Annotated in this window: 56 protein-coding genes, 1 tRNA gene and 1 pseudogene (2 of these 58 running past the window's edge); 13 read left to right on the top strand and 45 right to left on the bottom strand. The window is 51.3% G+C overall.

Annotation, left to right across the window (positions count from 1 at the left end):
• The 6 genes from KZ483_RS01505 to KZ483_RS01480 all read right to left on the bottom strand — a co-directional run.
• A protein-coding gene (locus tag KZ483_RS01505) for a beta-galactosidase BglB (protein WP_258881496.1) crosses the window boundary here: on the bottom strand, positions 1-379 show its start. Its footprint begins 707 nt before the window's first position; only the first 379 of its 1,086 coding nucleotides appear in the window; the start codon lies at positions 377-379; its stop codon lies beyond the left edge, outside the window.
• A 16-nt stretch (positions 380-395) separates the two neighbouring features.
• Positions 396-2,207, bottom strand: a complete 1,812-nt coding sequence (locus tag KZ483_RS01500; RefSeq protein ID WP_220351036.1) for a hypothetical protein — start codon at positions 2,205-2,207, stop codon at positions 396-398.
• 15 nt (positions 2,208-2,222) lie between these two features.
• Positions 2,223-3,854, bottom strand: coding sequence for an extracellular solute-binding protein (locus KZ483_RS01495; RefSeq protein WP_220351035.1), 1,632 nt, complete (start codon positions 3,852-3,854; stop codon positions 2,223-2,225).
• Positions 3,855-3,918: 64 nt separating this feature from the next.
• Positions 3,919-4,794 carry a carbohydrate ABC transporter permease gene (locus tag KZ483_RS01490; protein WP_220351034.1) on the bottom strand — a complete coding sequence of 292 codons (876 nt, stop codon included), beginning with the start codon at positions 4,792-4,794 and terminating at the stop codon, positions 3,919-3,921.
• 11 nt (positions 4,795-4,805) lie between these two features.
• On the bottom strand, positions 4,806-5,759 hold the full coding sequence (locus KZ483_RS01485) for an ABC transporter permease (RefSeq protein WP_220351033.1): 954 nt from the start codon (positions 5,757-5,759) through the stop codon (positions 4,806-4,808).
• 183 nt (positions 5,760-5,942) lie between these two features.
• Positions 5,943-8,297, bottom strand: a complete 2,355-nt coding sequence (locus KZ483_RS01480; protein WP_220351032.1) for a helix-turn-helix domain-containing protein — start codon at positions 8,295-8,297, stop codon at positions 5,943-5,945.
• 23 nt (positions 8,298-8,320) lie between these two features.
• Between KZ483_RS01480 and KZ483_RS01475 the strand changes: the two genes are divergently transcribed.
• Positions 8,321-8,494: a TetR-like C-terminal domain-containing protein gene (locus tag KZ483_RS01475; RefSeq protein WP_220351031.1), complete on the top strand. Its 174-nt coding sequence runs from the start codon at positions 8,321-8,323 to the stop codon at positions 8,492-8,494.
• A gap of 219 nt (positions 8,495-8,713) precedes the next feature.
• Here KZ483_RS01475 and KZ483_RS28985 read toward each other — a convergent pair.
• The 4 genes and pseudogenes from KZ483_RS28985 to KZ483_RS01455 form a co-directional block, all read right to left on the bottom strand.
• Positions 8,714-8,849, bottom strand: a pseudogene (locus KZ483_RS28985) (IS256 family transposase); the annotation flags it as partial.
• A gap of 220 nt (positions 8,850-9,069) precedes the next feature.
• Positions 9,070-9,549, bottom strand: coding sequence for a 23S rRNA (pseudouridine(1915)-N(3))-methyltransferase RlmH (rlmH, locus tag KZ483_RS01465; RefSeq protein ID WP_220351029.1), 480 nt, complete (start codon positions 9,547-9,549; stop codon positions 9,070-9,072).
• 3 nt (positions 9,550-9,552) lie between these two features.
• The gene (locus KZ483_RS01460) at positions 9,553-9,720 is read right to left on the bottom strand and encodes a CxxH/CxxC protein (RefSeq protein ID WP_220351028.1); all 168 of its coding nucleotides are present in this window, start codon (positions 9,718-9,720) and stop codon (positions 9,553-9,555) included.
• A gap of 162 nt (positions 9,721-9,882) precedes the next feature.
• Positions 9,883-11,274: a S1C family serine protease gene (locus KZ483_RS01455; RefSeq protein ID WP_220351027.1), complete on the bottom strand. Its 1,392-nt coding sequence runs from the start codon at positions 11,272-11,274 to the stop codon at positions 9,883-9,885.
• 403 nt (positions 11,275-11,677) lie between these two features.
• Here KZ483_RS01455 and KZ483_RS01450 point away from each other — a divergent pair, with 403 nt between their 5' ends.
• Positions 11,678-11,905, top strand: coding sequence for a hypothetical protein (locus KZ483_RS01450; RefSeq protein WP_220351026.1), 228 nt, complete (start codon positions 11,678-11,680; stop codon positions 11,903-11,905).
• Here KZ483_RS01450 and KZ483_RS01445 read toward each other — a convergent pair.
• The 16 genes from KZ483_RS01445 to KZ483_RS01370 form a co-directional block, all read right to left on the bottom strand.
• Positions 11,874-12,680, bottom strand: a complete 807-nt coding sequence (locus tag KZ483_RS01445; RefSeq protein WP_220351025.1) for an MBL fold metallo-hydrolase — start codon at positions 12,678-12,680, stop codon at positions 11,874-11,876. The genes KZ483_RS01450 and KZ483_RS01445 overlap by 32 nt on opposite strands.
• A gap of 73 nt (positions 12,681-12,753) precedes the next feature.
• On the bottom strand, positions 12,754-13,485 hold the full coding sequence (gene yycI, locus KZ483_RS01440; RefSeq protein ID WP_220351024.1) for a two-component system regulatory protein YycI: 732 nt from the start codon (positions 13,483-13,485) through the stop codon (positions 12,754-12,756).
• Positions 13,486-13,489: 4 nt separating this feature from the next.
• The gene (locus tag KZ483_RS01435) at positions 13,490-14,938 is read right to left on the bottom strand and encodes a YycH family regulatory protein (RefSeq protein ID WP_220351023.1); all 1,449 of its coding nucleotides are present in this window, start codon (positions 14,936-14,938) and stop codon (positions 13,490-13,492) included.
• Positions 14,935-16,773 carry a cell wall metabolism sensor histidine kinase WalK gene (gene walK / locus KZ483_RS01430; protein WP_220351022.1) on the bottom strand — a complete coding sequence of 613 codons (1,839 nt, stop codon included), beginning with the start codon at positions 16,771-16,773 and terminating at the stop codon, positions 14,935-14,937. The genes KZ483_RS01435 and walK overlap by 4 nt, the downstream gene beginning before the upstream one ends.
• A complete protein-coding gene (yycF, locus tag KZ483_RS01425) occupies positions 16,770-17,522 on the bottom strand; it encodes a response regulator YycF (protein WP_220351021.1) in 753 nt (250 codons plus the stop codon). Before yycF ends, walK begins: the two co-directional genes overlap by 4 nt.
• A gap of 205 nt (positions 17,523-17,727) precedes the next feature.
• Entirely contained in the window at positions 17,728-19,275 is a 1,548-nt protein-coding gene (locus KZ483_RS01420) for a M23 family metallopeptidase (protein ID WP_220351020.1), read from the bottom strand.
• A 134-nt stretch (positions 19,276-19,409) separates the two neighbouring features.
• A complete protein-coding gene (locus KZ483_RS01415; RefSeq protein WP_220351019.1) occupies positions 19,410-20,291 on the bottom strand; it encodes a dermokine domain-containing protein in 882 nt (293 codons plus the stop codon).
• A gap of 259 nt (positions 20,292-20,550) precedes the next feature.
• Positions 20,551-22,260 (bottom strand): glycoside hydrolase family 2 protein, encoded by a 1,710-nt coding sequence (locus tag KZ483_RS01410; protein WP_220351018.1) that lies wholly within the window; start codon positions 22,258-22,260, stop codon positions 20,551-20,553.
• A gap of 227 nt (positions 22,261-22,487) precedes the next feature.
• Complete coding sequence (locus KZ483_RS01405; protein WP_220351017.1) at positions 22,488-23,774, bottom strand: adenylosuccinate synthase; 1,287 nt, start codon at positions 23,772-23,774, stop codon at positions 22,488-22,490.
• A gap of 169 nt (positions 23,775-23,943) precedes the next feature.
• A complete protein-coding gene (gene dnaB / locus KZ483_RS01400; protein WP_220351016.1) occupies positions 23,944-25,305 on the bottom strand; it encodes a replicative DNA helicase in 1,362 nt (453 codons plus the stop codon).
• Positions 25,306-25,333: 28 nt separating this feature from the next.
• Positions 25,334-25,777, bottom strand: a complete 444-nt coding sequence (gene rplI, locus KZ483_RS01395; protein WP_220351015.1) for a 50S ribosomal protein L9 — start codon at positions 25,775-25,777, stop codon at positions 25,334-25,336.
• Positions 25,774-27,735, bottom strand: coding sequence for a DHH family phosphoesterase (locus KZ483_RS01390; RefSeq protein WP_220351014.1), 1,962 nt, complete (start codon positions 27,733-27,735; stop codon positions 25,774-25,776). The genes rplI and KZ483_RS01390 overlap by 4 nt, the downstream gene beginning before the upstream one ends.
• A gap of 19 nt (positions 27,736-27,754) precedes the next feature.
• Positions 27,755-28,657 carry a DUF2232 domain-containing protein gene (locus tag KZ483_RS01385; protein WP_220351013.1) on the bottom strand — a complete coding sequence of 301 codons (903 nt, stop codon included), beginning with the start codon at positions 28,655-28,657 and terminating at the stop codon, positions 27,755-27,757.
• Positions 28,658-28,764: 107 nt separating this feature from the next.
• Positions 28,765-30,816 (bottom strand): amidohydrolase family protein, encoded by a 2,052-nt coding sequence (locus KZ483_RS01380; protein ID WP_258881494.1) that lies wholly within the window; start codon positions 30,814-30,816, stop codon positions 28,765-28,767.
• A gap of 115 nt (positions 30,817-30,931) precedes the next feature.
• The gene (locus KZ483_RS01375; protein WP_220351012.1) at positions 30,932-31,372 is read right to left on the bottom strand and encodes a CBS domain-containing protein; all 441 of its coding nucleotides are present in this window, start codon (positions 31,370-31,372) and stop codon (positions 30,932-30,934) included.
• A 74-nt stretch (positions 31,373-31,446) separates the two neighbouring features.
• The gene (locus tag KZ483_RS01370; protein WP_220351011.1) at positions 31,447-32,535 is read right to left on the bottom strand and encodes an LCP family protein; all 1,089 of its coding nucleotides are present in this window, start codon (positions 32,533-32,535) and stop codon (positions 31,447-31,449) included.
• A gap of 214 nt (positions 32,536-32,749) precedes the next feature.
• Here KZ483_RS01370 and KZ483_RS01365 point away from each other — a divergent pair, with 214 nt between their 5' ends.
• Complete coding sequence (locus KZ483_RS01365; protein WP_220351010.1) at positions 32,750-33,103, top strand: DUF4870 domain-containing protein; 354 nt, start codon at positions 32,750-32,752, stop codon at positions 33,101-33,103.
• Between the two features lie 104 nt (positions 33,104-33,207).
• Here KZ483_RS01365 and rpsR read toward each other — a convergent pair whose 3' ends face one another.
• The 3 genes from rpsR to rpsF are packed head-to-tail and all read right to left on the bottom strand — an operon-like array spanning position 33,208 to position 34,355.
• On the bottom strand, positions 33,208-33,486 hold the full coding sequence (gene rpsR / locus KZ483_RS01360) for a 30S ribosomal protein S18 (RefSeq protein ID WP_220351009.1): 279 nt from the start codon (positions 33,484-33,486) through the stop codon (positions 33,208-33,210).
• A 19-nt stretch (positions 33,487-33,505) separates the two neighbouring features.
• Positions 33,506-34,024, bottom strand: a complete 519-nt coding sequence (ssb, locus tag KZ483_RS01355) for a single-stranded DNA-binding protein (protein ID WP_220351008.1) — start codon at positions 34,022-34,024, stop codon at positions 33,506-33,508.
• A gap of 46 nt (positions 34,025-34,070) precedes the next feature.
• Positions 34,071-34,355 (bottom strand): 30S ribosomal protein S6, encoded by a 285-nt coding sequence (gene rpsF, locus KZ483_RS01350; protein ID WP_220351007.1) that lies wholly within the window; start codon positions 34,353-34,355, stop codon positions 34,071-34,073.
• 230 nt (positions 34,356-34,585) lie between these two features.
• Between rpsF and KZ483_RS01345 the strand changes: the two genes are divergently transcribed.
• Positions 34,586-34,768 (top strand): YjzC family protein, encoded by a 183-nt coding sequence (locus KZ483_RS01345; protein WP_220351006.1) that lies wholly within the window; start codon positions 34,586-34,588, stop codon positions 34,766-34,768.
• Positions 34,769-35,196: 428 nt separating this feature from the next.
• Here KZ483_RS01345 and KZ483_RS01340 read toward each other — a convergent pair.
• From KZ483_RS01340 to KZ483_RS01330, 3 genes are all read right to left on the bottom strand, one after another.
• Positions 35,197-35,287 (bottom strand) — tRNA-Ser (locus KZ483_RS01340).
• A 60-nt stretch (positions 35,288-35,347) separates the two neighbouring features.
• Positions 35,348-35,575: a DUF951 domain-containing protein gene (locus tag KZ483_RS01335; RefSeq protein ID WP_220351005.1), complete on the bottom strand. Its 228-nt coding sequence runs from the start codon at positions 35,573-35,575 to the stop codon at positions 35,348-35,350.
• A 49-nt stretch (positions 35,576-35,624) separates the two neighbouring features.
• Complete coding sequence (locus tag KZ483_RS01330; protein ID WP_220351004.1) at positions 35,625-35,864, bottom strand: putative Se/S carrier protein; 240 nt, start codon at positions 35,862-35,864, stop codon at positions 35,625-35,627.
• A 104-nt stretch (positions 35,865-35,968) separates the two neighbouring features.
• Here KZ483_RS01330 and yyaC point away from each other — a divergent pair, with 104 nt between their 5' ends.
• A complete protein-coding gene (yyaC, locus tag KZ483_RS01325; protein WP_220351003.1) occupies positions 35,969-36,559 on the top strand; it encodes a spore protease YyaC in 591 nt (196 codons plus the stop codon).
• On the opposite strand, the gene KZ483_RS01320 is transcribed toward yyaC, so the two are convergent.
• The 12 genes from KZ483_RS01320 to rpmH all read right to left on the bottom strand — a co-directional run bounded on the left by KZ483_RS01320 (position 36,534) and on the right by rpmH (position 47,960).
• Positions 36,534-37,025 carry a DUF4446 family protein gene (locus KZ483_RS01320; protein WP_220351002.1) on the bottom strand — a complete coding sequence of 164 codons (492 nt, stop codon included), beginning with the start codon at positions 37,023-37,025 and terminating at the stop codon, positions 36,534-36,536. The genes yyaC and KZ483_RS01320 overlap by 26 nt on opposite strands.
• A 29-nt stretch (positions 37,026-37,054) precedes the next feature.
• Positions 37,055-38,227, bottom strand: a complete 1,173-nt coding sequence (locus tag KZ483_RS01315) for an aminotransferase class V-fold PLP-dependent enzyme (RefSeq protein WP_220351001.1) — start codon at positions 38,225-38,227, stop codon at positions 37,055-37,057.
• Positions 38,228-38,811: 584 nt separating this feature from the next.
• Positions 38,812-39,660 (bottom strand): ParB/RepB/Spo0J family partition protein, encoded by an 849-nt coding sequence (locus tag KZ483_RS01310; RefSeq protein WP_220351000.1) that lies wholly within the window; start codon positions 39,658-39,660, stop codon positions 38,812-38,814.
• Positions 39,641-40,414: a ParA family protein gene (locus KZ483_RS01305; RefSeq protein ID WP_220350999.1), complete on the bottom strand. Its 774-nt coding sequence runs from the start codon at positions 40,412-40,414 to the stop codon at positions 39,641-39,643. Before KZ483_RS01305 ends, KZ483_RS01310 begins: the two co-directional genes overlap by 20 nt.
• Positions 40,415-40,628: 214 nt before the next feature.
• Entirely contained in the window at positions 40,629-41,447 is an 819-nt protein-coding gene (gene noc, locus KZ483_RS01300) for a nucleoid occlusion protein (RefSeq protein ID WP_220350998.1), read from the bottom strand.
• A 160-nt stretch (positions 41,448-41,607) separates the two neighbouring features.
• The gene (rsmG, locus tag KZ483_RS01295; RefSeq protein ID WP_220350997.1) at positions 41,608-42,330 is read right to left on the bottom strand and encodes a 16S rRNA (guanine(527)-N(7))-methyltransferase RsmG; all 723 of its coding nucleotides are present in this window, start codon (positions 42,328-42,330) and stop codon (positions 41,608-41,610) included.
• Between the two features lie 4 nt (positions 42,331-42,334).
• Complete coding sequence (mnmG, locus tag KZ483_RS01290; protein ID WP_220350996.1) at positions 42,335-44,221, bottom strand: tRNA uridine-5-carboxymethylaminomethyl(34) synthesis enzyme MnmG; 1,887 nt, start codon at positions 44,219-44,221, stop codon at positions 42,335-42,337.
• Between the two features lie 30 nt (positions 44,222-44,251).
• Entirely contained in the window at positions 44,252-45,631 is a 1,380-nt protein-coding gene (gene mnmE / locus KZ483_RS01285; RefSeq protein WP_220353195.1) for a tRNA uridine-5-carboxymethylaminomethyl(34) synthesis GTPase MnmE, read from the bottom strand.
• Between the two features lie 114 nt (positions 45,632-45,745).
• Positions 45,746-46,405 carry an RNA-binding cell elongation regulator Jag/EloR gene (jag, locus tag KZ483_RS01280; protein ID WP_220350995.1) on the bottom strand — a complete coding sequence of 220 codons (660 nt, stop codon included), beginning with the start codon at positions 46,403-46,405 and terminating at the stop codon, positions 45,746-45,748.
• The gene (locus KZ483_RS01275; RefSeq protein ID WP_220350994.1) at positions 46,402-47,175 is read right to left on the bottom strand and encodes a YidC/Oxa1 family membrane protein insertase; all 774 of its coding nucleotides are present in this window, start codon (positions 47,173-47,175) and stop codon (positions 46,402-46,404) included. The genes jag and KZ483_RS01275 overlap by 4 nt, the downstream gene beginning before the upstream one ends.
• Before the next feature lie 225 nt (positions 47,176-47,400).
• Positions 47,401-47,748 (bottom strand): ribonuclease P protein component, encoded by a 348-nt coding sequence (gene rnpA, locus KZ483_RS01270; protein ID WP_220350993.1) that lies wholly within the window; start codon positions 47,746-47,748, stop codon positions 47,401-47,403.
• Positions 47,749-47,825: 77 nt separating this feature from the next.
• A complete protein-coding gene (gene rpmH, locus KZ483_RS01265; protein WP_116192616.1) occupies positions 47,826-47,960 on the bottom strand; it encodes a 50S ribosomal protein L34 in 135 nt (44 codons plus the stop codon).
• A gap of 617 nt (positions 47,961-48,577) precedes the next feature.
• Between rpmH and dnaA the strand changes: the two genes are divergently transcribed.
• The 6 genes from dnaA (at position 48,578) to gyrB (ending at position 54,957) form a co-directional block, all read left to right on the top strand.
• Positions 48,578-49,930, top strand: coding sequence for a chromosomal replication initiator protein DnaA (gene dnaA, locus KZ483_RS01260; RefSeq protein WP_309568624.1), 1,353 nt, complete (start codon positions 48,578-48,580; stop codon positions 49,928-49,930).
• 206 nt (positions 49,931-50,136) lie between these two features.
• On the top strand, positions 50,137-51,279 hold the full coding sequence (gene dnaN, locus KZ483_RS01255) for a DNA polymerase III subunit beta (RefSeq protein WP_220350992.1): 1,143 nt from the start codon (positions 50,137-50,139) through the stop codon (positions 51,277-51,279).
• A gap of 18 nt (positions 51,280-51,297) precedes the next feature.
• Positions 51,298-51,513 (top strand): S4 domain-containing protein YaaA, encoded by a 216-nt coding sequence (yaaA, locus tag KZ483_RS01250; protein WP_220350991.1) that lies wholly within the window; start codon positions 51,298-51,300, stop codon positions 51,511-51,513.
• A gap of 45 nt (positions 51,514-51,558) precedes the next feature.
• On the top strand, positions 51,559-52,668 hold the full coding sequence (gene recF / locus KZ483_RS01245; RefSeq protein WP_220350990.1) for a DNA replication/repair protein RecF: 1,110 nt from the start codon (positions 51,559-51,561) through the stop codon (positions 52,666-52,668).
• Positions 52,669-52,700: 32 nt separating this feature from the next.
• Positions 52,701-52,949 carry an extracellular matrix regulator RemB gene (gene remB / locus KZ483_RS01240; protein WP_220350989.1) on the top strand — a complete coding sequence of 83 codons (249 nt, stop codon included), beginning with the start codon at positions 52,701-52,703 and terminating at the stop codon, positions 52,947-52,949.
• Positions 52,950-53,046: 97 nt separating this feature from the next.
• A complete protein-coding gene (gyrB, locus tag KZ483_RS01235) occupies positions 53,047-54,957 on the top strand; it encodes a DNA topoisomerase (ATP-hydrolyzing) subunit B (protein WP_220353193.1) in 1,911 nt (636 codons plus the stop codon).
• 76 nt (positions 54,958-55,033) lie between these two features.
• On the opposite strand, the gene KZ483_RS01230 is transcribed toward gyrB, so the two are convergent.
• The gene (locus tag KZ483_RS01230; protein WP_258881493.1) at positions 55,034-55,771 is read right to left on the bottom strand and encodes a YheC/YheD family protein; all 738 of its coding nucleotides are present in this window, start codon (positions 55,769-55,771) and stop codon (positions 55,034-55,036) included.
• Positions 55,772-56,218: 447 nt separating this feature from the next.
• Here KZ483_RS01230 and KZ483_RS01225 point away from each other — a divergent pair, with 447 nt between their 5' ends.
• Both KZ483_RS01225 and gyrA read left to right on the top strand, forming a co-directional pair.
• Entirely contained in the window at positions 56,219-56,497 is a 279-nt protein-coding gene (locus KZ483_RS01225) for a hypothetical protein (RefSeq protein WP_220350987.1), read from the top strand.
• Between the two features lie 10 nt (positions 56,498-56,507).
• On the top strand, positions 56,508-57,671 hold the 5' portion of the coding sequence (gene gyrA, locus KZ483_RS01220; protein WP_220350986.1) for a DNA gyrase subunit A. 1,329 nt of this gene lie beyond the right edge of the window; only the first 1,164 of its 2,493 coding nucleotides appear in the window; the start codon lies at positions 56,508-56,510; the stop codon falls past the right edge of the window.

Here is a 57,671-nt window from a genome sequence, read left to right as displayed (position 1 = left end):
TCCGCGGCATCTCGCGCATCACATAATGCGCCCCCTGGTGCAACTGCTCCAGGTACCGACCCTTCGGCCGCAGCTCATGGAGGTAAGTTAACGTCAACAATGGACAAATCGTGTTGACGTTAAGGGGAGGAACCCCCTTCCGCAGCTGGTTGTCGAACCACTGCTCCAGGTAATCGAGGATGTCTTCTCTCCCCGTCTCCTGATAGTACAAATATAGAGAGAATAGGCCCACTCCCTGCGGCCATTCCCAGTTCTCCATCGAAATGATGCCGATCGGACACGTCTCCTCCATGTCTTCGTTCGTCATGAGTTTCATCTTCTCGATTACCCGGTCGATCAGCTGGAGGAGCTTCTCCCGGTTATGCTGGATGGCGTTCACGTCACATTCATCTCCTTCAAGAAATATACGGATCCAGCTCCAGCCTGACGGGCGGAATCCCGTCCCCTCCCAAGGAGATCCGGCGGATAAGCTGGTGCGGCGCACGCGGCGTCTCCCCGTCCGCCTTCGCATCATCGCGGACGTCGATCCGCTCCAGCCATGCCACTAACTCGCCACGGTCAAGCGGCTCGGACGGCGCATGCTCACGAATGACGACGGCCCATGCGCTTTCGAGTCGGGGGTGAACGACTGTATGATCCTCGCCGCGATACAACAATCGTCGAATACGAATCGTATCACCATCGTCGCGTACCATCTCAAGCTCGCCCGCCGCCAGGGCCGGATCCGTCCCGCCGAACGCGATGCCTTGCAGCGCGGCCAGCGCGACCGTTACGCCCGGATAGAGCATTGCCGCCCAGCGGCGCGACACGCCGTCGAGGCCCCGCGCCTCGATCCACTCCGCTTTGTAGCGGAATCGCTGTACGATCCACTCGTCGGCGATCTCCTGTACGCGATTGTTTAAGCCGGTCATACTACGGACCGCGAGCAGAGCATTTTCCGCTTGAGCACAGCGCGTTTCGACGTCAGGGTAATGAGCTTCGCCGAACAGCGCGGGACTAAGGTACGCCTTCGGCTGCGATTCCGCGGGATGGGTTCGGACCGCGCCGTTCTCCGTTACCGACCATCTCAGGTAGCCGACCTGCTCGCCGGCAACGCTGAAGCTGACCGGGAACGACTGCCAGCCGAGCCCCCAAGTTGGCCATTGATAGCAGCCTGCCAGCACCGGGAAGCGTGTCAGGCTGCCGAGCCGCGAACGCGCACCGACCCAGGTGTACGCATGCGCGTCATCCATCACCCGTTCGCGGCGAACTCTCGGAACCGGCTGACGCTCGGGCGCAGGCATGCCAAGTGCCGCGTCGGTATAGCCCCGATACAGCGCTACCCCCGGGAGCATCCAAAGATCGGACAACCCCGTCATCAGCTTGTCGTCGGTCTCATAGCCGGCCAACTTCCAAATCACGCTCGAACTAACTACTTCTCCAAGGAAATTGTAGCTTCGGATCGCCGGCACGAATTCTTCGCCTTCATGGAAGCGGACTAGCTCGAGCAGCTTGCGAATCTCGCTGCAAAGCTCGCGCGCCAACGCAGGACGCCGCTCTTTCAGGCAGTAGGCGGCGAGCTGCAGAGAGTTTACGATAATTACCAGATACACGAGGCTCATGTTCTCGCCCCAGCCCCATCCGCGCCTATGCGTGTACTCGAGCCATTGGTCGAAGAAAGCCTCTCCTTCCTCAAACCGACCCTCATGCTCCGTCAGCTTCGCGAGCGCAAGCAGCAAAGCGCCGTCGCTGATGATCTTATTCGGGTAATACAGAATCGGATCTCGGCATTCCCGTGCGAACCAATCGCGGGCCCCTTCCATCATCCCGAGCAGAGCAAGGCGATGGGCGTTCGGCACCTGCTCCGGGAACAGCAGAGCGACAATCGCAAGAGGGCTCATAATGAAGAAAGCAGCATTCGTATCGTGGATCGCCGTCTCCTCGCGGTACCAGCGGAAGCCTCCGTACTCCGGAGAATCCGGATTCGTTTCCTGAAGCCGGCCAAGCTGCTCCAGCATTAGCGCGCCCTCCTCTGCTCCGAGCCTCCCGGACATGATGCCGGCCGCATAATACGCGGCCGTCTCCCTTCCTGCGTGCACCTCCGGGAACGAAGATGCCTCCTTCGTGTGTCCCGGCATGCCCTGTGTAATCATGCCGTTCTTCCATTGCGTCTCTTTGACCCTGCGTTCGAATGCTTGCGTATATTCTTGCTGCTCAGCAAGCTTCAATTGTCGCCCAACTCCTTACTGATTCCGCATTTTGTACATGTCTTCTTTCAGGAACGCTTTATCCTTGTTCTCGACGTACCACTTCGCGTACCAGTCGTCGACCTGCTTGCCACCCGACTTCTCCCACGTCGACTTGGCGTCCTCGATTGCTTGCTCCACCGTGTAGGAGGCCCCGCTGACAATCGCTTTGTTAATCGTGTCAGCAATCGTCTTATTCGCGTTGGTGACGATCAGCTGCAGATCCTGCGGGAGCGTCGGCATATGCTCGCTGCTGGTCAGCTCCGCGATCGGACGAACTGGATCGAGATAAGCTTTCTTCGCCATATCGATGATACCGAGAAATTCCTTCTCGAGCGGCTTGGACGGATCAAGCGTGCTTGCAAAATCCGCGCATTTGCCCCATGTGGCCGAAGAGTTCAGCAAAATGAAGTCACCCATCCAGCTCAGCTCTTTCTTCTGTCTAGCCTCATCGACGATGACTTCCGGGCATCCGTTTGCGCCATTTTTCCAGTGAGTCCCCTCGATCCCTTTACTAAGCGTCTTCTGAGTAGGCTCGGAAACGAGGAAGTCGACATACTTCATAACGGCTCTCGGATCTTTAGCGGAAGCGTTGATGACGGCCGTCATCTGTACCGGATTCTGAATAACCGGGCTAAATTGACCGAAGGGGCTTTGCGGAAGCTCGATCGGGATCATTTGCGAATTCGGATCGTTCTTGCGCATGGCCTCCAGGATCTGTAATCCAGGAGCGCCCCCGCCTCCGTTTACACCGTAGAAGCCGAGTTTGCCGTTAATGAAATCCTGCTTCGCTTTCTCCCCGTTCTTGTCGGCGAGAAAATCCTTATCGATCAAGCCTTCGTCATACAGCTTTTTCTTGAATGCGGTTGCAGCCTTGGACCGATCCCAGTCGTGGATCAGCTTGCCGTCCTCGACCACCCAAGCGACATTCTGGAACATGGAGTCGGTGATATACCCCGTTACGAAGCTCAAGCTGTAGCCGAACGTATCGTTCTTTCCGTTGTTGTCCGGATCTTGTTCGGTGAACGCCTTGATGACCTTGTACAGATCGTCCGTTGTTTTCGGAACCTCAAAATTCAGCTCCTTCAGCCAATCCGCCCGGACGTAAAGCACGTGGTTCGTGGACAGTCCGACGATTCGGCCGAATTCATACAGCTTTCCGTCCGGCTTCGTGCCGATTTTTTTCAGAACGGGATTTTGCTCCAGTTGCTTCTTGTATACGGTGCTATGCTTAGCGATCAGATCGTCCAGCGGCATGAGCTGCTTCTGGTTGTACAGCTGGTTGCGATAGTTGGTGTCGAACTCGAAGATGAGGTCCGGGGCGCTGGTCGAAGCGAACAAGGTGTTGAACTTGGCCTGCGATTCCCAGCGGGGTATCGCTGTAAATCTGACCGTAGCCGGAGCATTCTCGTTGATCCAGTCCGTCCAGCGGTTTTTCTCAATCGTCCCTTCATCCGGAGGAACCGTTCCTCGATCATAAATCGATTGCGAGATGACCGGCTTCTTCGCCGGCTCCTTGCTGTCGCCCTTCATATTATTGCCGCTGCTGTTCGAGGAGCAGCCTGCTGCGATCAATACCGAGAGCATGGCTGTCGCAGCTATGGATAAAGCTTTTACTTTGTTGTTCATGGACCCTTCATCCCCCAATAATTCTGATTTGGCTTATACTCCGCTTTGCAATCATTCGTTCGCTTCAGCCTTTTACCGCGCCGACCATCACCCCTTTGACGAAATATTTTTGCAAGAAAGGATAGACGATCAGCATCGGGACAATCATGACCAGAATGCCCGCTGTTTTGATGCCCTCCGGCGTCATCTGCTTGATATCCTCCTGCTGGATGCCGTTGATCTCTTGCAGCAGCGACTGGCTCTGCACCATCTGCTGGACGAGCACCGTCATGTTGTGCTTCTCCGGACTATTGATATAAATGAGCACGTTCATGAACGCGTTCCAATAGCCTACCGCATAAAATAACGTCAATGCTGCAAGCACCGGCATCGACAGCGGCAGAACGATCTGCGCGAGCAGCCTCCATTCGCTGCAGCCATCCATGCGGGCCGCTTCCTCCATCTCAGCCGGCAGCCCCTCAAAGTAGGTTTTCAGTACGAGCATATTGAAGGCGCTCACAAGTCCCGGCAGCCAGATCGCTCCATAGGAATTGATCAATCCGAGCGACTTGATGACCAGATAAGTCGGAATGAGGCCTCCGCCGAACAGCATCGTAAAGACGATCGCTAGCGTAAACCGTTTCCTCCAGTAGAAGTACGGACGTGACAGCGGGTAAGCAGCCATGATCGTCGCGCTCATGCTGAGCACGACGCCGACAGCCGTAATAACGAGGTTGTTTTTAAACGCCGTGACGATATTCGTACCGTCGATGAGCGCCGTATACGATTCCAGCGACCAGCCGACCGGCCAAAGCGAGACCAAGCCGGACATCACCGCATGGGAATCGCTGAGCGAAACGGACGCCACATGAACGATCGGCAGCAAACAGCTGAGCGCCGCCAAGGCCAGAAGGACGTAGTTGACGCGGTAGAACACTTTTTCTCCCCAGGTATCTCTCATCTTATCCCCTCCTACCACAAGCTTTGGCCGAACCGGCGGGCGACCCGATTGGCCGTGAGCACAAGCACCAGGCCTATAATTGATTCGAACAGCCCCATCGCCGTTGTCAGGCTGAATTGCGCTCCCTGCAGACCGACCCGGTAAATGTAGATGCTGATTACTTCTGATACATTCGAAACTACGGAGTTCTGCAGCATGAACACATGGTCGAAGCCTACCTCCATCACATGGCCTAAGGTCAGAATGAACATGACGACGATCGTCGAGCTGATCCCCGGCAGCGTGACGTGCCAGATTTGCCGCCATTTGCTCGCGCCGTCCATGCTGGCCGCTTCATACAGATGCGGATTGATCGCGGTCAGCGCCGCCAAGTAGATGATCGCTCCCCAGCCGGCGCCCTTCCAGATGCCGGAGCCGACGAAGATTACGATCCAGGACCCCTCCTTGTACAGAAACGGATACGGCTCTCCCGTCCACATTTTCACAAGATGATTCACGACCCCCGTCTCCTGGGCGAACATCGTAACGACCATTCCCCCGACAATGACCCAAGACAGAAAATGCGGCAAATAAACCAGCGTCTGCACGACCCGCTTGAACCATTGCCTGCGTGCCTCGTTCAGCATAATCGCGAGGATGATCGGGAACGGAAAGCCGACGACGATATTCAAGCAGCTCAGGAATACCGTATTGCGGATAATGGAAATCGTCTGCGGGTTCGAGAACAGCTGCTTGAAATTTCTCAGACCGACCCAATCGCTCCCCCATATTCCTTCATAGAAGGTATAGTTCTTGAAGGCGATAATAAGGCCCGCCATCGGAGCATATTTGAAAATAATGAAGAATGCGACGATCGGGGCAAACAGAATGAGGAGCGGGATATTCTGCTTCCATCGTTTACGTCGTCGATTGGCGGCGGCCCCCCTGGTTATAGCTGCCGCGTTGTGTGCATAAGCCGAATGCATATCATGCCTCCTTCTGCTCGTTTTTGCTTCGCGATCTTAGCATAATTGCCCCCGAGCCGAGCGGTCAATGAACATGATTCGGACGATGCTCAACATTCCTGAACCGGATGCAGACAGACGAAAGAGCCGCATCGCTGCGGCTCTCTCGACCTGGTTGACGATTGATCCACCATTTTCGGCGGATCATCCATATTCCTTGCGATAATCGCCGGGCGTCATGCCGACGACCTTCTTGAACACGCGGATGAACGAGAACGAGCGCGTATACCCGACGCTGAGCGCAACGTCCTGAACCGGATCCTCGGATTCAAGCAGCCGCCGCTTGGCGTGCTCGATCCGCACCTGCGCGAGATAATCGACGAATTTGACGCCGAACTCATTTTTGAACAATTGGCTGACATATTTCGGATTCATCTTGAATTCGTCGCTCAAGTGGTTGAGGGACAAATCCGGATTCGCAAAATGGCGCTCGATGTAAGCGCGAACTTCGCGAATGATCAAATGGTACGTCCGGCTCTCGCGCAGCTGTTTCATCGTCTCGGCCGCCTGTAAGAGAACCCTGCGGAATTCCCGGTCGAGCTCCTCGAGCGTATCGAACTGCTCCAGCGCAGCCTGCAGCGAATCGACAGCGCCGCTTTTCCAAGCGTCCTGGTATTCCGGAGGCATTCCCATCATTTCACGCTGTAGATGGTACAATAGGTAGTTTACCAGACTCAGCAGATCTTCACGTGAAAACAGCATCTCCCGGATATTGCGGAACAACGCCTCATATTGGTTCAGCCATTGCCCGTCACCAAGCCGATAGGTCTGCGCTAGCAATCGAATCAGCTGCAGGTGGGAGTAGGTTTCCCCGAGCGGAGTTCCCTCGATTTCGTCATGGGCAATGACACGGCTTGTGCCGAGCACCGACTTATATTTAATGGCTTCAAGCGCCCCCTCATAGGAATCGGGCACTCCCTCGACTTGCCTTACCTGAGGGCCGATCCCGATTGTCACCGTGAATTTCAGGTTGTCAATAATCCATTCCAGAAGATTCTCGCTATAACGATATGATTTATCAAGTTCTTTCGGATTGTCCGTTACACTCGGCTCCAGCCATTGGTACAAGACGGTCAGTCGATGGGTGTCCAGCCACTCGGTCCATATATGCGCCTGCTCCTGCGGCACAATCTCGCGGACGACGCTGCGGAGCACGAATTTTAATAAATATTGGTCCCGGTGAGAGTATTCGCGGCAAAACTGTCCGTATTTATCCAGCTCGATGACCGCCACCTGAAGCCGTTCGAACGAATCCTTCAGGCCGAGACACCGCAGCTCGGCACGCCACTCGCTCTCGGAGATCGTTCGGTTCCCCTCTATCCACTCTTCCAAAAAGTACTGCCTCCGGAAGATCAGATCTTCCTTCTGCCGTTCGCGGAATTGATGGGATTGCTCCATAATATCGTCGAGTGCCGCTTCGATGAATTTGAACTCGTCCCGGCCGGTCGTCGGCATCAGTTCATGAGTCTTCTCTAACGAAATGTTCCTCAGCCTGGACAACACCGATTCGATCGGCCGGTAGTTGCGCCGCGTGACGGCGATAATCGCTACGATTCCGAGTAAGATAGCAAGCGCGCCTACTGCCAACAGCAGCTTCGAGAAGCCAGTGATGAAGTTGAACAGCCTGACGTCGGTAAGCCCCCTCTGGATTTCCCAGCCGGTATAATCCGAGCGGATGACGACGGTGTGGGCGTTGTCGGCCTTCCGATTTACGGAATCGTCCCTCGCCCCTTGCATTTGCGCACCCATTAGCGAGGTTCCCTTACGGTCGTGCAAGACGGCATAGCTGTAGCTGGAATTCATGATCGCTTCGACCATATGCGAGATATCCCTGGTCCTTATATTGACTATGACAAAGCCCTGTCCTCCCGCAATCGGCGGAATCTTGCGAACGAGCGATACGACCGAGGCGCTCGCCTCTTGATCGATGAATTCCTTATAGCTGCGTTCGTTCGACCAGATATCGGTCGGATTCTCCGCCGTTAATTTGTCGAGGAACGCTTGATCCCCGAACTGATCCAGCGGCAAAATCGTATTCGAGGTCAGCACCACTCCATCCGCAAGGCGATACAGATAGATAGAGTCGATCCGCATGCTCTGCACCCCGGTAATCAAGCTGCGAAGCAAGGAAGAGGGCTCGTATGTGGTATAGAAAGGATTGCTTCCCGCCGGTGGGTAGAAGAACTGCCCGAGCACCGAATTCGTCTGGATCTCCTTGAGAATTGCGTCGTCGACCGCCTTAAGCGAGTTGTCCAACAGGGACATCGCATGTCGGGCCGAGGCCGTATTGGCTTCCTCCGTCGCCTTCTGCGAGAGCTCACTGATCGTCAGAATCGCAATCAGAAGCAGCAGCGACGTAATCACTAAAAATATCGGCAAATACGACAGCAGCAGGCGCTTAAACCAGTGCTTGTTCAAATCGACCCCTCCGTCCGGCAACCGCTTTCGCTGAGTAACGCCCCATTTTGGTGCCGTCAGTATAGCAGTGCCTCTCCTCACCGTCAATACACACCTTTCGGCGCATGCACCTTATTCGCTGGTGTCGCGTCTTTTGCTCAGAAGAGCAAGACATCGGCATTATCCAGCACTGGTTCGAATCCGGGAAGACGAAATCGCCGAGGGAAATTGCGGCCATGATTACCCGTCTGGTCGCCCAAGGCCCGATCGGCCTGTTCGGAGCCCTTCGCGGTTCATGACATGGCTGAAATTTATCGACTCTGAATGAGCAGAGAAAAACCCGGCCGTCTCCTGGAGACGCCGGGCCCTATGGAACTCCTTTACTTTGAATCTGCCCTTTCGAGCATCGGCAGCACGAAAGCGAACGTCTTACCGAACGCCGAGAGATCGCGGTTTATATCGTCGGGGTGTGGTACGTCGGCACGGTTTTCCGGTCCGCCTCGAACCTGATTTCTTCCCTGACCGATGCGATCCGGATAGAAAACGGGAGAGCTGCAGCAGCATTTGACCCCAGTTTTGAACACGGCCTGTCCATTTGCGTGTGACATCCATTGTGGCGAGATAAAGCATTTTCAGCAATGATTCATCCGTCGGAGTTTTTTATAATATACGATTTAAAGACCAAAATCTTTAGCAGCAATTGAATATTTTTCTTTTTCAACACAACTTGACTCCCGATCATGCTTGGAGGGTCGAAACAGCCAGCATGAGGCCACCTGCCAAGCGTTCTTGCCCGTAGGTAGCCTCACCCCCACCCTCCCCCTCGGGGGCGACTTTCCGCACCCATCAAGCAGTTAATGCCAAAAATTTCGCCTCACTTGTGATACGGTTCCCCCCGATTAATCTTCACCGCCCGGTACACCTGCTCCACCAGCACCAGCCGCATCAGCTGGTGCGGCAGGGTCATGCGCCCGAAGCTGAGCTTCTGCTGGGCGCGGCGCAAAACAGCGGGAGCAAGGCCCGTGCTCCCGCCAATAACAAAAGCCACGTGGCTCCGCCCATACGTGGCTAACTTATCGAGCTGGCCCGCGAGATCCTCGCTGGACCAGAGCTCCCCGTCAAGCGCAAGCGCAATAACATGCGCTTCCGGCTTGATCTGCGCGAGCAGCCGCTCACCCTCGCGCTCGCGTACAGACGCTTCCTCCGCCGCGCTCATCGTCTCCGGCGCGCGCTCGTCCGGCACTTCCGTGAGCAGCAGCTTCACGTAAGGCGCAAGACGCTTCGCGTACTCGGCAATGCCGAGCACCAGGTACTTCTCCTTCAGCTTTCCGACCGCCGCAATCTGAATCAGCATCCGCTACACCACCAAATACCCGGGGATTTTCGTGCACAGATCGCACGTTGCGGGCGGCTCCCAATCCGAGAACGCCGTTGTAGCCAAATCGACAATATCCGGCGCATCCTCATACTCGTCCACAAACTTATCAATCGCCAGCTCTACATGGTCTTTACATACACAATACATTTGCTGCTTGTCCCCCAAATCTGTGATCTTCCCGAACCACGGAAGAAGCTCCTTAATCCCGCTTCCGCACTTTACATGCGAAAGGATCAGCTCCCCGCAAGCGCACCTGACGTAAGTCCAGGCCGCCTATCATCGAACTGATCCGCTCCGCGCCTCTTAACTCTAGTCTTCCGCCTTCTCGCCCAGCTTAAACGTCGTCGTTTCCTTCTTCCCATCCCGGTAAAAGGTCACTTCAATCTCGTCGCCGATCGACTTGTTATCATACAAATATTTGCGCAAATCAAGCGTGCTCCCGATCGGCTGTTTATCCAGCTTCACGATCACGTCGTTTAACTTGAGCCCTGCCTTCTCCGCCGGGCCGACCGCCTGAAGCACAATCACACCGCTCTTCACGTCTTTCGGCAGCTTCAAATCCGGAGGCGGAGGCATCTGCACGTCGTCACCGGAATCGGACGGATCGTTCCCGCCAGCGTCTGGGCTAGCGCCATTTCCCGAATCCCCGGAACCATTGCTGCCACCCGCACTCCCTGCCGCCTGCTGCGCAAAATACTGCTGCAAATCCATTGTATACACACCGAGATAAGGCCGATTTACTTTTCCATATTTAAGCAAGTCCTGCACAATGGGCATCGCGGCATCCGATGGAATCGCAAAGCCGACGCCCTCAACGCCGAAATCGGCGACCTTCATACTGTTGATACCCACCACTTTGCCGTCCAGGTCGATCAAGGGACCGCCGCTGTTGCCTTGATTAATCGACGCGTCGATCTGGATTACCTCCTGCTCCCAATCATAGACGCCGTCTTGGCTGAGAGAGACCGGAATAACCCGTTTCGTCTTGCTGACAATGCCCATCGACAGAGAATCGCTCAGGCCGAGCGGATTGCCGATCGCCATGACCCACTGCCCAGCCTGGAGTCTGTCGGAGTCGCCAAATTCAGCAACGGTACTGATTCCTTTTCCATCGATTTCGAGTACTGCAAGGTCCGTAATCTGATCCTTGCCGATGATTTTCGCATCACGCGTCTCGCCGTCGCTCAGCACCGCTTTCACCGCTTCGGCATCCGCTATGACGTGATAATTCGTAATGATGAGCGCCTTGCCTTTCACTTTCTCGAAAATAAAACCCGAACCAAGCGCCGCCTGCGCCAAACCGTCACTGCCCTTGTCAGCTGAGCCCGAGTCCGGGGATGTTCCCGGGTCGCTGCCGTCTGCGGAAGAAGGGAGCGACTGTTCATTAATAATGCTCACAACGGCCGGCCTCACTTTGGCTGCCGCTTGAATGGTTTTCTCCAGCGGGTCGGCCGCCTTCACGGCAGTCACGGGGGTGCTTAACCCGGCCGCTGCGCTGCCTCCCCGGTCAAATCCGGTAAACAGGCCGAACAGCAGTACTGCCACAAGCGCGCTCGCAAGCGACGACGTCAGTGCAATACTTGTATTTGACCATTTCCTCCCGCGCCAGCTGCTGGAAGAAAGGGATTTCTTGTCCCGGTTAGCCCAGCGGGTACGGCGGGAGACGCGTGTCGAATAAAATTCGTCGTCGAACAAGCTCATATATAATCGCTCCTCTCGATGCCTTGTGGCATCAAGACCATTTTTTTACGAATCTAGGAATGATATCGGAAGAATAGACTACACTAGTTAATAGAACGAACCGTTAGCACGGCGGGTCTTCCGTGCTCGGTTTGTTCAAGAACGAACCGTTAGCACGGCGGGTCTTCCGTGCTCGGTTTGTTCAAGAACGAACCGTTAGCACGGCAGGTCTTTCGTGCTCGGTTTGTTCAAGAACGAACCGTTAGCACGGCGGGTCTTCCGTGCTCGGTTTGTTCAAGAACGAACCGTTAGCACGGCGGGTCTTTCGTGCTCGGTTTGTTCAAGAACGAACCGTTAGCGTGTGAAATTCACGCTCGGTTCTGTTCAACGAACACCACAAAACCTATCAAAGGAGCGAATACATATGCCGCGCAAGCATACTGCCATTACCGCACTGGAGCATCTGAATCTAGCAGCCAAAATCGCAGACCTCAAGGAAGATCATTATCGCACCCTGCTAACCGTCAGCGCCGTTACCGAGCTGCTTATCGACAAGGGCATCATTACCCGGGAGGAGCTTGAGCTTAAAGCCGCTTCGCTCGATAACGAGCTTGAAGAGCTTATCGTCGGTTCACTTCATCCCATGGCGTAGGCCGATTATGATGCGTTTCTCTTAGAGGAAACTCATCCTTCTTGAAGAAGATTCCGTTGCTCTCTAATATGCTATTCACCGTAAGCTTGGCCAAATCCATCAAATTGTGGTCAAGGCTCAGATGCGCCAGGTATACCCGCTTGGTCCTGTCCGTCAGCAGCTGGCAGAGCGCTTCGCCTGCGGCCTCATTGGATAAATGGCCGATATCGCTTAATATCCGTCTCTTAATATTCCACGGGTAGCGCCCCATGCGCAGCATGTCCACATCATGATTGGATTCGAGCACCAGCACATCCGAATCCTCAATCATCCGCCGGACCTTATCGCTTACATAACCAAGATCCGTAGCCAGACTGAGCTTAACGCCTTCATCGTCAAAAACGTACCCAACAGGCTCGGCCGCATCGTGCGAGATAGCATAAGACGTCGTCCGCATCGAACCGAAAGTCACGGTTTCGCCGGTCTCGATTACTACCCGCTTCCCGTCGTCGATCTGGCCGACATGACGCTCAAGCGCTTCCCATGTCGCTACATTAGCGTAGATCGGCAGATCGTATTTCCGCGCAAATGCGCCCAGTCCCTTAACATGATCGGAGTGCTCATGCGTGATGAGAATAGCATCGACATGATGCCCTGCAACCCCCCGCTCGCGCATGAGCTCCTCCAGCTTCTTCGCGCTTAAACCCGCATCGACAAGCACTGTCGCGCTGTCGCACTGCACGATCGTGGCATTGCCGGTCGAACCGCTGGCCAGCACCGTAAACCGTAATCCCATATCCCCTCAAACCTGTCCTTTCCCTGCTCCCGCATGCCTCCGCCGATAGTGGAAGCCTTCCTCGCTTAAACTGTCATTCCTCAGTGAACGTCTCGACCTCTGCACTGACCGCATCGAAATAGTAGCCGCTGCCATCATCGAGAAGGACCCTCCAGGTCGGCGCCGTAAACTGTGTCTCCGAGTCGAAATCCTGTCCGTGATATCCCAGCTTGATCTCCCTGATTACCGCGCCGTTGTGCAGATGGTTCTCAATCAGACTGGCCAGCGCCGTCTTCGCAGGCAGCACTGTTTGCAGCGGCGAATCCTCGCTTGGAACAAGCTGGATGACATCCTGCCTGTACGCGGTGATCTTCTGATTGCTGTAATAGAGCTCCAGCTTCACATCGAACATCGGACGGCCCTGCGCCATCCGGTTAAAGACAAATACATTCTCGCGGTTGAAATCGAATGTGTACTGGTCCAAATCGGGGATGACTGAGCCAAGAGCCGCTACCAGCTCGTTCTCGTTAAAGACGACCTTGCTCTCCACCGGATTCTTCAGCTCATGACGCACGCCTTTCCCCAGCTTGGTCGTTACGCGGAACGTCAAATCCCGCAGCTCCGGGGTTTCCGAAGGTATTCGCATATCCGATGCGAATGTGATGTCTTTCTCCTGCATAAGCGCCAGCGTATCGGCCGGCAGGTCGTTTGCATCCGCGTTCGTGCTGAGCCCCTCCCGGATGTTCGACCAAAGCTGGTATCCGAGCACAACATTCAGCAGTAGAAACGCAAAAATCAGCACGCTCTTCGCCCTGCCCCAGTCCATCCGTTCATCTCCTTTGCGAGTTCGCGTTACTGCCGCTCTTGTCAGCGGCACCGGCCGCCGAGGCGCCCGCGTCCGATGCGCCATTCGCCGCGCTTCCAAGCGGAACAGCCGGGCCGCCGCCCCGTTCGCCGGGCTTCGGCTTATAGCCGCCCGGGATCGCCGGCAGAAGCACCTGCTGCGAACCGTCGAACAGGCGTACCGCCCACACCGGCTCAAGCTTGAGCCGGTTATCGTCCGCCGGCGAAGCGAGCACGGCCGGGTACAGCGCTTTTACTTCGCCTCTGCGGGAATACTGAGCGAGCTCGTCCTTCAGCGTCTCACCCCCGGGCAGCCATCTGACATCCTGCGAGACCGCCTTCTTCTGCAGGGTAATCAGCGACCGCTCATATTCGGATACGACTCCCTGCTGCAGACGCAGCTTGATCTCTCCGAACTGGAACGGCTCATTTGGAATGATCGGATATGAGCCGTAGAACTGCGTGCTGTAATACTGCTGGAATCGAACGGTCTGAGCCTGCAGCGGACCGGAATGAAGGAACCGGTGCACCCCGTCCCAGCCGCCGTGCTGGTTGATGAACTTAATCGACTCGTACACATTGTCGCTCTCGCTGTCGTCCTGGCCTTGGCCTGCTACCGGATCGGTGTAGCTGATCCACTTGCCGTTCTGCTCCACCTGCAGCCCCCGCTTGCCATCCGTATAAATCTGAGACCCGCTCCGGTCACTGATCGTCCGCGTTACCCCGGGGTCAAAAAACAGGTTGCGCTGCATTTGCTCCGGAGAATACGTCATGTAGGAGACAATCGATTCCGTTGCTTCCACCGGCCCTACAGGCGTATACAGATCGTTGCCCGCCGTCTCGTACGGAGTCTGATATTCCCCATATCCGACGTACATCTGCACATCCTGGGCGGTCAGATCCGCCTTGACCGATTCGTACACCTTGGTCCCATCCGCACTGAAGAAGTACGTGCGCACTTCTCCCTTGCCACTGCTTTCGAAGATCCAGATCCGGTTAATGACATCATTGTTGAACTGCATATCGCCTTCGAGCTTCAGCGCTTTGCTGAGCAGCTCGACCGGAACGCCGCTGCCGAACCGCAGCTCGACGCCCGGATCACGGTCCCGCACCTCGTTCCAATCAAGCACGGATAGCGGACTCTGCTGGAAGCCCTTAAACTCGCGGCTTTGAATTTTATTGTAGATCAAATTGTAGAAGTTCATGCCCGGATAGAAGACCGTATGCTTTCCTTTACCCATATGGAGCACGATATCCTCAGGAAAAATAAGATTTTCTACTTTCTCCTCCTGCCCCATCGGCTCCGCATTCACGTAATCCTGCGCAGACGATATCGTGGTGCCGAGGCCGGGCATGCTGTAGGCGAGCAGGTAACTTTGCACCAGACTCAAAATAACCAGTGCGGCAAGCACTGCGGTTTTCGCTTTCTCCATCATGCCGGTTCACCTTCCCCCTGCACAACGACAGGCAGCGTGACGGTTACCGTCGTCCCCTCGTTCAGTTCCGATTCCAGCGCAATCGAGCCTCCGTGCGCCTTCACGATTTCACTTGCGATGGACAGCCCGAGGCCGGTGCCGCCCATATTGCGGGAACGGGCCTTATCCACCCGGTAAAATCGGTCGAATATACGGTTCAAATCCTTCTTCGGTATGCCGATACCGTTATCCTTCACGCTGATCGCGATCAGGTTCGGTTCCGGCTTGCACGCCGCAATTTCGATTCGCCCGCCGTCCAGCGTATATTTGATCGCATTTGATACAAGGTTATCCAGCACCTGGTCGATCTGGTCACGGTCAAGCCATACAGACATAATACCCTGCTCGACGCGGACCGCAGACCGGATGGATTTCTTGCGGAGCTGAAAGGAGAAGCGGTCGGCCACTTCCTCCAGCATCTCCGGCACATTCGTCTGCTGGCGGCGCAGCGGCGCCTGGTGCGAATCGAGCCTCGACAAATGCAGTAAATCCGTAACAAGCCTGATCATTCGCTCCGTCTCATTCCGGATAACGCCCACAAATCGTTGACCAAGCTCCCGCTCCTCCAGCGCTCCGTCATCGAGGGCCTCCGCATAGCTCTTGATCGTCGTCAGCGGCGTGCGCAGCTCGTGCGATACGTTCGCCACGAACTCGCGGCGCGACTGTTCAAGCCGTTCCTGCTCGGTCACATCCTGCAGCACGGCGATCGTTCCGGAGATCCCCTTGTCCCGCCGGTGTATCGGCGTAAAGGTGACACGCATCAGCTCGTCGTCATTGCCGGCAGGCTGAACGTGATATATGACTGCCGACTGCTCGCTTCCTTTAAGCAGCGCCGAGAGCTGCCCCTCGTCCATCCCGAACAAATCGGTGAGGCGGCAGCCTTCGCATGCATCCTCGCGCAGCATCTCCTGCGCGCGGCGGTTCGTGATCATGACGACGCCGTGTTCATCCGCAGCGACGACACCGTCGCTCATATTCGCGAGTATCGAGGAGATCTTGTCCTTCTCCTCTTCATTGGCGGAAAGCGCTTCGCGCAGACGCATGGTCATATCATTGAACGCTTCCGAGAGCCGCCCGATTTCGTCGTCCCCGAGCACCGGCACCTGCCGGTCGAACCGCCCTTCCGCAACGGCGGCCGCTTGGCGGGTAAGACCCTTGATCGGGTTTGTAATGGTGTGCGCGAGAAGGATGCCCAGCACCCCCGTCAGTCCGAGGGCGATAAGCATTCCCGACATAAAGATCCGGTTAATGCGGTCAACCGTCTCATACAGGTCCTTCATTGAAGCGACGAGATAGACCGCTCCGACGATTTTATCGCCGTAAACGACCGGCTTGGCAATGATCTTCTTGCGTACATGGTCCTCGTCGATCACTTCATCTTCATTATCCCGAATGCCCTGCAGCGCCCTGCTGACGGCAAGGGATGTGTTCTTCTTGCCGACATACGACTGATGGGCCTGCAGCGAGGTTGCCAGAACCTTGCCGGTCGCATCCAGCACCTGAATTTCCGCCTCGTTAATGCTGAACAAGCTGCGCACCAGCATATTCAAATCCTCTTCCGTCGTCAGCTCGCCCGTCGGCCCGGTCTTGTCCGGTTTGCCCGATAATGTCTGCGAGGCAAACTCCGAAAGCAAATTGGCCTGCTCGTTCATATTTTTCGTAAACGTGCTCGTAAGCGACGTCTTCATCGTACTGATAAAGTAAACGCCGATCAGCTGCATGGCGATGAGAATCAACAGGACGTAAATGATAATCAGCTTGACTTGAATAGTGCGAAAGAACCGTATGCCGTTCATCCGTAGCCGAATCCGCCGGACTTCGGATTACGCATCAGATACCCGAGACCGCGCCTTGTCAAAATATACTCGGGATGACTTGGATCGTCCTCGATTTTCTCCCGCAGCCTCCGTATCGTCACATCCACGGTCCGCACATCGCCGAAATATTCAAAGCCCCATACCGCCTGAAGCAGATGCTCGCGCGTCATCACCTTCCCGCTGTTGCGGGCGAGATAATAGACCAGCTCGTACTCCCGGTGAGTCAGATCGAGCGGATCATTGTCCTTATATACGACATACATATCCGTATCGATGAATAAATTGAATATGCGCAGGCCCTGCTTCTCCTCAGCCGTACCCGCACTTGTACCGCCCCCGTTTGCCGCAAGCAGCGGCGCTTCCGCCTTCTGACGGCGCAGATGCGCTTTCACGCGGGCAAGCAGCTCGCGCGTGCTGAACGGCTTCGTTACGTAATCGTCGGCGCCGAGCTCCAGGCCGAGCACCTTGTCGAGCTCCGTATCTTTGGCAGTCAGCATAATAATCGGCGTCTGAAGGCGGGTGCGCACCTCGCGGCATACATCCATTCCGTCCTTCACCGGCAGCATCAAATCAAGTAAAATCAAATCCGGCTGCTCTTCGAAGGCGAGCCGCACCGCTTCGCCGCCGTCAAAGGCGCAAATCACCTGATAGCCTTCCTTCTCTAAATTAAATTTTAAAATATCCGCAATTGGCTGCTCATCGTCAACGACTAATATTTTACCGTGCATTCACACACCGCCCGTCGCTTGTGCTTGCTTTATATAACCGGCGGCTTACCGCCTCCGGCCCTAATGTTCACAGTGTCAAAGCTCCTTCTATTCTATCATAGGAGGGCCATTGTTCCCAATGAAAGTTCCCTCATATCCAAAGCCGATTATTTTTAAAAAAAGCACCGCCGCGGCAGGATTCGCCGGGCGGTGCTTGTAGAGCGGATTACAAATATTTATTTGGATTCTGCACTGCTCCGTTCTTGTGAACCTCGAAGTGCAGATGCGTACCGAAGGAATGTCCGGTATTACCCATGATTCCAATGATATCGCCTTTCTCAACCGTCTGGCCCTTCTTGGCGTTGATCTTGCTCAAGTGTCCATATACGGTTTCATATCCGTTATTATGGTTAATTATTATACAATTACCCATTCCGTTCTTTGTGCCTGCGAAAGTGACGACGCCATTATCGGCCGCCATAATATTCTTATTCCCGACAATGTCGATGCCCTTATGCATACGGCCCCAGCGCATACCGAAGCCGCTGGTTTCACGGGCGCCGGCAACAGGCCATGCGAAATGCCCGGTTCCTTCGCCAAGAATAACCTTAGTCCCTTTCATAACGATGGAGGGAATAGAGGGGAGAAGCACTTCTTCACTGACGAGCTCCTCGTTCATTAAGTACCCGTTCTGCTTCACAAGCTTATAGACGATGCGCTTCTTGCCGCTTTTGCCTTGGCGGATGACCTTGGACTCGCCCGCCCGCATGCTGCTGTTCTTCTGTATGACGGTTGACGGTTCCACCGTTAACGTTTCCGTTATATTCTCCACAGTCTCAACCGTAACTTGCGGTTTGAGAACAGTGAGATCGAGCACGTCGCCAACCTTTATCATATCGTCCTTGATCCACTTATTACGCTCATAAATGACCTGAGGCGAGATATCGAATTTGTTGGCGATGCAGCCAATGCAGTCGCCTTCCTGCACCGTATATTTGGTCGGCTTAACGGTGCCCTTGACGAGCATCAGATACAATTTGTCGGGATCGGAGATGTCGGCCGGCTGAACTTCCGCTTTGGTGGTAGCTACCTTCTCCACGAATTTCACGGATTTAACCGCCGTTGTCGACTGATCCGCCTTCGCGGCCTTGTCGTCACCGAAGGCGAGCGCGGTGACTTCAGTGGCTTTATTCTTGAGGTCAGGCTGCGGTGCGTATTTGTTCTGCACCCGCTTCAGTATAGAATCAGCGGTCGCTTGGTCCTTGACCACGCCGATCACCTTGCCGTTGACCTTCAGCTCGACTCCCGTCGCATGAGCTGTGAGCATGCCTTCCAGCTTTCGAAGGGTGGCCTCGCTATCGGGAACCACCTTGTAAGCGTTCTTATGCTCGTATGTAATGCTTCCGGTATCCAGAACCATATTCACTTTCGGATTTGCGGCCTGTATTTCCTTTTGTTTGCGGCTGACCAGCTGCTCTGCCTGATCCTGTGAGCTTAATGCGCCGACAAGCTTGCCGTCCATATATACTTGTACATAATCGACTGTGTGCGCCTTGACGTACTGGGTTCCGCCAAATCCGACGATTGCGAGCAGCGCGAGGGCTCCGCCTGCCAGCGTTATCGGCTTCTTGCGCAGCATTCTCTGCATTGCGCCGCCTGCCGGGTCGTGCATATTGGTCGTGCTGAGCTTCTGATTTGATCGGACGCGCCGAAAGGATTGCTGGAACGAGTTCCACATCTTTCGGATCCGATCCTTGTCCTTGAAAACGGTCATGATCGTCTCCTTTTCGTGTACTAGTTCAATAATTCGACCAAATTCGACAATAAATAGTCGAATTGGATTAGCTTCGATTATTACTTTAACACACGCCTCCCAGGAGGATCAATAAAACGGGCATTGACTCCAGATTAATATTTTTTCAGAATTTTCATCATACTGTCATATTCCGACCTGTCCAGATGCTGGGCGAACAGCTGCTGAACCTCGGTCATCTCTTCATTCGTTAGCCCATTTTCAAGTAAAACCGAAATGCGCTGCCAGGCATCCTGCGGCAGCTTTTTCATTATCAGATTAAACAGCTGCTCCTTATCCGCCTCGCTCATATTACTTTTGGCCTGGTTAAGCTGATCGGTGGACATGGCCATCCCGTCTTCAGACGCTTCGCCCGCTTGCGTGCCGCTTGAACCGTTGCCGGAAGTCGCGCCGCTGTTCCCTTTTGGCCCCGTGCCACCGCCAATATCGGTCAGCGGCCCGGAGTCGATGTCGCCGTAGGCGTCGACTGCCAGCGGCGCTTCCTTTCCGCTATCCGCTTTATCTTCGGCTGAACCTGAAGTGCCGCCGGTGGCGGGCGAACCGTCAGTACCGGATGTTCCGCTGCCGCTCCCGGCCGCGGTGCTTCCACCGGTAGAACCGGTATTTTCCGAGGAGCCGCTCTCTCTTCCGGTGACAATACTTCCATCCGCCGCACCGCTATTTTCCGAGGAGCTTCCCCCGGTTACGCTGCTTTCCCCCGCTTTCGATGAGCCGCTCCCGGATACGCCGCTTGAGTCTTCGGTTTTAGGCGAAGCCGCATTTTGCTTAGCGTCCTGCTTGAGCTCGGGATTCGCTCCCCACAGCCCGCCCCAAACGCCGCTCATGGCATACGGTTTAACATCGAGCGGGATTTTGTACTGCTTCAGCAATGTCTCTACATAACTATTGACCACATAACCGGTTGTCCATATAGACAGGAAACTTACGATCAGCCCTGCCGCTATTGTTTTCACCAGCCAGCCTGCGATTTTCCACATTCCAATCACCCTCCGCCGCAATCTGCCGTTCCCTCTTCGAATAAAAGGAACGGCTGATATCTTTCGAGACTGTTAAAAAACCCATACTTGTTAGTATGGGCAGCCTGCGGAGGAACCATTCATCTATACATACGAATATCGGTAAACTTTCAAGTTATCGAGGACAAGGCATAATTCTTACTGCTAGAACCGGCCGATTCCTGCAGATAGAGACAGCCGGTTCAAATAGTCTGCGTTGTTTACAGCGATGCATCGATCCCTAATCAGCCGAAAAATATTCCTTCACAACGTCGTAGGCGAGCTTCGGCCTGCGATACCGGTCGACGATCCCTTTGCTGTTCTGCGTTCCCGCCCGTGCGAGCAGCCAGCCCGTTCCTTCGGTTACGCGGCAATCGCAGAACTGCCAGATCAGCATGCCGGATATAAACGGCCTTGACGTATACGCGGCCAGATTCCGCCGGATAATCTCGGCATGGCGCTCCTCCGTACCGCGCACACGGGTAGGATCGCGGAAGCCGTAATGACCGTCTCCTCCGAATTCGCTCATGATCATCGGCTTACCGAGACCGCCGAGCCGGTCCGCCCACTGCCGGGCCTGCTCGCACAGCTCGCCGGGGTCCTCGTCCCCGTACCAGAGAGGATACAGATTGAATGAAACCACATCCGCCAAATCGAAGCAAAGCTCCCTGTCCCTGTGATGGCTGGCGAAGCTCAGCAGTCTGGAGCCGTCCATTCCGCGAATTTGCTCCAGCTGCTTCTTATACATTTCCCTGCCCTCTGGCGTATCACTGGCACACTCATTGAGAATGGCCCAAATAATGATGCTCGGATGGTTGAAATGCGCCTCCACCATCTCCCGGTTGCAGTCCTCGCACTGCTGTTCGAAATACGGATTCTTCATCTGCTCCAGGCTGAGCCCCCGCGCATGATTCTCCTCCCAGACATAGATTCCCCGTTCATCGCACAGGTCCAGAAATCGCTCGTCGTTAGGATAATGGCTTGTACGAACCGCATTCGCTCCCATATCGATCATCAGCTCTATATCCTGCACCATCAGAGGATAAGGGATTGCAGCTCCCGTCATCGGGTGGTCCTCGTGACGATTGAACCCTTTGAGCACGATGTCCTCCCCGTTGACCTGGATTTTACCATCCAGCGCTGTAACAGTCCGGAATCCGACCCGGTCTATTAAATCGTCGGATGCAGCGGTCTCATCTCCTTCAAAAAGCTGCACCTCAAGCAAATACAAATGAGGTGCTTCGGAGGACCATGCTTCCGCCTCCGGGAAGCTCACAATCGCTTCCAAAGAAGCCGTTTCCCCTGCTGGTACCAGCTTCTCCGCGAATGAGAAGGCCCAGGCCTCATCAACTGCCGCATGCTGTTCCCCAAGACGCCCCTTGAGCGAGATTCCAGCATCCAGATGTCCGATGTTTCGGACTTGGGCACGGATAAGAGCCTTCCATCCGTCACTTTCCTTGGAAGGCGTAAAGTGCAGGCTCTCAATGAATACGCTGTTTAATTTCTCCAGCACAACGGGACGGATAATTCCGCCATACGTGTAATAATCGTTCGGTACATGAAGCGATGAGAATTCACTGAACGAGTTGTCCACGACCACCCTTATTTCATGCTTGCCCGGAGCCGCACCACGAATTACCGCCGTGAATGGCGTATATGCATTATAATGATGTGCTACTTTCTCCCCGTCGAAGAAGACGTCGGCTGTGTGGCTGACACCTTTGAAGGTCAACCGCAGCGCCGTTTGCTCATCAATTTCGATAAAGGTGCGGTAGACGCCTTTTCCGCTGTAAGTGGAGAATTTGGGATGGTTTTCCCAGCAGCCCGGCACCGGAAGCCGGTAATGATATCTGGAGGGAAGTTCATCGTCCTGACCGATCGGCTCGAAATCCCAGTCTCCTTCCAGTTCCTGAACGCTGCGTATTTTATTCGTTTCAAACAATCGAATCATTGCGGTTCCTCCTAAGGTTTGCCCGAAAATTGTAAGCGCCGTCTAAATGGAATTTTGTCACCTTCAAGTTTATACTACCATTTCTGCCAGCCTGGACCAACCTGAAAAATTCGAACTGCGATCATGAGAAAATTGATTATTAACGCAAAAAAAGAGGACGGCTACCCATCTGCCATCCTCTTCAGATACGAAACTTCCTTTGCGGCCTACGAAACTTCCCTTGCGGCCTATAGGTAGATTTGCTGCACCTGATTCGTTTGCTCACGATTGCGTCCGACCGAGAAGATAGAGATCGGAATACCCGTCAGCTCAGAGACCCGCTCGACATAACGGCGCGTATTCTCCGGCAAATCCTCAAGCGTTTTCGCATTGGTAATATCCTCGCTCCAGCCCGGCAGCTCCTCGTATACAGCTTCGCATTCGGAAATGAGCTTGAGGCTAGCCGGGTACGTCTCAATGATCTTACCGTCCAGCTTGTAGCCGGTGCAAATTTTGACCGTTTCGAGCCCGGACAGAACGTCCAGCGAGTTCAGCGACAATCCCGTGATTCCGCTGACACGTCTTGCGTGACGCACGACAACGCTGTCGAACCAACCGACGCGGCGCGGACGGCCTGTAACCGTGCCGTATTCGTGCCCGCGTTCACGAATCCAATCGCCTGTTTCGTTGTTAAGCTCCGTTGGGAACGGACCGTCGCCAACGCGTGTCGTGTATGCTTTCGCCACCCCGATCACCTGTTGAATCTTCGAAGGTCCTACGCCCGAGCCGATGCAGACGCCGCCTGCAGTCGGGTTGGACGATGTTACGAACGGATAAGTACCCTGGTCGATATCGAGCATTACGCCCTGCGCCCCTTCGAACAGAATGCGCTTGCCGCTGTCAATCGCATCGTTGAGCACTACGGACGTATCGGTCACATATGGACGCAGTATTTCTGCATATCCCAGATACTCGCCTAGAATCTTATCGCAATCAAGCGGCTCTCCGCCATATACCTGCTCGATCACCTGGTTCTTCTCGGTAACCAGTCGGCGCAGTCTTGACTCGAATTCGCCGGCATCCATCAAGTCCGCAATCCGGATACCGTTGCGCGCTGCTTTATCCATGTAACAAGGGCCGATTCCTTTACGGGTCGTACCGATCTTGTTATCGCCCTTGCGGTCTTCCTCCAGAGCGTCGAGAACGAGATGATACGGCATAATGACATGCGCGCGGTCGCTGATTTTCAAGTTATCGGTTGAAAAATTATTCTCATGTATATAATTGATTTCGTCAATCAGTGCAGAAGGATTGATGACCATACCGTTTCCGATGACGCATATTTTATTTTCATTAAAAATGCCCGACGGAATCATCGTCAGCTTGTATTTCTTATTGCCTATGAGAATGGTATGGCCGGCGTTGTTTCCCCCTTGATAACGGGCAACTACATCCGCGCCTTCCGCCAAGAAGTCCGTAATTTTCCCTTTTCCTTCATCGCCCCATTGCGTTCCGACAACAACTACTGTTGACATGGTCATACCCCCATCCGATGTTAAGCGCACACCGAAAATTACCGCCAGTTTCAGGCAGCATAACTAGTGTAGCAGTCTGATCTTTCAAAGTCAATGAAAAACGAACAATTGCACGGCTGCCCATACAATTGTTCGGAATTAACTACTATAATTACAGTTTAAAATAAATTTACGACGCTTGTCCGGGCTCTTGATGCGAACGGTCCAATCCGACGAACTTATTGAAGTTCTTCAAGAACACAAGCTCGACCGTCCCGACCGGGCCATTCCGCTGTTTGGCGATAATGATTTCAATAATATTTTTCTTCTCGGTGTCTTGATTATAATAATCGTCACGGTACAGGAATGCGACGATATCCGCATCCTGCTCGATCGAGCCCGATTCCCTGAGATCGGACATCATCGGCCGTTTATCCTGACGCTGCTCGACGCCCCGGCTCAGCTGTGACAGCGCAATGACCGGCACTTCGAGTTCACGGGCTATTTGCTTCAGCGTACGTGATATTTCAGAGACCTCCTGCTGCCGGTTCTCGCCGGCTTTGCCCCGCCCTTGAATGAGCTGCAGGTAGTCGATAAGTATCATGCCAAGGCCGCGTTCCTTCTTCAGCCGCCGGCATTTCGCGCGAATATCCGCTACCGTAATTCCCGGCGTATCGTCGATATAGATTTGCGCTTCAGACAGCGAACCGATCGCCATCGTTAGTTTTTCCCAATCGTCGCCTTCCAAATACCCTGTCCGCATCCGGCCTGCATCGACATTCGACTCCGCGCATATCATCCGCTGCACGAGCTGCGCGGCTGACATCTCCAAGCTGAAGATCGCAACCGTCTCCCGCGATCTCACACCGACATTCTGCGCAATATTGAGCGCGAATGCCGTTTTCCCAACCGATGGCCGCGCAGCTACGATGATAAGGTCGTTGCGCTGAAAGCCCGAAGTCATCTTGTCAAGGTCGCTGAAGCCCGAGGGTATGCCGGTAGTGCCGCCCTTATTCGTGTATAGGTGCTCAACGCGCTCGAACACTTCCATCAGCACGTCGCGGATCGATATAAACCCGCTGCTTGCCCGGCGGTTCGATAATTCCAGGATGCGCTGCTCCGCTTCATTCAACATCAGACCGACATCGTCCGCAGCAGCATAGCCGCTCGATACGATATTGGTCGCTGTCCGGATCAGTCGGCGAACCATAGACTTCTCTTCCACGATTTGCGCGTAATAATCAACGTTTGCGGCAGTAGGAACCGCATTCGCAAGCTTCGCCAAATAGCTGACGCCGCCAGTTTCCTCGAGCTGCTGCCGATCCTGCAGATAGGCAGTAAGCGTTACGAGGTCGATCGGTTGATTTGCTTCGCCGAGTTCAACCATCGCTTCGAATATCAGCTGGTGCGCCGGGGTATAGAAATCATCGCTTCGCAGCCGCTCCATCGAGGTGATCAGCGCTTCCGCCTGCAGAAGTACGGCTCCGAGTACAGCCTGCTCGGCCTCGATATTTTGCGGGGGTACGCGGTCAAACATCAGCTCGTTGCTCATCGGCCCATAGAACTCCTTTTATTCGCGATTATTCCTCCGATGCCTGAACCTTCAGCTTCGCCTTAACTTCCGGATGAAGCTTCACTTGTACCTGCGTAACGCCAAGCGTGCGGATCGGATCTTCCAATTCAATCTTGCGTTTATCCACTTTTATACCCTGCGTCTCAAGTGCTTCGGCTATTTGTTTAGTCGTTATGGCTCCGAACAAACGGCCGCCTTCGCCCGCTTTCGTCTTCACTACGACGGTTAAGGCTTCCAGCCGGACCGCAAGCGCCTTGGCGTCTTCTTTCTCCTTGTCTTTACGCTTCTGTTCCGAAGCATTCTGCAATTCGAGCGTCTTAAGATTACCGTCGGATGCCAGCTTCGCAAGCCCTTTCGGTAGTAGAAAGTTCCGTACGTACCCCTCCGAGAGCTCCTTCACATCGCCCTTCTTGCCTTGACCCTTGACATCCTGCAGCAAGATCACTTTCATTCGAACAACCCCTCTTCCTTATCGATATCCTCAAGCACCTGCTTAAGCCGCTGCGCCACTTCCGCAACGGTCCCCTCCATCTGGGCGGCGGCATTCGTTAAATGGCCCCCGCCGCCGAGCCGTTCCATCACAACCTGCACATTCATATGGCCCAGAGAGCGGGCGCTTACGCCTATCAGGCCGTCCTGACGCTCCCCGATAACGAATGAAGCCAATATGTCGGTCATGTTGAGAAGCGTATCCGCCGACTGGGCAATCAGCAGCTGCGAATACTGCTTTCCCTGCTCCGTCATCGCGATTGCAATATGCTCATAAACGATTTCCGCATGCTTGATCATTTCCGCTTTTTTCACATACTCTGCAAGATCCTCTTTCAGCATACGCTGAATCAGCATCGAATCCGCGCCGTTGCGGCGAAGAAACGATGCCGCCTCGAATGTGCGGGATCCTGTGCGGAGCGAGAAGCTCTTCGTATCGACCGTAATGCCGGCAAGCAATGCCGTGGACTCCCGGACATCGAGCATAACCCGGTCATGAATATATTGCAGCAGCTCGGTGACGAGCTCGCACGCCGAAGACGCATATGGCTCCATATAGATGAGGATTGCGTTGTTGATAAATTCCTCCCCGCGGCGGTGATGGTCGACGACTACGATTTTATCTGTCAATGTCAGCAGCTTCGGCTCTTTCACCATTGAAGCCTTGTGCGTATCGACCACAACGAGCAGCGTGCCGGAATCGACGAGCCCAAGCGCTTGGTCAGGCGTTATAAACCGCTTGGCAATACGCTCTTCTTCCCTCAACATCTCCATCATTTTCTGAATGGCGGGATTGACGCCCTCCAGCACGATGAATGCTTCCTTGTTGAACATCTGCGCCGCTTTCAGCACCCCGACGGCGGCTCCGAGAGAATCCATGTCGGGCATCTTATGACCTACAATCATCACATTATCGCTCTCGCGAATGAGGTCGCGAAGCGCATGAGCGACGACCCGGGCGCGGACACGGGTCCGTTTCTCCACCGCGCTTGACTTGCCGCCGTAGAACGATTGCCGCTGGCCTACCTTAACCGCCGCCTGATCGCCGCCTCGCCCAAGAGCAAAGTCCAGACTCGATTGAGCCCAATGCCCGAGCTCCACGATGTTATCGGCACCCGCTGCAAATCCTATGCTGAGCGTCATCGGAATTTTACTTTCCGCCGTCATCTCCCGCACTTCATCCAGGATGACAAAACGGGATAATTCCAGCTGCTTCAACGTTTTCTGGTCGGTGATGACCAAATACCGGTCCGATGTAAGCCTTTTTAAATATACGTGGAACTTACTGGACCAGTCCGTAATTTCCGCAGTGACCTTGGAGAGCAGCAAACTCCTCTGCTGATCATCCATCCCTTGCGTAACTTCCTCGAGATTGTCCATCATGACGATACCGAGCGCTAGCTTCTCATCCTCATACCGCTTGGCCAGCTGCCAGCGCTGCGTAATATCGCGAATGTAGAGGAGCCTTTCATTGAACCGGAACATCAGCTCATAGACGGAGCCGCCGATCGCCGCCTCGACCGTTCCTTCCCGTTCCTTCGCCTGGGACAGTGTCGGGAACAAATCGTCAAGCGACTCTCCTACAACCGATTCCCGCTCCAGCATGTGGGTAACGAACGCATTATGCCATTCGACCGTCTTATCCTCGTTGTACAAAATAATACCGAACGGCAGCTCGCTGATGACTTCGTGGCCGGCCTTTTTCACCCGATAAGAGAGCGTCCCCAAATACACCTTCAAGTCCCGCCTGAACGCCCGCTCCGCCATGACGGAATAGACGCCGACCGCCACTGCCAGAAGCAGTCCAACCACTCCGAACAGCCATTGATACCATGCTAATGTGACGGTAAGCAGCAATATCAGCACAAAGGCCCATAAATGGTGCATACCATGCCACCGTTTTATCAGAAACTTCGGCATTTCTCATTCGCCCCTGTTGTCAAGGTTTCTTAAACGCTTTTCGAATCGGAAATCCGGCATCCAATACTCCAATCAAGCTGAGCGGCGGGAAAATCACGACGATCGCGGACAGCAGCAGCGGTACCGCTTTATGCCACCTGCGCTCGTGCGCAATAAAGAAAAACAACCCCATCGCCTGAATCGAAAAAGCAATTCGCATAAGCGGAACCAAATTGAGCAGCATCACCGTCATGAACGAATCGCCAGTGTCCGGTGTGGCCATATCGGCCAAGAGCGCGATCAAGTAATAGAAAACGAAAATTCGCGGCAGTTTCCAATCCTTTGCTTGTTGAAGCCCCGGCACGGATATGCCGGACGACCACAGAATCGGTCTTACAATAGCATGCGTGATGACTGCAAACAAGAACGATACGGTAATGATCGCCATTGGGATCGAATGAATTACCGTTTGAATGTAGGTATCGGTCAGCTCGGCCGTCCAGCCCGCCGGCATCAGTCCCTGCTTGCTCAGCTCATTCACCGTGTCCATGAATAATGTGCGTATTTCCCGCAGCAGCGAGAAATCGAGCAGCAGGTCAAACAAGATCAGCTCCAGCAGCAGCTCGGCAAGCAGCGTCACTACCGTAACCGTCAGTACCTTGCGAGCCGGCACTTGCTTCCTGTACAGATGGCCCATTATGATTGACGGGACGAGAAAGAATAGACCGACGATAAGTACGGCAGGTCCCATGACCGCGAAAGCGGCCGCGTATACAACAAGAATATGCAGAATAAAGGACCGCCTGGGTAGTGTTGTGTACAGGATTACTGTCGGGACCATTAATACTGCTGCAACCAAAGCATTTAATACTGGAACGGCGATCGATAATAGTAGGAGAAGCGCCGCCGCGCTCCATAGAATAGATTTTAAACCGGTCTTCAACCCGTTCACCTCTTGCTTCGATTACTTGTGGAAGCCTAAGCTTTACTCCCCATTATACCATAAAACCCCGGACAACACAGAATCCAGTTGTCCGGGGTCTCCGATTGCTATGATTCAACCGTCCATGTGTCGCCATCGTTCTCCGCATTGATTCCGATTGCCTGGAGAAACGAGAGCGGAACGAACGCCCGCTTGCCGATAGACAGCAGCTCGCTTGTTGCATGATCTGCCTTCGCCAAGTAACCGCGTGAAAGCATCAGTTCGCCTTCCGCCGGCGCTTTCATCGTCTCAGGGGCACCGGCATTCCCGCTTGCGCCGCCTTTCTCTACGGTGTACGTATGTGTCACCGCATCCCAAGTAACCGTGTATTCGTGCTCTCCAAGAGCAGCCAAATCAACATACGTCGCGTCATTATAGCTGATCAGCGGATATGTTCTCGCACCCCACTGCAGGGATCCGGCGGTTTCGCTTACCCGCTGGAAATGACTGCGGATTGGCTCGCCGACCCGGATTTTTTTGTTCAATGTGCCGTTGTCGAGCGCAACTTGTCCGGCAAGCGTTACATATTTGATGCCGGCCGACATCAAATCGGGACGCTCGACCGTTGACCGGTCGCTGATCGTGTTATAGTCGAATATGACGATATCCGCGTCCATCCCTTTGGCGATGCGCCCTTTATTCCGCAGCGCCGGCGCCTGCTTCTCGAGCCGCTGAGCCGGCAGCAGACTGAGCTTCGCTATGCCGTCCAACAGCGACATAATCTTCTGCTCTCGCACATAGAGCCCGATCGTCCGCGCGAATGTGCCGGATGCCCGCGGATGGTTGTTAAGGCCGGGCTCGAGAATCGCATCGCTGCCGATCATGACGTAAGGCGCCTTGAAGGCATCGACAACCGCTTCCTGCGGAATGGCGTAAGCGACCGCAAGCTTGCCCTGCTTCTGGTACATGCTGAACGTTTCTTCTGTCAGCCGCTCGGTGGTTCCTGCGATTTGCAAATCGTTGTGGGTGATCCGGAAACGTTCCTGCCAGCCGGTATCGAATCTCGCCGAATTCAAATACGTACCCCAATAATCGTAAGGGTAAGTACATGCGGTAATATCAAACCCTTTTTCTCTCGCTTTATCAATGATCGCAAGCGCCTGCGGCATCGTGAAGGTGCCGCCCGTACTGTTAATATGGTCAATATGAACCGCAGCGCCTGTTTTCTGCGCATAGTCCACCAATTCCTGCGTTCCTTCAAGCTCTGTTCCCGGTTCCTCCATATCGGAGTAACGTCCATGGAAGTAGACCGGCACATTGTACTCCTGTGCCAATTCCATTAGCGGGAGCACCTCATCGGCCGAAATGCCCGGCACATATTCGAGGGAGAAAGAAATACCAAGCGCACCGTCGTTAAGGGCCTGCTCCGCCTGCTTCTTGATCTGCTCCACCTGGCTTGGCTTCGCCTCCGCATAGCGGCTGAGCTTGAACTGATTTCGCGCCTGTGTATAAAAGAAGGAAGCGCCAAAGTTAACCGGCGTCCGATTGCGCTCATAATAGCTGTACCATTGTTTGGGCGTCGACGTTCCGCCGTGCATCGCAATATTCGTTGTCACGCCGTCCCCGATCTTTTGCCAGACACCCAGCGGATTGGGATCATAAGAAAGATTGTCGATAAACCCCGGTGCAACCACAAGTCCTTTGGCATCAATTACCCGCTTCCCTCGAAGCGGCTTAGACGTAACTACGCCGATCTTGTCGCCGCTAATTCCAATATTGAGCCCTTCATGATCGAGCTTCGTCTCCGGATTGATGACCCGTCCGCCCGAGATAACAATGTCGTAAGCTTTGGCCAAATCGGCATCCGTTACGCCAACCTCCAGTAATTCAGCCGGAGTAAGCCCGGTATTACCTCCGTCGTTACCGCCGCTTTCCTTGCCGCCATTATTCCCCCCGGAGCCGCCGGCGGAATTGGCAGTGTCCTCTCCGGCAGCTTGTCCGCTTTGGCCGGTGCCGTCTCCGTTACCCGCGACGCTGCCCGGTGTGCCGGGACTGCTCTCATTGGACTGAACAAAGGAATAAACCAAATACCCGGCTAATCCAACAACCAATATGACGGCGATTGCCATAAATGCGCGGATCGGACCGCCGCCTTTCCGATGCCTGTTACTTCTAGTCATCCCTGCGCCTCCTGAAGCTTTACATATTAAAGGCCGCCCCACAGGAGGACGGCACTTTTTTCCAACTGTTTCCTCTATCGTACTATGCCCCGGTCCGGAGCGCAAACCGCTTATCCTAACCTGCAGCCATTTCCTTCTCATTCAGCGGTTTCCCGCTCAGAATCAGCTTTTCGCAATAATCGATGATATCGCTTCTTCGAACGATACCGATAAAACGGTTCATGTCGTCCACAACGGGCACGAAGTTCTGTACTTTAGCCAATGATACGAGGTCTACCATGTTGGCATCGATTCTAACCGCGCGGTTCGTCAGCCGCATTTGGACATCCGCGAGCTTTACTTTGTTTGTTTGCTCAAATGAAATATTCGGGTTGTTTTTCATAAACCAGAGCAGATCGCCTTCCGTCAACGTCCCGGCATAGCCCCCATCATGATCGAGAATCGGAACCGCCGTGTACCTGTGATGCTCCATCCGCTCCAGCGTTTGCCGCAGCGTCGCATCCAGTGTCATGCAAACAACCTCTTGCTTCGGTAATAAGAAAAATGCGATATTCATTGGTTATTTCGCCCACTTTCATTCTTTCTTACGTCAATCGGACCGATCGCGCTGGGCACTGTACGCCGCGTTCGTCATTCCTTCACCGTTTCCGCATCAGATGCCGATAACGACTGCACCGGCTTGTTGTTTTTCGTTTGGTATTCATCCGGAAGCGGCAGCTGTTCTACCGTCTTGGCAGGGTCGAGCCAAGCATCGATCCATCCTTTAACGTTCGTCAAATCCTCTTCATCGGCAAAATAATACCAAGCCCCGTGATCCGCGAGACGGCGCCCTTCACCTTTAAGGGTATGGCTGTAGATCGTGCGTTTATCCGATTGCAGCATGCTTTTGGCCAGATCTATCATATGCTCCGGCGTCAAATCCGTGCTGAAGTTCCTGCCCATAATATCAACCAAGCCTGGAATTTTGCCCCATTGTCCGACTTGCGCGGCTTTATTCATCATTGCATTCAAGAAGATCTGATGCCGCCCGGTTCGGCTCATATCGCCTCCGGCATCTTCCCGGTACCGCACATAATTTAGTGCGTCATTGCCGTCGTAAACATCTTGACCTGCCTTGACGACAAACTTCTCATGGTCCGGATCGTCATTAACCAGATCCTCCGTAATAGGCAGTGAAATGCCGCCCATCGCGTCGATAACGTCACGAAACCCCTTGAAATTAATTGTAGCATAATGGTCAACCCTGACGCCAAAAAGCCGCTCGACTGTTTCAACCGACATTTTTGCCCCGCCGAAAGCGTAAGCGTGCGTAATCTTATCTTTCCATAAATTCCCTGAACTCGTTTGTTTGCCTACAATTTCCGTATAAGTATCTCGTGGTATCGAAATCATCAGAATGGCGCCGTCCTGGGGACGGACAACTGTGTAAATCATTGTGTCGGAGCGGCCGATTTCCTTATCGCGTTGATCGACGCCGAGGAGCAGCAGACCGAAAGGATCTTCCTTCTTATGCACAACCGGCTGAGGGTTCCGGCCTTCCAGAGGTTGGTAAGTTTGTTCGAGCCGCTTCTCCACATTATTGGAAAGAAATACATCGAAGCCCCAAACGGCTAGGGCATTACGATTTAGATATCCGGCGATTCCTGCAATAATAATGAAAGCGATAACACCTGTTAACCACTTGCGATTACGTAAAGGTTGACCGTTTGACAGTTTCATGGGTACAAGGCCTCTCCTATTCTCCCTTATCTATATACACCGTACTCTCTTATTCTAAACGAGTAAACGCCTGCGAAAGTTACAAATAATTTACGGTTCCATGAGAACAAAAACTGCCGCAGCTTCCATTGAAATTTAGCCCTTTTCCTGCATAGACCAGCTATAAGTAGAATACATAAATAATAGAATATAACGCGGAAGGGTGAGTTATGTTATGCAGTCGCCAGCCATGCTGCCGGATCCGTCTTCAACCGGTATAGATCCAAAGATAGTAGGTCTGCTTTGTTATTTGGGCAGCATCGTTACCGGGATTTTGTTTCTTATGATTGAAAAAAAGAGCCGGTTCGTTAAATTTCACGCCATGCAGTCTATCCTCGTCTCCGCAGCTTTGATTGTTATCAATCTTGTGCTGGGCTTTATCCCTCTTATTGGATGGATTGTCGGCATTCTTATCGCACCGGTATCATTCATATTATGGATTGTGCTCATGCTCACAGCTCTGCAGGGACGCTGGTTTAAATTGCCGATTATCGGCGATTATGCGCAGGATCAGGCCGGCCGGTTTTGAGGGTACGCAAGAAAAATAAGCGGCGAACCGCCCGGTTAAAAGCGCGGTTTCGCCGCTTGTGTCAAGAAAAAGACAGCCGGTTTTCCGGCTGTCTTCTTGAGCTACTATTCCGTTGTGTAAGGCAGAAGCGCCACTTGACGCGAACGTTTGATCGAAATCGTCAGCAGGCGTTGGTACTTCGCACTTGTTCCCGTTACACGGCGGGGTAGAATTTTACCGCGCTCGCTGATAAATTTACGAAGCAAGTCCGTATCTTTATAGTCAATGTGTGTAATTTTGTTAGCTGTGAAGTAGCAGACTTTACGGCGCTTGTTACGGCCTTTGCGGCCGCCGAATTTGCGTTCTGGACGCTCATCGCCGCCATCTCTTTGTTTGAAGCTCATTGTTCATCCGTCCTTTCTGTTAAAATGGCAAATCATCTTCCGATATATCGATCGGGCGTCCGTCATCTGAGAACGGATCACGATTGTCGTTCCTGGATGATCCTCCGGATCGGTTACCGCCACCCTGCGAACCGCCGCCGCTTCCGCCCTGGCCGCCTCCTTGGCCGCCATAGCTTCCACCGCCGCTTCCTTCCTCACGCGATCCACCGCTATCCCGGTTGCCGGACTCCAAGAAGCGAACATTGTCGGCAATGACTTCAGTCACATAGACACGTTTGCCCTCATTGTTCTCGTAATTTCTCACCTGAATGCGGCCTTCAACCGCTGTTAAGCGGCCTTTGCGCAAGTAGTTGGCGCACGTTTCAGCCAGTTGACGCCACGTTACGATCGGGATAAAATCAGCTTCCCTCTCGCCTTGGCCGCTGGTAAACGGACGATCCACCGCAAGCGTAAATTGCGTTACCGCAACGCCTGCCGGGGTATAGCGCATTTCCGGGTCCTTTGTTAATCTGCCAATCAGAATAACGCGGTTCAACATCGTTTATCGCCTCCAATCGAAACATCCTTGCGTGACTAACGCAAAATTAAGCGACGTCTTTGACGATCAAGTAACGGATAATTTCATCCGTAATCTTCATGACGCGGTCAAGTTCAGCCACAACTTCAGAAGTTGCGTTGAAATGTACCAGAACATAAATACCGTCACGAATCTTATTGATCTCATACGCAAGGCGGCGTTTACCCATCACGTCATGCTTGGTGACTTCTCCGCCGTTTCCGATGATGCCTTGGAACTTGTCGGTGATTGCTTGAACCGTCTCTTGTTCCACATCCGGACGAATGATATACATCACTTCATATTTGCGCATTTGTTTCACCTCCTCTTGGACTAGCGGCCCCCTAAAGGGAGCAAGGAGCGAGATTTTCTCGCATACCATATTACTATACCAAATTTAATGGGCTCCTGACAAGTAACCTTTTTAATACTGATTCCTGCCTCATTATTCCGTTCATGTTCCACTGCCATCGGTCACACAATAACACTCAGGACTTCTCAAACATCAGTCCATAACATTAATGAAGGACGGTGCATCAGCAGATGGGCGAATGGACAGAATTCAGACCGGGAGACCGGGCACCCAACGACGGTAGCTATATCGAAGTCGGCGAAGCAGATTTCCACATGGGTATCAACAACCCGAAGAAAGTACATTTGAATAAAGGCGAGAAATTTCCGGACACCTCGAATAAGGACCGCAAATGGAAAAAGATGCAGCGTTAAAATAACGTATGCATAAGGAGCCGGCTGCCCGTGCATTCTAATTGTTGACGGTGCGAAGAGAGGTGTGGTTCCGTTGAACCCTTTGGAGCAACAACCGCAAGGTGATTTCGTTCACGCAGCATAGAAGCTTATGGATGTGCCAAAGACTTGTGTCTGTAACACATGTGCTCCGGAGTAAAATCCCGGTAAACCAGAGTTTCTAACAAACGCTTGTAGTGTCGATTGATTCCGAACGATCAACCACCGTCAAAAAAGGCTCGCAAGAGCCTTTTTTCATTTAAATGCACTCTCTTGTGATTATTGGCTTACCCTCTCAAGGCAGCCTGTATTCCACTGGCGGGAACGCTCAGCTGCGTGCCCTACTCCGGCGCTTATCGCTGACTAAAATAAAAAGACGGTTCGTAATGAACCGTCGTCTTTGGTATGTATGGCGGAGAGGGTGGGATTCGAACCCACGCACGCTTTGACACGCCTAGCTGATTTCGAGTCAGCCCCCTTGGGCCTCTTGGGTACCTCTCCATTTGCGCGTCAGCGAGAATTATCATATCACGCGGCTCGTCCGAATGCAAGCTTTTTTTGTCAGGAGCCGCTTTGTTCCGGCCGCTCCTCTTGCGCGGCAGCAGAACGCAGTACTTTCTTCATATTCTTCTCGAATTTGGCACGGGGAATAAGAACACTGTGCTTGCACCCGACACATTTAATCCTGATGTCCATCCCCATCCGAATAATTTCCATTTCATTCGTTCCGCACGGATGCTGCTTCTTCATTTGTACAACATCGCCCAGCTCAAACTGTTTTCGCTCCATGCATGCTCTCTCCCTCTTCAATCCCACCACGATTGTGCTCAACCTTCACTTACATGTGAATTTGATTATAACCGCCCTCGACCTGCCGAAACAATCCCCTTATTTCCACATGTTCATTTACGATGATCTGATGCACCTTCGTCAATTCATCTTCCGGAAAGTGAATCGAGAGTGCGCAGCCCGCAGTGATTTCCTTCGGAGTCGGGCATATGTCTATCTCTATATCGGCATACTCTAGCAGCATTTCCGCTCTCAGCGCCTGCTGTGTGGAATCAAATGCAATGAGCATCTTGCCCCTCCATTCGATGAATTTATCATATTCGTGCGGTTCGGCAAGTATAAAATGGTTGTCCCATCCATATACTAGTAAAACAGTAGGCGGGAGGGGATTCTATGAGATTAGCAGGAATGAAAGATACGCCGTTGAAAGTGCCTTATTCGGAACCGAATGTTACCGGTCTGCTCGTTAACCGCCTCACCTATTTGCTCGATAATCTTCCATCCGATCGCAGATTGGTCGTTGTCTGTGTCGGCACCGACCGCTCGACAGGCGATTCCTTAGGCCCATTGGTCGGTACCTCTCTGAGTAAGTACCGCAGCCCTCACTTCGAGTTATATGGAACACTTGAGGAACCTGTGCACGCGATGAATCTCGATGATACGCTTCAGGCCATCAATCGATTTGTCCGCAAACCGTTTGTGATTGGAATCGATGCATGTTTGGGGCAATCGGCCAGCGTTGGATGTATCCAGGTTGGTACAGGGCCTGTCCGCCCAGGAGCCGGTGTTAATAAAGAGCTTCCTCCTGTTGGCGACATCCATATTACGGGTATCGTCAACGTAGGCGGTTTTATGGAGTACTTTGTACTGCAAAACACTCGTCTTCATTTGGTTATCCGTATGGCCGATATTATTTCACACAGCTTGTTCTCGGCAATCGCCAAGACTGTCCGTCCCGCTATTCCGGCCGCAACGCCTGATTGATCGCTTGCTTTTCTTCTTGTGTGAGCGGATATGGGGATTCCCCTTGTTTCACCGGTTTGGCATAAATAAACGTTTGCTCGCGGCTGTGCAGGCCGCTTAACACCATTCCATCCTCTTGATCATTAACAATTGCAAGCGAAAAGCTGAGATCGTTTCCTCGTTCGCCAAATGCGTTGTAGCGATGAATGCTTACATTACCTTTTTTCATCTTAAGCATTTGCCCCATGGAATCTACGGATTGTTGGAGCCTGCTGATTTCCTGTTCCTGACTGGTAAGCCGTTCGTTTATCGAGATGACGACCTTCTCCATATCCTCCACACCTGATTGACCCATAAACTGTAAATAGCTGCGTCTTAATCGCTTTAGCTTGCCGCTTAGAATTATTGTGCGTATAAAGAGCAAAATAATTGCAACAACCAGCCCGGCCGTAAGCCAATCCGACGGCCTAAGTATGATTTCTCCCATGTTGTATTCCGCTCCCCTGCTGATACCCTTTACCTGTAATGTTGGCTGATTTCCTTGACAGCTTCAATCAACGCTTGAACCTCTTCTTTTGTTGTAAAACATCCAACGCTTGCGCGTACAGCTCCCGTTTCTAAAGTGCCCGCAGCCCCATGCGCCAAAGGTGAACAGTGAAATCCCGATCGAACCGCGATATGGTAATGCTGATCCAGAATAAATGCCGTTTCCGACGGATCGGCGCCATGGATTACAAAAGCCACAATTCCTGTCCTCGGCCTTCCTATTGCCGGCCCCAATACTCGAACTCCATCAATGGCAAGCAGGCCCTCCATCAATTGCTGTGACAGCTCCCACTCTTTATTATGGATCCTTTGGACAGTCTCATGCAGTACATATTGTACGCCTGCTTTAAGTCCGGCCAGGCCCGGGGTGTTTTGCGTTCCTGCCTCGTAACGGTCAGGCCGCACACTAGGTTGCTCGGCCGATTCCGATTGACTGCCCGTTCCGCCGTGAATCAACGGCTCCAGCTCGGTTTGAGGGTGTATGTACAACCCGCCCGTCCCCTGCGGCCCCAGCAGCCCTTTGTGGCCTGGAAACGCCATCAGATCGATACCCAACGCTTCCACATCTATCTCGGCTAACCCTGCCGTCTGTGCCGCATCTATGAGCAGCTTGACCCCGCGTCGACGGGTGATTTCTCCAATGTCTGCAACAGGCATGATCGAGCCCATCAGATTGGAACTGTGATTAACAATTACAAGCTTCGTCTTCGATGTTATTGCGCTCTCCACTTGCTTCGCGTCAACTTCGCCGCGTTCATTTGCTTCGACATATGTGACGGAAATACCAGCCGTTCTTTTCAAATACTCGAGCGGTCTGCGCACCGAGTTATGTTCAATTGCCGTTGCGACAACATGGTCGCCCGGTTGAACTATCCCCTTTATCGCCATATTAAGCGCCATCGTCGTATTGCTGGTGAACGCAATATCGTTCGGATTGGCGATACGGAAGAGCTTGGCCACCGTTTTGCGTGTATCGAATAGAATCCGGCTGGCACGAACCGCCATCTGATGGCTCCCTCTGCCCGGATTCGCTGCATCCTCTTCCATCGTTTTCACTACAGCCTCAATTACCTCTCGCGGCTTTGGCCAAGACGTTGCCGCATGGTCCAAATAAATAAGTGATTCACGCTCAGTCGTTTGCACTGGCCGCCCTCCATTTCAGCTGATTGCGTATTTTCAGTCTGAATTCCACCGTTCAATTTCATTCATAAATCAATTGTTGTATTTATTGTAATAACGAAAGAAATAGTCAGAGCCATACGAAAGTAACTGGATTCCATGGCCCGTCGCTTGCTTTGTGATGGCTATACTATATACATGCTTCACGGGCAGAGCATCACCGGGGCATCACAGTTTAAGCTGTGGTCTCTTCAGCGCAACCCTCTTCAGACGGCTTCACCGTTCGCCTTACGTAGGCAGCGCTGCGAGTGTCGTCCCGAGGCTCTTCCTCTATTCGCGAAACCGGCCGGGTTCTCCCTCTTAATAATAGAGCTGGAAAGGAGTCATTTCACTTTATCTCTATTAGAGATGACCGTTTCGTTTCTCTCAATAATAGCATACTTCAGCGGCATAATTAAATCTCACGCTTGCCGCTCAAGTATGCTATAAGTTTAGTTCTTATATCCTTCACTTTCACTTAGGCGAATCTCATCCTATACCTAAATCCGTCATTCTTATCCAACGCCTCGCTCATTTGCACTATGGTCTCATTCCATGTTGATTGTGGATCAAGCGAATTGCTTGAGCAGCTCCAGCAAACGTTCCAGGTCTTGTTTGTTGTAATATAACAGTTCAATACGACCCTTATCTTTTTGCTGCTTGATTTTCACTGTTGTTTTAAATTGGTCGCGCAGCGACTCCTCAAGCTCCTCAATATAAGGATCGCGTTTCTTGGACGAAGGCTTCGTCTTCATAGGATTTTTCTGGTCGAGCTTTTGAATTGCTTCCTCTAAATCCCGTACACTCCACTCATTCGCTATCGTCTGCTCAGCGAGTTCCTTTTTGCGGCTATCCTCTTTAACACCAGCCAGAGCCCTTGCATGTCCCATCGATAATGTTCCACGTGAAACATTATTTTTGATATCTTCCGGTAAGGAAAGAAGTCGAAGGAAGTTTGCAATGTGAGACCGGGATTTGCCAACCTTCATAGACAATTCTTCTTGAGTCAGGTTGAATTTGTCCATAAGGGCTTGATAAGCAAGTGAAAGCTCTATCGCATTCAGGTCCTCTCGCTGCAGGTTCTCGATTAAAGCGATTTCCATTACCTGTTGGTCGGTGAAGTTCCGAACAACAGCCGAGATTGTTGCGTTGCCACAAAGTTGAGACGCCCGAAAACGTCGTTCTCCGGCAATGATTTCATAACCTTTCAAAACAGTTCTTACTATAATAGGCTGGATAATGCCGTGCTGTTTTATGGATTCAGCTAATTCTTTTATGGCTTCTTCATCAAAGGTTTTACGCGGTTGGTATGGATTAGGCCGCAGCTGTGACAATGAAATATCAATTACTTTGTCGTCTTCACTTACAGAAAGCGATGGAATAAGAGCATCAAGCCCTCTACCTAGCCGCTTGCTCATACATAATCACTTCCTTTGCGAGTTCAAGATAAACCTCGGCCCCTTTAGATCTTGGATCATACGTAATAATTGACTGTCCATGTGAAGGCGCTTCGCTCAAACGAACGTTGCGAGGAATAATAGTCTGGTAAACTTTTTGCTGAAAATATTTCTTCACTTCTTCTATAACCTGGATACCTAAATTCGTTCGCGCATCAAACATGGTGAGCAGTACACCTTCTATTTGCAGCGATGTGTTAAGATGCTTCTGAACTAACCTAACTGTGTTCAACAGCTGGCTTAAGCCCTCAAGGGCGTAATATTCACACTGAATGGGTATGATGACAGAATCAGATGCAGTGAGTGAATTTATCGTGAGAATACCTAATGACGGCGGACAATCAATTAGAATATAATCATATTGGTTTTTAACCTGCTGCAGCGATTTCTTTAACCGAAGCTCGCGGGATATCGTTGGAACCAGTTCGATTTCCGCACCTGCAAGTTGAATCGTAGCCGGGATTATATTCAAGCCGTCTATCCTTGTCTGCACGGTCGCATCTCTTGGATGAACCTCATTAATCAGCACATCGTATATACAATGTGCGACGTCCGCTTTATTTATGCCGATTCCACTTGTCGTGTTGCCTTGCGGATCAATATCGACCAATAGAACCTTTTTGCCCAGTGATGCAAGGCAAGCGCCCAGATTGACAGACGTTGTCGTCTTTCCGACACCGCCCTTCTGGTTCGTTATTGCTATCGTTTTAGACAAACCCGTTCACCTCTATGTTATAACTAGTTGATCTCCGCCCAAACTCATCCCTTTATCTGCTTAGCATTTCTATCGCTATCTCTTTTATTAGAACAAACAATAAAAATAGAAAGAGAAAATGGCGATGCCGCCCGAAATAAACGGGCGGCTCATAGTGTGCTGAATGCGTTTTGTATACAGCAGTATCGCTTTCGTTTAAACCGTACAGTCCGGATTACCTCTTTGGGATTTTAATCACAATCTCGTAATAGTCCTCATGATCTTTTTCATTTGTTTTTATTTGAAGACCCGACCCGGATACCATATCAATTGATTGCCGAATAGTATTCAATGCTAGCCGCACATCTTTTGTAAAGGAAATCCGTTTCGATTTGCTGACTTTGGATACTTCTTTATAGAAGGCCACCCTTGCTTCCGTTTGTTTGACATTCAACTCTTTCGAGAGAACATCCTCAAGCACCTTCGACTGCAGCTCGTCAGATTCAAGAGCAAGCAGCGCTCTCGCGTGCCGTTCGGTTATTTTCCGCTCCATTAACGCGTTCTTCACAGCTTCGCCAAGTCCAAGGAGACGGATCTTATTGGCAATGGTCGACTGACTTTTGCCAAGCCTTTGAGCCAAGCTCTCTTGCGTCAAGTTATGAAGGTCAATCAGTTTCTGATAAGCCAATGCTTCCTCAATTGCTGTCAAACCTTCACGCTGCAAGTTTTCAATCAATGCAATTGAAGCAGCCTGAGAGTCATTGAACTCACGAACCACGGCCGGTATCGTTTCCAAGCCAAGCTTCTTCACTGCTCGAAAACGACGTTCACCCGCTATTATTTCATAGCGTCCGTTACGAATTCGAACGACAATCGGTTGAATGACACCATGTGTCTTTATTGTTTGGCTCAATTCGTCAATCCGATCATCATCGAAGACAGTCCGTGGTTGATAAGGACTTGTATCAACTTCATCCAGCGGCAGCTGCTTGACTTCATCATGGATTGTTTTCTGTTCTGCTAAACCGAATAATCGTGAAAATTGTTCTTTCATCGCTTCAACTACCACCCGATTTCAAAGTGCCGAGTATTGTCGTAACTAAATATTTCGTCGGCTGAAAGTTGATTTCCTGCTTGACAGAAAGATATTATCATAAATTCGCAGCATGAAGATGTTTCACGTGGAACATTTCAGAAATAAGCTGGTGCGATATCTAGATAATCGGCTCTTTAAGCGGTATCCCTGCTTTTCGGGGATATTGCTGTGGCGTGACGTCGCATTTCTCAATAAGAATAATATTACGATCAGCTTGCTCGAAGGGTAGCTTAAGATGATGGGTCGATCTTAATTTTGCTTTCAGCGCGTTTATGCTTCGTTGCGCTTCATTCAGCTCAGTCCCGGGATCGGCCCCTTTCATTGCAGCGAAAATTCCACCTTTGCGCGTAAACGGCAAGCATAGTTCATTAAGCGCACTTAACTTTGCAACAGCGCGGGCAGTTACCATGTCGTATGTATCGCGATGCCCCGGAATACGCGCTACATCCTCCGCTCGTCCGTGCACACAGGTGAATTCCGTTAAGCCCAGCTCTTTAATGACAACCTGTAAAAACTGAATGCGTTTATTTAATGAATCTACAATTGTCACCTTCAAGTGCGGAAAACAAATTTTTAAGGGGATGCTTGGAAATCCGGCTCCAGAACCAATATCGGCGATACTGCGAATTGCTTTCATATCCACGAAGAAAGAAAGTGAAGCGGAGTCATAGAAATGTTTCTCGTACACCGCTTCCCTCTCCGTGATACCTGTCAGATTCATTTTCTCATTCCATTCGACAAGAAGCCGATAGTATGAGTTGAACTGCTGCAATTGACCGGGTGAGCAAGAAACACCCTTTGCCTCCAGCAATCTTACGAACCACTCTTCTGTTTGATCCATTCTGTTACCCCCGTGCAGCAATAACCCGATTATAATGTTCCAAGTAAACGAGAAGAATTGAAATGTCCGCAGGCGTCACTCCCGACATACGCGAGGCTTGCCCAATGGATAATGGCCGAATGCGTGCAAGCTTCTGCTTTGCTTCGGTTGCAAGCCCATGAATAACCGAATAATCAATGTCATCGGGAATTTTCTTCTTTTCCATTTTACTGAGACGTTCAACCTGCAGCAGCTGTTTCTCGATGTAACCTGCATATTTAATCTGAATTTCCACTTGCTCCTTCATTTCATCTGTCAATTCTACTTCAGATGGAACAAGCTGTTCGATATGGCTATATGTGACCTCTGGACGGCGCAGCAAGGATAAACCATCCGTAGTGTTTTGCAATGGTGCTGAATTTAGCTCTGCGAGCAGACTAGCCGCTTCATCCGGTCTCACTTTAGTCGATTTGAGACGTTCAATCTCCTGCTCAACCAATTCCCTCTTGCGCAGAAATTTATCATGACGTTCCTCAGGTATCAGGCCGATTTCATAGCCTAATGGAGTAAGTCGCATATCGGCATTATCATGCCTGAGCAGCAGGCGATATTCAGCGCGTGAGGTGAGCAGCCGGTAGGGCTCGTTTGTCCCTTTTGTAACGAGGTCATCGATTAATACGCCAATGTAACCTTGCGACCGGTCCACTACAACCGGCTCGCGTCCCTGCACTTTACGCGCGGCATTAATACCAGCCATAATACCTTGGCCAGCGGCCTCTTCATAACCGGACGTACCATTGATCTGACCTGCGGTAAACAAACCGGGAACAAGCTTAGTCTCGAGCGATGGCCACAATTGGGTCGGCACAACCGCGTCATACTCGATCGCATAGCCGGTTCGCATCATTTCGACTTTTTCCAAACCTGGGATGGAACGGAGAATGCTCAGCTGCACATCCTCTGGCATACTTGTAGACAATCCCTGAACATAATATTCCGAAGTATATTTCCCTTCCGGCTCAAGAAAAATCTGATGCTTTGGCTTATCGGCAAAACGGACGATTTTGTCTTCAATCGATGGGCAATACCGCGGTCCTGTCCCCTCTATCGCGCCGGAGAACATTGGAGCACGGTGCAGATTATCATTGATAATGCGGCTCGTTTCCTCCGATGTGTAAGTCAGCCAGCACGGTAGCTGTTCGTTATCCGAGTACTCCGTATCGTAGGAGAAGAACTTAGGCTTCTCATCTCCCGGCTGAATTTCCGTCTTGTCGAAATTAATCGAATCCTTGTGCACCCGCGGCGGAGTTCCCGTCTTAAACCGCACCAGTTCGAACCCTAGCGCCTTCAAGCTTGCGGAGAGTTTTACCGATGGCTGCTGGTTGTTCGGCCCGCTCTCGTACATCAGTTCGCCCATTATCACTTTGCCGCGAAGGTACGTTCCGGTCGTCACTACAACAGCTTTGCCCCGGTAAATCGCACCGGTCTTCGTTATAATGCCTACACATACCCCATCCTCAACGATAAGCTCCTCAGCCATTCCTTGACGAAGTGTGAGACGGGGTGTTTCTTCAATGGTTTGTTTCATAATATTCTGATACATAAATTTGTCCGCTTGTGCGCGAAGCGCATGAACAGCCGGACCTTTTCCCGTATTCAACATACGCATCTGAATAAACGTTCTGTCGATATTTCGTCCCATTTCACCGCCAAGAGCATCAATTTCGCGAACAACATGGCCCTTTGCAGGTCCGCCGATCGAGGGATTGCATGGCATGAAAGCCACCATATCCAAATTTATTGTGAGCAGCAGCGTTTCACACCCCATTCGAGCAGCTGCCAGCGCAGCTTCGCACCCGGCATGTCCCGCACCAATGACAATCACATCATATTGCCCTGCCTCATATCCCATTTTTGCTTTCACTCCCTTACATAAGCTCCATTATTTACCTAAACAGAACTGAGAGAAAATTTGGTCGATAAGTGACTCAGATACCGAATCTCCTATCATTTCGCCCAACTGCTCCCATGCAGTTCGAACATCAATTTGCACAATATCAATCGGTATTCCTGACTCCGTGCTTTCCATCGCGTCGATCAGCGACTGCCGCGCGTGACCGAGTAGCGTGATATGCCGAATATTGCTTACATAGGTAAGATCCGCAGACTCCAGCTCACCGCTGAAAAACATGTGGCTTATTACACGCTCTAAGTGGTCAAGCCCGGTTTCCTGGAGTACCGACAAACGGACAATCGATTCGGAAGGAAAAACAGCTTCAACCTCCGAAGTATCCAAGATTTGCGGTAAGTCCGTCTTGTTCAATAAAATGACGACTTGGCGTCCGCGAATATGTTCCATTAACAAACGATCATCGGAATGAAGCGGTTCATTGGCGTTTAACACGAGCAATATCAGATCGGCTTCTTCAAGCGCCGACCTGGAGCGCTCTACCCCAATGCGCTCCACGACATCTGTCGTCTCCCGAATACCGGCTGTATCAAGCAGCCGTAGAGGAATACCGCCGATCGTAACAAATTCTTCGATTACATCCCGGGTCGTCCCGGGAATATCGGTAACAATCGCTTTGTTTTCCTGAACAAGCGCGTTGAGCAGCGAAGATTTGCCTACATTTGGCCGTCCCACTATTGCTGTGACAATACCTTCTCTTAATATTTTGCCTTCCGCGGCCGTTTTTAACAACCGATTGATTTCTGCAACCGCATCCTGGCAGCGTTCACGGATATAAGCGCTGGTCATAGCCGCTACATCATGCTCCGGATAATCAATGTTCACTTCAATATGAGCCAGCAGCTCAATGAGCGTGTGCCGCAATGCTTTGACTTTTCTTGAAAGCGCACCTTCAGCCTGCTTCATGGCAACAGTAAACGCACGATCCGACTTTGAGCGTATTAAATCGATTACAGCCTCCGCTTGCGTCAAATCGATTCTGCCGTTTAGGAATGCACGCTTCGTGAATTCGCCGGGTTCCGCTATCCTCACGCCCCCGTCCCTGAGAAGCAGCTCCAGCACGCGCTTAACGGCCACAACACCGCCGTGGGTGCTCAGCTCTACAACATCCTCAGCGGTGAACGACCGCGGACCTCTCATAACGGTCAGTAAAATTTCCTCTACGACTTCACCGTTCTTCGGATCGACGATATGGCCGTAATGAACCGTATGCGAGGGAGCCTCGACAATATTCGATTTTGATCGAAACAGCTTTGCCGATTCAGCAACCGCACCCGCGCCGCTTACCCGGATAATGGCAATGCCGCCCTCTCCGACTGCTGTCGAGATGGCGGCAATTGTATCTTGATTCATCATATCGCTTTATAGCCTCCAGATAAGCCTGATTAGAGACATTCTTATATTTCAAAAAAATGAGCAATGACCGGTAAAGAGCCATTGCTGAAATTTAAAAATCGTATGCGAACGTTATTTTAGTGTAATGACGACACGCCGATTCGGTTCGTCGCCTTTGCTGAAGGTTTTTACTTTCGCATGGTTTTGCAGCTGCGAATGAATGATTTTCCGCTCATGCGGGGACATCGGCTCAAGAACCACTTCTTTTCTTGTACGGATTACATGTCCCGCCAGGCGATCGGATAAATCCTCAAGCGTCTTTCGACGGCGCTCGCGAAAATCCTCGGCATCAAGTATGATACGCAGATGTGTGTCGGAATAACGGTTTGCTACAATATTGACCAAGTACTGCAAGGCATCCAGTGTTTGACCCCGCCGCCCGATCAGCATGCCCAGGTCTCCGCTTCCCGACAGCGAAAGCGTCAAACCTTCCTTCGAATCATTGCGGGCAATGGTGACGTCAAGCCCCATAGCGGCGGCGACTGCCGTAACGAATTTCTCCGTTTCAGCAACTGCATCAACTGCATCTTGCGGCTCTGTCGCTACCGGCTCAGGTGTAGGCAGAACAGTCAGTTCCACCTTGGCATTCTTGGCCCCTATAAATCCGAACAGGCCCTTAGTCGGGTGTTCCAGCACGGCCACGTTGACGCGGTCCGCTGATACTTGCAAGTCCGTTAATCCATTCCGTACAGCATCTTCGATCGTTTTACCCGATGCTACGATTTTCTTCATTTCGCAGGTACACTCTCCTTACCGTTAGATGAGGTGCGTACGTATAGGAAATAGTTTTGAACAATCGTATAGATATTGCTGAATATCCAGTACAGCGGCAGTGCGGCAGGGAACGACAATGCCATTACGAAGATAAGTACCGGGAATATGAGGATAATCCCCTGCATCGCCGGCATTGCTTTCTGCTGCGACTGCATCATTTTTGATTGAATGAATGTAGTGATCGCCGCCAAAATCGGAAGGATATAATACGGATCCTTCTGTCCAAGCTGCAGCCATAAGAAAGTATGCTCCCGTATGTTTTCGTTCATATAAATCGAATTGTAAAGCGCAATAAAAATCGGCATTTGCACAATCAGCGGAAGACAGCCTGCAAGCGGGTTAACCTGATGCTGCTGAAACAGCTTCATCGTTTCTTCCTGCTGCTTTTGGGGGTTGTCCTTATGCTTTTCTTTAATCTTAGCAAGCTCCGGCTGAAGCGCCTGCATTGCTTTGGAACTGCGATACTGCTTAAGCGTGAGAGGCAGGATCAACGTCCGGACGATAATAACCATTAGTAAGATCGCGATGCCATATTCGCCGCCGAACCATTTTGCGAAAGTTTCAAGCGCAAGCGAAAAGTAATAAACGACGTTTCGCTCCCAGAAGTTGCCGTGCTCCAGATCATCCATTGATACGGTATGGGTTTGTGTGGAACATCCGCTGAGCAGCATAATTGCAGCAAGCGCCAAAAAGATAAACCAGGAACGTTTCGAAATACGGGACAACATGTAAAACTCCTCTCTGAGCACCATCAAGCATCATGACCAAAGGCCATTTTAACCAAAGAAGAAACTGAGCTCGCGCGCCAATGAACAGAACAGAACGCGAAGATCCTTCACGTAATTGTTCAAATTCAGAGCGCCAGCTTCCGTTTCTTTTTATTCAGGTAAACTATATCATATTTTATGGCACAAAGAAACAAGCCATGGCATGTTGATAAAGCGATTACATCCCTAGCGATTATTCTTCAGGAGTCCGGCGCGTTTTAGAATATGAAGTATGCTTTTCTCAAGCTCCTTCATCTTCATGCCAACGGCCGGTTTACGAACAATAATGATAAAATCCAGCTGGGGAACTACCCTATCCGCATTATGGCGAACAATTTCCTTTACTAGCCTTCTCATCCGGTTCCGCACAACGGCGTTGCCGATTTTTTTACTGGCCGATACGCCCAGCCGGAATGGTTCCGCCTTCAGCTGCCGCGACCAATATACGACGAACTGGCTGTTGGCAAACGATTTACCGTTCCGGTAGATACGGCTAAAATCCTCACGTCTTTTTAAACGTAGCTTTCTTTGCACGGCTGCTTCTTCACCGAACCTTCACTTTCATTTATTCCCCAAAAAAATAAAAAAAGACCACACAAGTGGTCTTCAATTTACGCACTCAGTACTTTTCTGCCCCGTTGACGGCGAGCGCTAAGCACTTTACGTCCGTTTTTCGAAGCCATCCGTTTGCGGAAGCCGTGCACTTTCTTACGTTTGCTAACGTTTGGTTTAAATGTCGGTCTCATTTCACTGCACCTCCTGTTTCAATACTATCTCGTCCAGCGAAAACATATTCCTCGCCGTTCTCACGAGCGCTGATTGTTAACTTCTACCCAAGCGTGAACGTCTGCGAAGTTGTATCAACAACGAGCGTTCAACACGAAAAAACGCCTTTTTCCATTAAACCATGCCATAGAATAAATGTCAATGAAAATGAACCGCTTCCCGAATTGTGGATAAATGCGTTAAATATGTGGCAGAGCACAATAATTAATAACATGTGGATATCATAATGACGCATTTCTCGTTTTATGTCGAATCTTCACAAGATATAAACAATATCTAGTGTTGTCCATAAGTTTTGTACACAACCTATAGAATTTGTGGATAAATTCCGGCAAATCGTTGAAAATCAAGGGTTGTTTTGCTATGATAGATTTGTTTTTGGTGTGGATGAGTCCATACTTTCCTCTAAATTATCAACACCCTGTGGATAACAATGTGAACAACATTCATCCCCTTTTGATATTTTTCTCACTTTCAAGGTTGAAAATGTGGATGAAGGAGCCCGATATCCGAAATTTCAACATCTTTGTGCCTGGCAGTGCCGTTTTTCGGCGAATTGGATAAGGAGTGACAATCTGTGGATAGCCATACGCACGAAATGTGGCAACAGGTGCTGTCGATCATTCAAACGAAGCTGAGCAAGCCAAGCTTTGACACTTGGTTCAAAGCGACAAAAGCTTCTTTTAATGGCGATTCGACTGTTATAGTGACAGCACCAACGACTTTTGCGGCCGAATGGCTCGAAAGCCGATATACGAAACTTGTGCGGACCACGCTGCAAGAATTTTTAGGCCGCCAATACGATATTAAATTCGTTATAGAAGAGAATAAGCCGCCGGAGCCTGCTGTTATGCAGCCCCCGGTCATCCAGACCGTACATGTCGGTCCTGAAGAGACGTTCTCCCACATGCTAAATCCAAAATATACATTCGACACGTTCGTCATCGGCGTCAACAACCGGTTTGCCCATGCAGCCTCGCTTGCAGTTGCGGAAGCTCCGGCCAAGGCGTATAACCCGCTTTTTCTGTACGGCGGTGTCGGACTTGGCAAAACGCACCTTATGCATGCGATCGGGCATTACATTTTGGAGCATGTTCCGAGCACACGGGTGCTTTATTTGTCTTCAGAGAAATTTACGAACGAATTTATTAATGCGATCCGCGACAACCGCGGCGAAAGCTTTCGTACCAAGTACCGCAATATCGATGTGCTGCTGATAGACGATATTCAGTTTTTGGCGGGTAAGGAGCAGACGCAAGAGGAATTTTTCCATACTTTTAATGCCCTTCACGAGGAACGCAAACAAATTGTAATTTCCAGCGACCGTCCCCCGAAAGAGATTCCAACGCTCGAGGAACGTCTGCGTTCCCGGTTTGAGTGGGGACTTATGACAGATATCCAGCCGCCTGATTTGGAAACTCGTATAGCGATTCTCAGGAAGAAAGCGAAGGCCGAGAATCTCGATATTCCAAGCGAGGCTATGGTCTATATCGCCAACCAAATCGATACGAATATCCGTGAGCTGGAAGGCGCGCTCATCCGCGTTGTCGCTTATTCCTCGCTCATCAATCAAGACATATCATCTCATTTGGCCGCGGAAGCGCTGAAGGATATAATTCCGTCAAGCCGGCCAAGAATGATATCGATGCAGGATATTCAACAAAAGGTAGGGGATCTCTACGGCCTCAAGCTGGAAGAATTCAAAGCGCGTAAACGAACGAAAGCGATTGCGTTTCCCAGACAAATCGCCATGTATTTATCGCGCGAGCTGACCGACTATTCACTTCCGAAGATCGGTGAAGCATTCGGCGGCAGGGATCACACGACGGTCATTCATGCGCATGAAAAGATAACCCAGCAATTAAAGATCGACCAGGACTTGTACAAAATCATTCAAACGTTAACCGAGAAAATCAAAAATCACATGTGAATAACGAGAGAAATTTCCTCAAGCCTATGCACAAGCTGTACACATGTGGATAGGCTTGCTTTATCGGCGTTTCATCCACTTATCCACATATTCGGCGCCCCTACTACGACTACGACTAATAAATCAATTAAATAACATCATCAATAACAACCGAATCAATCGCAATCCCATCGACAATTTTCGTAATCCGCTATAGGAGTGAAATCATGAAATTAATGATAAGAAAAGACCAATTGAACGACGCGATTCAACAGGTTTCGAAAGCTTCGTCGTCAAGACCCGCAATCCCCATTCTCGGGGGAATCAAATTCGATGTTACCCATCAGGGCGTAACTCTTACAGCGAGCGATACCGATATTTCCATTCAGAGCTTCATCCCGGTTGAAAGCGGGGAATTTGTCGTAGCCAGAATCGACAAGCCCGGCAGCGTCGTGCTGCCTTCCAAATTTTTCGTCGAAATCGTTAAGAGGCTTCCTTCCGATGAGCTCGAGATCGAAGTGAAAGATAATCATCAAACGATGATCCGTTCAGGCTCCACCGATATTCAAATGGTTGGACTCGATCCGGAAGAATTTCCGATATTGCCGACGATTGTTGAGAGCGACGTCATATCCGTTCCGGGCGATCTGTTGAAAACAATGATCAGACAGACCGTCTTTGCGGCATCCACAAGCGAGCAGACTCCTATTTTAACCGGTACTTTATGGAACCTTTCAGAAGGACAATTGAAATTCGTCGCGACGGACCGTCACCGCCTGGCAAGCCGCACTACATCGGTAGAAGCAGACACCGACTACCGTTTCACCAATGTCGTAATTTCGGGTAAAACGCTTAATGAACTGTCCAAACTGGTTCCCGACGACAACAGCCTCGTAGAAATCGTTGTTGCCGATAATCAAGTGCTGTTCAAAATCGGCCATGTGCTGTTTTACTCCCGCATTTTGGACGGGACATACCCTGACACTTCTAAAATTATTCCGCAGAATTTCAAAACAGAACTGGTTTTGAATACAAAAAAATTAACGGATGCAATTGACCGGGCTTATCTCATGTCACGCGAAGAAAAAACGAATATCGTCCGCTTGGCCACGCAGGAAGACGGCACGATCGAAATCTCATCCAGCTCCACAGAGCTCGGACGCGTTACGGAGCAGCTTGAGGTCAAGGAGATGAACGGGGAACCGCTTCGAATCGCATTTAACTCGAAATACGTCCTTGATGCTCTTAAAGTAATCGACAGCGAATTTCTGTTTATCGGTTTCACAGGAGCAATGAGCCCCATTATAATTAAGCCGACGGACCATTCGCACAGCTTGCACCTCATTTTGCCGTATCGGACGACAGGCTGACAGAGGAGAATATAAACGATGAATGATGTAGCGATTACGACGGAATATATCGCCCTGGGCCAGTTTCTGAAGCTGGCAGGTTGTATTGATACGGGCGGGGCCGCGAAGTTTTTTTTGCAAGAAACGCCTATCAGAATCAACGGGGAAGCGGATAACCGGCGGGGCCGTAAACTTTATAACGGAGACATTGTCGAAGTAGAGGGGTTTGGCGCCTTTACGGTCGTGAAGCGTTAACGCGTCAGTGGGCTTAAGCGCGAGCATCAACCGGGGGGCATCAGCGTGTATCTGAATTCAATTCAATTGCAGCATTACCGCAACTATGAGCATTTGGAAGTAAGAACCGACAGCCAGGTTAACCTGTTTGTAGGCCCGAATGCGCAGGGGAAGACGAACCTGCTTGAGGCTATCTTCGTACTGGCTCTGACTAAGTCGCACCGGACCAGCAAAGACAAAGAGCTCATCGGCTGGCAGTCCTCAGATGCGCGGATCCGGGGAGAAGTGGAAAAAAAATACGGAAAGCTGAGTTTGGACCTTACGTTATCGGCGCAGGGGAAAAAAGCAAGAATCAACGGGCTGGAGCAGCGCAAGCTGAGCGATTTCGTCGGATCGCTGAACGTCGTGATGTTCGCACCCGAGGATCTGGAGATTGTCAAGGGCACACCGGGCATACGCAGGCGGTTTCTGGATATGGAAATCGGCCAGGTACAGCCCGGTTATTTGCATTCGCTCGGACAGTACGGTAAAGTCCTGGCGCAGCGCAATAATTACTTGAAATCAACCTCCCCCGGCAGCTCTCAGCAAACGATGATGGATGTATGGAATATGCAGCTTGCGGAGTATGGTGTTAAAATTGTGAAAAAAAGGCAAAACTTTATTCATAAGCTGCAAAAGTGGGCAAAGCACATTCACGCGGGCATTACGGCAGGGACGGAAGAACTCACAATTGAGTATCGTCCTTCGTTTGCAACGGATGCGGCGGAAGAAGAATCTGTTTTATTTAATCAATTTATGATAAAGTTAACACAGGTAAAAGATCAGGAACTACGGCGGGGAATGACGCTCGTTGGCCCTCATCGCGATGATTTAGCCTTTTATATAAATGGCAAAGAGGCTTCGGTCTACGGTTCTCAAGGACAACAACGAACGACAGCGCTGTCGCTTAAATTAGCTGAAATCGAACTCATTCATGAAGAAATCGGCGAATATCCGCTCCTGCTGCTCGACGATGTGCTGTCTGAACTTGATCAGAATCGCCAGACGCAGTTGATTGAAACCTTCCAAAGTAAAGTACAGACGTTTATTACGACGACCGGACTGGAAAGCGTCAATGTGAATAAGCTGCACGATTCCCGTATTTACCACGTGCGGAACGGTCAAGTAACGCATTAATGCGATCAGGCGATTAGCGAAGGGTGGAGGCTATGTACATTCATTTAGGCGGAGAAAAAATTATTCGCGCCGCAGAACTCGTGGCGATTTTTGATATTTCCATCGAACAGTCCTCCAAGCTGTCCAAGCAATTCGTCGCCCAGGCTCGCAAGCGGAAGGACGTCGAAGTGATAGGAGAAGAAGAAGCCAAGTCGATCGTTGTAACGAGGCAGAAAATTTATTATTCGCCGATATCATCGGCAACGCTGAAGAAACGGTCGGATAATTTTGCAACGAATTAATCGGGCCGGATCACAAACAGCCTGATAGTCATAGGAAAAGCGCTTTCTTGGAAAGCGGAGATGCTTACAGCAGTTGAGAGGAGCAGTGAAATCCAGCATGTCGTTGAATCAGCATACGTATGACGAAAGTCAAATACAAGTCTTGGAAGGTTTGGAAGCGGTACGCAAACGTCCCGGCATGTATATCGGCTCCACGAGCACCAAAGGGCTTCACCATCTCGTATGGGAAGTCGTTGATAATAGTATCGACGAGGCGCTTGCGGGTTATTGCAGCCGGATCGAAATCACCATTCATGACGATAACAGCGTTACGGTTTCTGATAACGGACGCGGAATACCGGTTGGCGAGAACGTAAAGTTGAAACGTTCAACGCTTGAGGTTGTTATGACCGTTCTTCATGCCGGCGGTAAATTTGGCGGCGAAGGGTACAAAGTATCCGGAGGTCTCCACGGCGTCGGGGTATCGGTCGTTAACGCGCTTTCCGAGCTTGTTATCGTAACCGTTAAGCGCGAAGGCAAGATCTATCAGCAAGAATATCGTCTGGGCGTGCCGCAATATGATTTGAAAATCATCGGTGAGACGGAAGAAACCGGGACAATGGTACGTTTTAAGCCTGACCCCGATATTTTTACCGAAACGACCGTTTTCGAGTATGAAATGCTGCAGTCTCGTATACGAGAGCTTGCATTTCTGAATAAAGGCATCGAAATCGTTCTGCTTGACGAGCGTACGAATGTTTCGAATGTGTACAAATACGACGGCGGTATCATTGAGTTCGTGGAATATTTGAACCGCAACCGTGTTGCGCTGAATGAACAACCGATCTATGTGGAAGGGTCGAAGGATCATATTCACGTAGAAGTGGCACTGCAATACAACGACAGCTACAGCGAGAACATCTATTCGTTTGCCAACAATATCAACACTCACGAAGGCGGTACGCATGAATCCGGCTTCAAGAGCGCATTAACACGAATCATCAACGATTATGCCCGCAAAATGAACGCTATCAAGGACAATGATTCCAACTTGTCGGGTGATGATGTCCGCGAGGGCTTGACGGCGATTATTTCGGTTAAGATACCTGAACCGCAGTTTGAAGGACAAACGAAGACGAAGCTTGGCAACAGCGAAGTCCGCGGTATCGTTGAGTCGTTCTTTGCCGAGAAATTTCAGGAATTTCTCGATGAGAACCCTTCAGTCGCCAGAAAAGTCATTGATAAAGGGCTTCAGGCAGCCCGTGCGCGTGAAGCGGCGCGTAAAGCGCGCGAACTGACGCGCCGGAAGAGTGCGCTTGAGGTAAGCTCGCTCCCGGGTAAACTGGCAGACTGCTCATCCAAGGACGCATCGATCAGCGAGCTCTATATTGTGGAGGGGGACTCTGCAGGGGGATCGGCCAAACAGGGCCGCGATCGTCATTTCCAGGCGATTTTGCCGCTGCGGGGTAAAATTCTTAACGTAGAGAAGGCACGGCTGGACCGAATACTTGGAAATGCTGAAATTCGTGCCATTATTACAGCCCTCGGCACAGGTATCGGCGACGATTTTGACATTACCAAGGCGCGCTATCACAAGATCATCATCATGACCGACGCCGACGTCGACGGCGCCCATATCCGTACGCTGCTGCTGACGTTCCTTTATCGTTATATGCGCAAAATCATCGAAGCCGGTTATATTTACATCGCACAGCCGCCGCTTTTCAAGATTGAGCGCAACAAAGTTGTCCGTTATGCGCAGAGCGAGAAGGAACGCGATGATATTATCGCCGAGTTCGGCGAAGGCGCAAAGGTGAACGTTCAGCGTTATAAAGGTCTCGGAGAGATGAACGCCGGACAGCTTTGGGAGACGACAATGGACCCCGAAAGCCGTACGATGCTGCAGGTATCGATCGCGGATGCCATTGAAGCGGATGATGTGTTCGAGACGCTAATGGGCGATAATGTCGAGCCGCGCCGCGATTTCATTCAACAATTCGCCAAGTTCGTGAAAAATTTGGACGTATAGAGTGTTTGACCGAACAGAAAGCCGTCCGAATACCGGGCGGCTTTTTCGAAATATGGCCATTCGGTTTTTTCATGACTCATGCCCGCCTTTTCGACCTGAACCTGCCGTAATGAACGCAATAACGATAAACTTTGCGGAACACGGATTTGTCTCTTAATCGGCGGAAAAGAAAAGGATCTGGCAAGGTATTGACTTCAAGGATCCACGGCTTGAAATTCGTGTCCACCGCGACATCTAACCCAATTTCTTTTATGCGCGGATATTCACTTTGAAGCTGCTTTGCAACAGATACGCCCAGTTTTCGCAGTTGGTTGGTATAAGCATTAATTTGCCAATGGGCGAGATGGCTGCGCATCAGGCTCTCCACAGACATGGGCGTGCCTCCGCTGTGGTAATTGGTAACGATTTTCGAGGGATGACCAAGCCGGCCGATTATACCCGTCGACTCCCATTGATCTCTCACGTTCTTCTGAACCATTACCCGGATGTCGAAGCGGCGACCTTTATGCTTAAGCAAGTGAATGCCCCGCTGCACCAAATATGGGCGGGATTTTATGTTTTGCTGGAGGCGTGCAGACAGTGAATCGAACGTAGTAAAGTTATGGCGTTTTGTACCGAGCTGGAACATATAAGTTCCGGTTGACCGCTTTTCAACACGAATAACGCCGTTTCCGAATGTACCAAGATCCGGTTTGACATAAACCATGTGATGCTCGTTTAGCATGGTGTGCAGTGTTTCGCGGTTCCATTTTTTCGTAGTTGGGATATAATCTCGCAGTTCAGCCGACTTCATAAGGACATTTGTTTTCGCCAACTTGCTTTTAACTCGCTGGATCGCCAAACGGGCTCCGCCTTTCGGTATTGAAAATGCCGTACCGGGGTAACAAGCGTGCAGGAGACATGGGTGGAAAACGATGCTATAATAAGAATTATGTCTATTTTTTCTTTCTCGTTCCAGGACTGTCGAACAAAGTCCCGGCCTGCATCCACATTAGTTTATGGCGATGGGTGCAAAGAGGAGAGGGCGCATACCCAAGATATGCTGTAGTCGATTAAATTTGTTTGCCGCACTTATCTGCATGGAAACGTTTAAGCATGAAGGTAATGTGAAAATACTAATAAGGGTTTCTATCATTCGTTATACGAAAGCTTCAGCGAGCCAGCAGCGTACTAACAAGTTTGGGCACATAACCTTGTTATGCTCCCGAGGCCAGTTTTCTGCTCGCTAAGATGCAATCAAGAAGAATTCGCAGAAAACTTGGTGTATGCTTCCGAAGCCAGTTTTCTGCTCGCTAAGATGTGCAATCAAGAAGAATTCGCAGAAAACTTGGTGTATGCTTCCGAAGCCAGTTTTCTACTCGCTAAGATGTGCAATCAAGAAGAATTCGCAGAAAACTTGGTGTATGCTTCCGAAGCCAGTTTTCTACTCGCTAAGATGTGCAATCAAGAAGAATTCGCAGAAAACTTGGTGTATGCTTCCGAAGCCAGTTTTCTACTCGCTAAGATGTGCAATCAAGAAGAATTCGCAGAAAACTTTTAGGAGGTCAACAATGGCGGAAGAACAACGTTCGCAAGTACAAGATCGCGATATCGGCGTCGAGATGCGGGACTCGTTTATGAGTTATGCGATGAGCATTATCGTAAGCCGCGCGCTGCCCGACGTAAGGGACGGTTTGAAGCCGGTACACCGCCGCATTTTGTTTGCGATGTCGGAACTCGGCATGTCCCCGGACAAGCCGTATAAGAAATCCGCCAGGATTGTAGGCGAGGTCATCGGTAAATACCACCCGCACGGCGACTCTGCCGTTTATGAAACGATGGTTCGGATGGCCCAGGATTTCTCGCTTCGTTATATGCTGATCGACGGTCACGGCAACTTCGGATCAATTGACGGCGATATGGCTGCGGCAATGCGGTATACCGAGGCGCGGTTATCGAAGATCGCAATGGAGATGCTGCGCGATATTAATAAAGAAACCGTTGATTATATACCGAACTATGATGGCGAAGAACACGAACCGACCGTTTTGCCGGCAAGGTTTCCGAATCTTCTCGTTAACGGTTTAACCGGTATCGCCGTTGGAATGGCGACGAATATTCCGCCGCACAACCTTGGCGAAGTCATAGACGGCGTGCAAGCGCTTATTCGCAACCCGGATATTACACCCCTCGAATTAATGGATTATATTAAAGGACCGGATTTTCCAACCGCCGGTTTTGTAATGGGACGAGAAGGCATCCGGCAAGCGTATTCGACCGGGCGGGGTTCAGTCACAATGCGTGCACGCGCCACAATTGAAGATAATAACGGGAAAGCACGCATTCTCGTGCATGAGCTGCCTTACCAGGTGATTAAAGCACGGCTTGTTGAGAAGATTGCGGAACTTGTCCGGGAGAAGAAAATTGATGGTATAACGGATCTCCGCGATGAATCTGACAGAAACGGAATGCGAGTGGTCATTGAACTTCGCCGTGACGTTAATCCGAACGTCGTGCTGAACAATCTGTATAAACAAACCCAGATGCAGATGAATTTCGGCTTTAATATGCTTGCACTCGTAAACCGGGAACCGCGCGTATTAAATTTGCGGGATATTCTGTATTACTATTTGCAGCATCAGATCGAGGTTATACGCCGCCGTACCGAGTTCGATCTCAAGAAAGCGGAGGCGCGCGCCCATATTCTTGAAGGCCTGCGTATAGCGCTGGACCAC

Origin of the sequence: Paenibacillus sp. sptzw28 (assembly GCF_019550795.1) — a bacterium.
Classification (GTDB): Bacteria; Bacillota; Bacilli; order Paenibacillales; family Paenibacillaceae; genus Paenibacillus_Z.
The sequence above is the reverse complement of the archived record's forward strand: the minus strand, read 5'-3'. Positions and strand labels throughout refer to the sequence as shown.

Coding starts and splice junctions, on each gene's coding strand:
- yyaC (WP_220351003.1), top strand. CDS start 35,969: ATGAGATTAGCAGGAATGAAAGATACGCCGTTGAAAGTGCCTTATTCG.
- KZ483_RS01445 (WP_220351025.1), bottom strand. CDS start 12,680: ATGGGATTACGGTTTACGGTGCTGGCCAGCGGTTCGACCGGCAATGCC.
- KZ483_RS01335 (WP_220351005.1), bottom strand. CDS start 35,575: ATGGAGCGAAAACAGTTTGAGCTGGGCGATGTTGTACAAATGAAGAAG.
- dnaN (WP_220350992.1), top strand. CDS start 50,137: ATGAAATTAATGATAAGAAAAGACCAATTGAACGACGCGATTCAACAG.
- KZ483_RS01310 (WP_220351000.1), bottom strand. CDS start 39,660: ATGAGCAAGCGGCTAGGTAGAGGGCTTGATGCTCTTATTCCATCGCTT.
- remB (WP_220350989.1), top strand. CDS start 52,701: ATGTACATTCATTTAGGCGGAGAAAAAATTATTCGCGCCGCAGAACTC.
- dnaB (WP_220351016.1), bottom strand. CDS start 25,305: ATGAGCAACGAGCTGATGTTTGACCGCGTACCCCCGCAAAATATCGAG.
- KZ483_RS01375 (WP_220351012.1), bottom strand. CDS start 31,372: ATGAATATCGCATTTTTCTTATTACCGAAGCAAGAGGTTGTTTGCATG.
- rsmG (WP_220350997.1), bottom strand. CDS start 42,330: ATGGATCAAACAGAAGAGTGGTTCGTAAGATTGCTGGAGGCAAAGGGT.
- mnmE (WP_220353195.1), bottom strand. CDS start 45,631: ATGAATCAAGATACAATTGCCGCCATCTCGACAGCAGTCGGAGAGGGC.
- KZ483_RS01275 (WP_220350994.1), bottom strand. CDS start 47,175: ATGTTGTCCCGTATTTCGAAACGTTCCTGGTTTATCTTTTTGGCGCTT.
- rpsR (WP_220351009.1), bottom strand. CDS start 33,486: ATGAGCTTCAAACAAAGAGATGGCGGCGATGAGCGTCCAGAACGCAAA.
- yycI (WP_220351024.1), bottom strand. CDS start 13,485: ATGGACTGGGGCAGGGCGAAGAGCGTGCTGATTTTTGCGTTTCTACTG.
- KZ483_RS01345 (WP_220351006.1), top strand. CDS start 34,586: ATGGGCGAATGGACAGAATTCAGACCGGGAGACCGGGCACCCAACGAC.
- rplI (WP_220351015.1), bottom strand. CDS start 25,777: ATGAAAGTGATCTTGCTGCAGGATGTCAAGGGTCAAGGCAAGAAGGGC.
- KZ483_RS01390 (WP_220351014.1), bottom strand. CDS start 27,735: ATGCCGAAGTTTCTGATAAAACGGTGGCATGGTATGCACCATTTATGG.
- KZ483_RS01435 (WP_220351023.1), bottom strand. CDS start 14,938: ATGATGGAGAAAGCGAAAACCGCAGTGCTTGCCGCACTGGTTATTTTG.
- KZ483_RS01490 (WP_220351034.1), bottom strand. CDS start 4,794: ATGAGAGATACCTGGGGAGAAAAAGTGTTCTACCGCGTCAACTACGTC.
- KZ483_RS01455 (WP_220351027.1), bottom strand. CDS start 11,274: ATGAGCTTGTTCGACGACGAATTTTATTCGACACGCGTCTCCCGCCGT.
- yycF (WP_220351021.1), bottom strand. CDS start 17,522: ATGCACGGTAAAATATTAGTCGTTGACGATGAGCAGCCAATTGCGGAT.
- noc (WP_220350998.1), bottom strand. CDS start 41,447: ATGAAAGAACAATTTTCACGATTATTCGGTTTAGCAGAACAGAAAACA.
- KZ483_RS01330 (WP_220351004.1), bottom strand. CDS start 35,864: ATGCTCATTGCATTTGATTCCACACAGCAGGCGCTGAGAGCGGAAATG.
- KZ483_RS01365 (WP_220351010.1), top strand. CDS start 32,750: ATGCAGTCGCCAGCCATGCTGCCGGATCCGTCTTCAACCGGTATAGAT.
- walK (WP_220351022.1), bottom strand. CDS start 16,773: ATGAACGGCATACGGTTCTTTCGCACTATTCAAGTCAAGCTGATTATC.
- KZ483_RS01415 (WP_220351019.1), bottom strand. CDS start 20,291: ATGTGGAAAATCGCAGGCTGGCTGGTGAAAACAATAGCGGCAGGGCTG.
- rpsF (WP_220351007.1), bottom strand. CDS start 34,355: ATGCGCAAATATGAAGTGATGTATATCATTCGTCCGGATGTGGAACAA.
- gyrB (WP_220353193.1), top strand. CDS start 53,047: ATGTCGTTGAATCAGCATACGTATGACGAAAGTCAAATACAAGTCTTG.
- ssb (WP_220351008.1), bottom strand. CDS start 34,024: ATGTTGAACCGCGTTATTCTGATTGGCAGATTAACAAAGGACCCGGAA.
- KZ483_RS01380 (WP_258881494.1), bottom strand. CDS start 30,816: ATGACTAGAAGTAACAGGCATCGGAAAGGCGGCGGTCCGATCCGCGCA.
- KZ483_RS01460 (WP_220351028.1), bottom strand. CDS start 9,720: ATGTATTGTGTATGTAAAGACCATGTAGAGCTGGCGATTGATAAGTTT.
- KZ483_RS01495 (WP_220351035.1), bottom strand. CDS start 3,854: ATGAACAACAAAGTAAAAGCTTTATCCATAGCTGCGACAGCCATGCTC.
- KZ483_RS01410 (WP_220351018.1), bottom strand. CDS start 22,260: ATGATTCGATTGTTTGAAACGAATAAAATACGCAGCGTTCAGGAACTG.
- rlmH (WP_220351029.1), bottom strand. CDS start 9,549: ATGCTGATTCAGATTGCGGCGGTCGGAAAGCTGAAGGAGAAGTACCTG.
- yaaA (WP_220350991.1), top strand. CDS start 51,298: ATGAATGATGTAGCGATTACGACGGAATATATCGCCCTGGGCCAGTTT.
- KZ483_RS01475 (WP_220351031.1), top strand. CDS start 8,321: ATGCACCTTATTCGCTGGTGTCGCGTCTTTTGCTCAGAAGAGCAAGAC.
- KZ483_RS01420 (WP_220351020.1), bottom strand. CDS start 19,275: ATGACCGTTTTCAAGGACAAGGATCGGATCCGAAAGATGTGGAACTCG.
- rpmH (WP_116192616.1), bottom strand. CDS start 47,960: ATGAGACCGACATTTAAACCAAACGTTAGCAAACGTAAGAAAGTGCAC.
- KZ483_RS01405 (WP_220351017.1), bottom strand. CDS start 23,774: ATGTCAACAGTAGTTGTTGTCGGAACGCAATGGGGCGATGAAGGAAAA.
- jag (WP_220350995.1), bottom strand. CDS start 46,405: ATGAAGAAAATCGTAGCATCGGGTAAAACGATCGAAGATGCTGTACGG.
- mnmG (WP_220350996.1), bottom strand. CDS start 44,221: ATGGGATATGAGGCAGGGCAATATGATGTGATTGTCATTGGTGCGGGA.
- KZ483_RS01320 (WP_220351002.1), bottom strand. CDS start 37,025: ATGGGAGAAATCATACTTAGGCCGTCGGATTGGCTTACGGCCGGGCTG.
- KZ483_RS01450 (WP_220351026.1), top strand. CDS start 11,678: ATGCCGCGCAAGCATACTGCCATTACCGCACTGGAGCATCTGAATCTA.
- KZ483_RS01370 (WP_220351011.1), bottom strand. CDS start 32,535: ATGAAACTGTCAAACGGTCAACCTTTACGTAATCGCAAGTGGTTAACA.
- KZ483_RS01485 (WP_220351033.1), bottom strand. CDS start 5,759: ATGCATTCGGCTTATGCACACAACGCGGCAGCTATAACCAGGGGGGCC.